Here is a 57,671-nt window from a genome sequence, read left to right on the forward strand (position 1 = left end):
GATGTGAAATACCCTGATCCTAATGTTACAAAAATCATGGAATCGCTTCATCAAAATGGGACGCTGCTTCCCGATGAGACGTCCGATGAAGAAGATACGGAATAGCTAGGAAAATAAGTAGATAGCCTCTTTAATAGATAATTTGCTAGGTTGGTTTTGTTCAAAAAATCTAGCAGTTTTCTATGAGAGGTTATTGATCTGCAATCATTTCATTTTTTTATAGAAAGCATATTGTGGTTTTGAAAATCTCTCCTTTGTCGCCTCAAAAGATCCAGGAGCTTTCTCCATTATCTGGTGTACGGATATCAACAGTTGAAGCTGGGATTAAATATAAAGGTCGTACAGATCTTCTTTTGATTATATTCGATGAGCCAGCGAGTGTGGCAGGCGTTTTTACACGTTCTAAATGTCCATCTGCTCCTGTAGAGCATTGTCGCGCATCGCTTCCTCATGGGGTTGCTAGAGCTGTTGTTGTAAATTCTGGAAATGCAAATGCTTTTACAGGAAGCAAAGGAAAGCACACAACGAATGAAATAATATATGCAGCAGCGAACGCTTTAAAGGTTAGAGAAGATGAAGTTTTTATAGCTTCCACAGGTGTTATTGGTGAGCCAATGGATGCCTCGGGTATTGTCAATCTTTTACCAAGTATGACAGAGACAGCAGAAGAGGGAAATTGGTTGGAAGCTGCGAAAGCCATAATGACAACGGACACATTTCCAAAACTTGCGACGCGCACTTTTGACTGTGGGGGAGAGTGTGTTACCATTAATGGAATTGCAAAGGGTGCTGGTATGATTGCACCCGATATGGCGACAATGCTGTCATTTGTAGTTAGTGATGCTACTATTTCTTCGGATGCACTCCAATCCATGTTATCAGAGGCAGTTGAGGGTTCTTTTAATTCAATTACTGTTGATAGTGATACCTCAACTTCAGATACGCTTATGTTGTTTGCGACAGGAAAAGAACATTTTCCCTGCATTAGATGTAAAACAGATCCGCGTTATGAAGTGTTCTCAAAGCACTTGAGTGCACTTTTGCACGAGCTCGCATTACAAGTTGTTTGTGATGGTGAAGGTGCTCGTCATTTAATTGAGGTTAATGTAATTGGTGCTACAACAAACGATGCTGCAAAAACGATTGCTTTGTCAATTGCAAATTCACCACTTGTAAAAACGGCTATTGCCGGTGAAGATGCGAATTGGGGACGGGTGGTTATGGCCGTTGGGAAGGCTGGTGTTGAAGTCGATCGTGATCTATTGATGATTTGGTTTGGTGAGCATCGTGTGGCGATCAATGGCGAACGAGATCCTGAGTATTGTGAAGAGACAATAGGTACTTATATGCAAGGTAAGCACATCACAATTCGTGTTGATATCGGTTTGGGTAATGGTACAGCGACAGTTTGGTCTTGCGATTTAACAAAAGAGTACGTTATGATCAACAGCAATTATAGAAGTTAACGGATGCATTTTATATTTAACAGCTTATTATTTTTCAGAAAAAATGAAGGATGTAAGTTCTTTTAGGAGCAGGAGGGGTATGATAGATAAAGACAGTTATCTTTATGATCCCTATTGGCGAGTAATATGTATATAAAAAGTTCCATTCTTCTTGTTGTTGCATGCGCATTGTTCGATCAGAATAATCGTGTTTTGCTAACTAAGCGTCTTGAAGGAAAATCACTAGCTGGTTTATGGGAGTTTCCTGGTGGCAAGGTTGAGCAAGATGAAACTCCGGAAGCATCATTGATTCGTGAACTAGAGGAAGAGCTTGGTATTTATGTTCAACCAAATAATTTACACCCTTTAACATTTGCAAGTCATAGCTATAAAACATTTCATCTCTTAATGCCATTGTATCTTTGTGACCATTATGAGGGCGTTGCACAAGGACGAGAAGGGCAAAATTTAGAATGGGTTTTTATTAATGATCTTGATAAATACCCTATGCCTGATGCTGATAAACCATTGGTTCAGGTATTGAAAAATCACCTTCTTTGATGTGTTATAAGCAGGGAATATTGTTTAAATATAAACCAATATATTGAGTTATAATGATAATATAATTTTTATGTTGCATGGGGAAGTCCAGAGTCGTAAAAAATTTTCTCATTTCAAAACTGTCTTATTTTAAATTAATCAAAATCATTCTTTTTCATGTTCCAAGCGGGGCGGGGCATGTTAAAATTATTTAAGAAAGAAATAAAATACGTGCTGAAAGAACACTCTCTACTAGCCAAGGGTTATCGCAACATTGAGAATTAGCAAAGTATATAATGATGCCTTTGCACGCTTTATAAGCATAAAAATGGTGGTAGATAATGGATTTATACTTTTCGCGATTATCATTGAGAGATTGTCTTAGATGCACTGAGAGATATTAGGAGTATTTATTTCATAAGATATCAATAATAGAAAAAATTCAAAAAATGCTTTAAAAAAGAACGCTTTGTGTTTATTATTGGAGATTGTTTTACATGACCAAAATCCTAATTATCATATGTAATACATATATTATATAATAACGTATTGTTTTGTAATCATAAGTTTTATTTTTCTTGATGTTATACGATTTCCCAATCAAAAAAATGTTCAATAACGTACGAATAAAAAGAGTGGTATGTAATTTAAAAAATAATTTTAAAAAAATAAAACATACGGTTAATGAATGATTAAATATAAAAGAAAACATGAAAATAAGACTTCTTAGAGAACTATATATCATACATATCTATGGTATGAGAGATGGAGAAAAAGCTACCTAGGTAAGTATATAAATAAGGAATATATTATTTTTGTATATTTAAAAAAACATAAAACTGAATAGAAAAGAAATAATAAATCTGCGTAGTAATCTTTATTTTCATTTTTTTATAATACGCTTATTTCTCTATTGACTTGTAATAAAGGTATTTGAAACAGTGAAATATGATAATATTAAGAACTCTTATTTAAGTTATGTAATACGATTTATAATTGACTATATGATATTTTAATGAAAGTTCTTCAGTAAGACGGTCGATTAGTTTTCTCAGTATTTAAAGATAGGCGAATATTGATAAAGATTTCTAAATGAGTATGAACTTTAAGAAAAGATCAAAAATGTTGCTTTTGATTAAGAGGAGCGCGTTCTTTACGTAATGTAGAGCGGCATTGTGCTGCGTATTCACGAGCTTGTTTAAAAGAGGCATTTCGCAATGCTCCAAAACCCGTTTCGTGCCGCACTAGTGAATGGTATAACGTTAAAGCTCCCATGGAAATATGGAAATAATGTAAAATCTATTGAGCATACTATCTTTACGCTTACGAAGGAGTAAGTTGGTCCCAATGTTATTATGATAGCTCTTGGCATTTGAGAACCTTCATAAGGGATATTTTTACTTATACATCAATTTTGCTTGTGATGAACAAGCAAGCGATTTTGATTGATTCAACATAAAAACCGATTTGAAATGAGAGAATTTTACGATATTTAGAATGCTTGACACAGAGTAAATAATGGATAATTATCCTTATAAATCAATCTATTGTATAATAAAAAACATTCAATTAATTTTTTATAGGAGGCATGTATTAAATTTCTTGAATTGGGCGACGTTTTGCAATGGGGTATTGATTTTTTTTAGCGATACGCGTAATTGCTTCTTCCAATGGCTCGATCATAACGTCCATAGAAAAACCATTAGCGTGAATAATATTTTCATGATCAATCATAATAGCCACATGACCTTTCCAAAAAATTAAATCACCTCGTTGAAGTTTATCAGTGTCTGTAAGAAGCTTGCCTACAGTTTCTTGCTGCATATCGGTGTCTCGTAAAACTATTTGATCGGTCATCATCATAGAGAGCTGAATGAGTCCCGAACAATCAATTCCAAAACCGCTGATACCACCCCAAAGATAAGGTGTACGGATAAAGGTTTCTGCAACTGTGACATAATCTTCATATACGCGTCCAATAGGGCTGAGATGGCTCGTAATGATTGCTGTTCCATTTTCAAGAATAGAATACGTTGTATCACGGACTTCAATTTCATCAACAACACTGACTTTGCTTCCCATAGATAAAGGGGAGCTTATCGGTCCACGTAAGTCAGCGTGTAAATATTTAAATGTGCGTGGTACTGAAACCACATGTGTTTGTTTTATGGTTGATGAACAAAGAACTTTTGTATCAATATAACCGACATAACCATCCTTGAGTGATTGCCCCCACGACATCGTTTCCCCTTGTTCAAAAATGAGAAGCTCTTCTCCGAATAAGCATTCTGTTTGTCTTTCACTGTTTTTACTATTTTCTTTAAAAAGTCCGGCGACCGCGGTATTAACACGTCTTTTTTTACCTTGAACAAAGCGCTGAGCTGTAATTTCTGTTTCAAGACGTTGATCTGCTAGATCATCTCTGAATGCATAAAGCCTTGGGTCTTTAGAGATCATTTTTTTGCTTTCCATTTTTGGGCATCTCACCTTTAAGAAGACTCACGAAAACTGTCTTGGTAAGATTTTTATCTTCCAATAAAACCAAGAACACAGTGTAAGACCAATTATTCTTTAAGCTGCAAAATTGTCCATTTTTGTGGATATTTGTGTCAAAACTCATTTTTAAAAATATTATAAAGGGCACGGATAGTTTGTGCTGATCCACCAATAGGGTATCCTGGTTTTTCTTTTGGAACCCATCCATAAAGGTCAAAATGCGCAAAATGTTCAGTTTTTTCAACAAAAGAATTAAGAAATAAAGCAGCGATTATAGAGCCAGCAAAGCTATTTCCAGTTACATTGTTAAGGTCAGCAATTGGTGATGATAACATCTCTTGGTAAGGTTTCCAAAGGGGCATTTGCCAAAGAGGATCAAAAACAGCGTGAGCAGATTCAGAAATTTGTTGTGCCCATAGTGAATCATTACAATAAAATGCCGGAAGATCTGGTCCTAATGCTGTGCGTGCTGCTCCTGTTAAAGTAGCCATGCAAAGCATGAATTGTGGACTTTCTTCATCACCATAGGCGAGTGCATCGGCAAGGACAAGTCGCCCTTCAGCATCTGTATTACCTACTTCAACACTTAAACCTTTACGACTTTTGAGAATATCACCTGGTCGGTAAGCATTCGCAGAAATTGCATTTTCTACAGCTGGAATCAAAACGCGTAGACGGAAAGGCAATTTTGCATCCATGATAAGTTTAGCCAATCCCAAAACGTTTGCTCCACCCCCCATGTCTTTTTTCATAAGCAACATGTTATTGGCTGATTTAATATCGAGTCCTCCAGTATCAAAAGTTACGCCTTTGCCCACCAAGGTTATTTTAGGATGATGTTCTTGGCCCCAGAGTAACTCAATCAGTCGTGGTGGAGTACTGCCTGCTCGTCCTACGGCATGAATCATCGGAAAGTTATGGGTTAAGAGATCATCTCCACAAATACTTTGGACATGAGCACCATAAATTTTTCCTAGTTGTCGTACTTCTTTTTCGAGAGTATCAGGGTTCATATCATTGGCTGGAATATTAATGAGATCACGGACAAAGAAGACAGCTTCATAAATTCGTTGGAGTTCATTAAGATCAATTGCCTCATTGACATGGATAGATAAAGATTTGAAAGAAGAATTTTGACGATAGCGATTAAATTGATAACTGCCGAATGCCAATCCAAGATAGGTATTTATTTCATCAGAGTTTGTACCTTCTAAATGCCATTGACCAGCAGGAAGTTTTTGAGCAAGAACTCCTGTGATAAAAGGATCGTTACCATTGCCAATTCCAAATAAAACTTTTTTTAAATGCCCCGTTTCGTGAGGAATAAAGAGTATTTGTCCTGCTTTACCAGTAAAGTCATTAACTTTTATCCATGCTGTTGTTGACGCATCAAGTGATAAGTTGGCAAGAGTTCTTTGGTTTACCAAGATGATAGGGCAACTGTTATCGATACGCGTTGAGGTAAAATGAATGGGGTGGTGGTGCATAGTTATGAGATCCTTATAGTCGTCTAAGTGCGACATATTCGACCAAATGATTTTTTCCCTTTCGTAGAATGAGATTGGACCTTGGTCGTGTTGGCAATATATTTTCTTGTAAATTTTTTAAATTAATCGTTTGCCAAAGATCCTCAGCAATTTTTGAGGCTTCTTTTTCATTGAGGTGGGCATAACGATGAAAATAGGATTCAGGATTTTGGAAAGCTGTTTTACGCAAACGTTTAAAACGTTCCAAATACCAGTGACGAATGACTTCTGTTTCAGCATCGACATAAATTGAAAAATCAAAAAAATCAGATACGAAAGGAATGGCTTTCCCATCTTTAGGAAGATCACTGACCTGTAATACATTAATACCTTCAACAATTAAAATATCAGGATGGTCAATGGCAATTGTCTGGTTTTCTAGAACATCATAGGTCATATGTGAGTAAAGCGGAGCACGAATATTTCCGACACCTGCTTTTATAGCAGAAAGAAAGCATAGCAATTTTTTTATGTCATAGGAATCAGGAAATCCTTTACGATTCATACGATTTTTTTGCTGTAAGATTGCGTTAGGATAGAGAAAACCATCCGTTGTGATCAGATCAACTTTAAGACTAGATGTCCAACGTTTCAATAGTTCTTGAAGAATGCGAGCAGTGGTTGATTTTCCTACTGCTACAGAACCAGCAATTCCAATAATAAAAGGCGTTTTCCTCATCTCTTCTTGATGGAGAAACTTCTGACGTTTGTGAAAAAGTTCCTGTACGGCTTCAACATGGCATGATAACAAACGCGATAAAGAAAGATAAATGCGTTGAACTTCCTCAAGATCGATAGGATCATCCATAGAGCGTAAACGCTTAATTTCATCAAAAGTCAAAGTAAGAGGTGTATCCGCACGAAACTCTGACCATTGTTGTGCAGTAAAGACACGGTAGGGTGAATATCGGTCAGAAACGGATTTGACCAGATTATCTTTCTGATTAATTTTTTGTATAGTCGTATCAATCATTTGTATTGGTCGAGAATTTTTTTGCCGCAGCAATCGATTAAGAACGGACATGTGAACGGCTTTGTATTCAAGTAAATTTTGTTTTTCATGCTCTCTTCTTCAAGATAATAGGTCATTTTTTGTTAGCTTATCGTCCAGTCATTCCAATCTACACGGATTTGTTCCAATGAATACCCTTGCGCCAAAAAAGCCCATAAAAGTAGACGCGCTTTTACGGCTGATAAATAACCAGACATGAGCGCACCAGAAGCAATCATATCGATTTCTGAGCCTTTATAGCCATAAGTTATACGAGTTGTGGAGCCATTACAACAACGACTAGCAATAATGATTGGTATTTTTTGTGCATATTGTTGTACGAGGTCTGCTTCTTGAAAACTACAGTGTCCTGCACCAAAACCTGCAATAACAAGCCCAGCATAATACCCACTTTCGAGGCAGAGTTTCATTAATTGTGCATCAGAAGATAAAGAGGAATAGAGGAGTGCAATTTGATGATCATGGTTTTGGGGAAAATCAAACGTTTTTGGGAAAAATTTTCGATCATTGAAATAAATAAGTTTTTCCTCTAAAATAGTTCCTAAAACACCTGCAAGACCTGATTGAAAAGTTTCGACTTTGACGGTATGGCTTTTATAGAGCCAATAAGGTGAATGAATTGTATCATTGATGACAACGAGAACGCCTCTGTTACGACTTTGTGGGGCTGCCGCAACATGAGTGGCTGCTAAAATATTAGCTGGGCCATCGGCTCCTGCTTCATGAGGCATGCGCATAGCACCGGTTATGATGAGAGGTTCAGCTTCTTTCCAATAAAGAGAAAGAAAAAAAGCTGTTTCTTCCAGAGTATCAGTCCCTTGTGTTAAAACAATACCTTCTGCACCAGCGTTTATTTGTTGTTTTGCCCACTTAATTATTTCAAAAAGCATTTGAAACGATAAAGATCCACTTGGTATTTGCATTAATGTTTGTGCATGAATATCAGCAACGTTATTTAAAGCAGGAACACTTTTTATGAGGTTATCTGAAGTTAAAGTCGGTTGCATGTGACCAAAACTATCAGCCGTCATTGCAATTGTTCCACCTAAGGTCCCTATGGCTATTTTTTTCATAATTTTCCTCTAAAAAGCACAAACTGTTTATATAAAGCTATTTAGCAGTAATTTGCATTGACAACAATGATATCATTTTTCCATTTTCAACAAATTGAGTTATGCTGAATCATTGTGTTTTGCTGTATATGTTCTTAAATAGGACAATAGTAATTGAGTTTTACATTGTATGAAAAGAAATCAATATTAAAAAGTAAAGTTAATATTAAGGAGTTTCCTTATGACAGAACATAAGCCAGACATAATGTATGGTACAACAATTATTACGGTACGAAAAGGTGGAAAAGTCGTGATGGCCGGTGATGGTCAGGTTTCTCTTGGACAGACAATTATGAAAGGCAATGCACGTAAAGTGCGTCGTCTTGGAAAGAACGGAGTGGTTATTGCTGGTTTTGCAGGTGCTACGGCAGATGCTTTTACATTACTGGAGAGATTGGAAACAAAGCTTGAACAATATCCTGATCAGCTTATGCGTGCCTGTGTAGAACTTGCAAAAGATTGGAGAACAGATCGCTATTTGCGTCGTCTCGAAGCAATGATGCTCGTGGCTGATAAGAAAGTAACTTTGGCTCTAACAGGGCTTGGTGATGTTTTAGAACCAGAAGATGGGGTTATGGCAATTGGCTCTGGAGGAAATTTTGCGCTTTCGGCAGCGCGTGCACTCATGGATTTGGATTTGGATGCAGAAACTATTGCTCGTAAAGCTATGGCTATTGCCGCTAAAATTTGTGTTTACACCAATGATCATTTTACGATTGAAACATTGGATGCAGAATTATCTTCTTTAGAGAAAGCTATTTAAATGTGTGTTGTATTTTCCCCTCGTGAGACTGTTTCTGAACTTGATCGTTTTATTATTGGCCAAAATGATGCCAAACGCTCTGTAGCTATTGCACTGCGCAATCGGTGGCGTAGGCAACAGCTTGATGAGCCGATGCGTGAAGAAGTTATGCCAAAAAATATTTTAATGATAGGGCCAACAGGTGTTGGTAAAACTGGTATTGCACGTCGATTAGCAAAACTTTCTGGAGCACCCTTCGTTAAAGTAGAAGCGACTAAATTTACTGAAGTTGGTTATGTGGGACGTGATGTTGAGCAAATTATTCGAGATCTTGTTGAAATTGCCATTTCTCTTGTGCGTGAAAAGAAACGGGATGAAATAAAAGAAAAGGCCCACGTGAATGCTGAAGAGCGTGTTTTAGACGCCCTTGTTGGTAAAACAGCAAGTCCTACTACTCGTGATAGTTTTCGTAAAAAATTGCGTGAAGGTGAATTGGATGAAAAAGAGATTGAAATTGAAGTCGCCGATAATAATAGCAGTAGTGCTTCAACCTTTGATATTCCTGGTATGCCTGGGGCGCAAATGGGTATTATGAATTTATCAGATATTTTGGGAAAAATGGGCAGTCGTACAAAAGTCCGTAAGACGACAGTAAGAGATGCTTTTAAGCCGCTCATTGATGATGAATCTGAAAAACTCCTTGATCAGGAGCAAATTATTCAAGAGGCGCTTCGTGTTGCTGAAAATGACGGTATTGTTTTTATCGACGAGATTGATAAAATTGCAACCAGGGATGGTGGAGCAAGTGTTGCGGTTTCGCGTGAGGGCGTTCAACGGGATCTTTTGCCTTTGGTTGAAGGAACAACAATTTCTACAAAATATGGGCAAATAAAAACCGATCATATTCTTTTTATTGCCTCAGGTGCATTTCATGTTTCCAAGCCATCTGATTTATTACCGGAACTTCAAGGACGTTTGCCCATCCGTGTGGAGCTCAACCCTTTAACAAGGGAAGATTTACGACGCATTCTAACGGAACCAGAAGCTAGTTTGATTAAACAATATATCGCTCTTATGGCAACGGAAGAGGTTCATTTGGAAATTACAGATGATGCAATTGATGCTTTAGCAGATATTGCTGTAGATTTAAACGCAAGGATTGAAAATATAGGGGCACGTCGTTTGCAAACAGTGATGGAGCGCGTTTTGGATGAAATTTCTTTCACCGCGCCTGATAAAGCTGGAACAACATTTACAATTGATGCTGCTTACGTGAGAAAATCTATTGGCGAGCTTGCTGCTGATATCGATCTTTCACGTTTTATTCTTTGAAAGTTATTGCTTGTTCTGTTTATCTGCGTGCTTCGATAATTTTGAAACCATGGGGTTGTTCGTGTATCAACACTGTGCGGAAAATATTTTTTAATAATGTTTCATAAGGCAGGTGGCGGTTTGCAACAAAAAGCAGATTGCCGCTTGGCTTTAAGCACTTTGCAGCATTTATAATAAAATTTTTTCCTAATGAAACATCTGTTGTTTGTTGTGTGTGAAACGGTGGATTTGAAATGATTGTGTCATATAGATTTGTGATAGGTTCATGTACAAGGTCATGCCAATAAAAATGAATTGGAAAAGGAGTTGTTATGGATTTAAGGTGCTGTTTTGCTGCTCTCAAAGCATTGTAGTCTGCTTCATAAAGGTCGAGAGCAGTGAGTTTTTCACTTCTTTCAAGCGCAACGTGAGAAAGATAACCCCATCCAGCACCAAAATCAGCTGTTTTTCCAGAAATAACTTTGAGCATATAAGAAGCAAGCGCAGCAGATCCTGGATCAATACGACCGTGTGAGAACATACCAGAAGTAGTTTGAAATTTACCAAAAGTAAGCGGTGGTGAGCGCAATTGTACAATATTCTGTTTCTCTATTTGTGGAGGAACTTGCAGCCAAAATACCAGACCATGATTTTTAGACAGTTTATTGGTGATGGGGACAATATTTTTGACCCATTTCATCATTGAAGCAGCACCAGCAGTTTTATTCCCACTGATCACAACCCATCCATTGGGTTTAACGCATTCTAATAAATCAAGAAAACAATTTTGATTAAAACCACGATATTTGCTCAAATGTAAAAATGCACCATCATAGTTGAAAGTTTTATCTATTTGAGGAGAGCAGTGAAATTGAGTATCGACAAATTTTAAAAAATCTGGTCGCCAAGGCGTAATAATTTTTAAATTTTGCGCCCATTTTTGAGCCGGAACTTCTGTTAAACCGAAACTCAGCCAACATTGGCTTGGATCTGGATACGGGAGTTCATGATTTTCAAAAGGCAAAAATAATAACACATAGGGCTCTTTCAAAGAAAAATGCCATTCCAATATTGGGATGGCATTTCATGATTGATAAGAAGAAAGGCTTACTCTTCTTTTTTCTTACGGCGGCGCTTATTTTCAGGTTGTTTTTTTTCATCCATGCACTTTTCTTCATTCATCGCTTTATCACCGGTGATTTCCTTTCCGGTTGTTTGATCAACGACCTTCATTGATAACCGAACTTTTCCACGCTCATCAAAGCCCATTAACTTAACCCAAACTTTGTCGCCTTCCTTAATAATATCGGTTGTTTTGGCGACACGTTCTGATGCAAGTTGAGAGATATGAACGAGTCCATCACGAGAACCAAAGAAGTTTATAAATGCACCAAATTCTGCAGTTTTTACAACTGTTCCTTGGTAGATAGCACCAACTTCAGGTTCATCAACAATAGAATGGATCCAGCGTTTTGCCGCTTCAATGGTTTTAGCATCAGCAGAAGCAATTTTAATGGTACCATCATCTTCAATATTAATTTTTGCTCCTGTTTGTTCCACGATTTCCCGAATAACTTTACCACCAGAGCCGATAACATCACGGATTTTATCGACAGAAATATTCATAACTTCGATTCTCGGAGAAAATTCACTCAGCTCAGCACGTGCACTGGTTAAAGCTTTCGCCATCTCATTAAGGATATGGATTCGGCCACCTTTGGCTTGTTCAAGCGCAATTTTCATAATCTCTTCGGTAATACCATCAATTTTGATATCCATTTGCAAGGCAGTAATACCATTTTCTGTTCCTGCGACTTTAAAATCCATATCTCCAAGATGATCTTCATCTCCTAAAATATCAGAAAGAACAGCAAAGCGTTCTCCTTCTTTAATCAAGCCCATAGCAATACCAGCAACAGGGCGTGCTAGAGGAACACCAGCATCCATGAGAGCAAGTGACGTTCCACAAACCGTTGCCATAGAAGAAGATCCATTGGATTCAGTAATTTCTGAGACAGCACGAATGGTATAAGGAAAAGATTCTTTATTTGGCAACATGGGGTGAATTGCTCTCCATGCCAATTTGCCATGTCCAATTTCACGACGACCAGGAGAACCAAGGCGTCCTGTTTCACCCACGGAAAATGGTGGAAAATTATAATGGAGGAGGAATGTTTCCTTATACATACCCGTTAAAGAATCAACATATTGTTCATCTTCACCAGTTCCCAATGTTGCAACGACAATAGCTTGTGTTTCTCCGCGGGTAAAGAGTGCGGATCCATGTGTGCGGGGTAAAATACTTACTTCTGATTGGATAGGGCGCACGGTAGAAAGATTGCGTCCATCAATACGCTTTTGGGTATCAAGAATGTTTCCACGAACAATTTTTGCTTGCAACTGTTTAAATACGGTTGCAATTTGATCTGCACTAAATTGACAGTCTTTTTCTGTTTCTGGCATAAATTTATTGAGGATTTCTGTTTTTAGTGCATCAATTGCAGCATAACGTTCTTGCTTATCAGTAATTGTGTAAGCCTTTCGTATATCCTGTTCTGCCATTTTCTGCACCGCTTTTTCAAGTTCAGAAAGATCTTCAGGAACAAAATCACGAGGATCTTTTGCAGCAACTTCGGCAAGCTTGATGATAGCATCAAGGACAGGTTGAAGGCCTTTGTGACCAAACATCACAGCTCCCAACATGATATCTTCCGGTAATTCTTGTGCTTCTGATTCAACCATCAAAACAGCACTTTCTGTTCCAGCAACAACAAGATCAAGTTTTGATTCAGGCATTTCATCGATATGAGGATTGAGAACATATTGTCCATTACAATAGCCAACGCGGGCACCGGCTATAGGCCCCATGAAAGGAACACCTGACAGGGTCAATGCGGCAGAAGATGCAATCATTGCAAGGATATCGGGATTGTTTTCGAGATCATGCTGTATAACGGAAACAATAACTTGTGTATCATTTTTATATCCCTCAACGAAAAGGGGACGAATTGGGCGATCAATCAAACGTGAAACCAAAGTTTCATTTTCACTTGGTCGACTTTCACGTTTTAAATAGCCCCCAGGTATTCGACCAACAGCATAGGATTTTTCTTGATAATTAACGGTGAGTGGAAAAAAGTCCTGGTCTGGTTTTGGGATTTTGGCTGATACAACGGTAGCTAAGACAATCGTTTCTCCATAGGTGGCAATCACTGCACCATCAGCTTGACGCGCTATTTTCCCTGTTTCAAGGGTGAGCGGACGCCCGGCCCATTCAATTTCTATCTTGTGCGTTTTAAACATTTTTTATCCTTAATGACCAGTGTTTAAATCTTTGATTGCTCACATTCTGGTTTCGCGTAGCATACTTCCAAGATCTGGGATGGACAACATACTTTTTATCTTTGTTGCAAGAAAAAAGAAGTAAACTGCTTAAATGCGAAACGATGAGCAGTTCTATCCCATAATAACTTATCAGTTTTTAAAATTTTTAATTAAAAGCAACACGTTGAAAAAATGGATGTTTTTTAAATACCACTTCCATTTTTCTTTTAGCGACGCAAACCTAACTTCTTTATAAGTGTCTGATAACGATTTTGGTCAACTCCTTTAAGATAATCAAGAAGACGCCGACGTTGAGATACCATCTTCAAAAGACCACGACGAGAATGATTATCTTTTTTGTGAGATTTAAAGTGGTTTGTTAAATTAGAAATACGTTCAGAAAGTACAGCAATTTGTACTTCTGGTGATCCTGTATCACCAACTTTATTTGCGTATTCTGCGACAAGAGCTTGTTTACGTTCAGCTGTAATCGACATCGTATTATCCTTTCCAAAAACGAAGAAACATAAGGACACCCATAGCCGAGATGTCGTTCAGCAAGGGTCTGTGAGAAAACAGGAAAAGTCGAAGACTCTTACCTATTTTCGTTCTTATATAGGAAAGAAGGTTAAAATACTAGTCCTTAACAGCATTTTGAAGTCTTTCTTTAAATAAAAGCTTTTGTTTTGAAATATTGATTTAAATAGAGTTTTATGAGAAGTTTTTTAAAGAATTATGCATCCTTTTGATACAAAGATTATGAGCGTGTATGTGGTAACAAAAGTGATAAATACCGATTTGGAGGAAAAAGATGCAGAGCATTTCAACATTAAAACTTTTTCGTAATTCGGTATTTCGAAATTTATGGTCATCTACTCTTATTTCTAATTTAGGGGGGCTGATACAGGCTGTTGGAGCAGGGTGGTTAATGGCGTTGATTAGTTCTTCGCATTCCATGGTTGGGCTTGTTCAAAGTGCGACAACGTTACCACTTGTTATGTTTTCTTTGATGGCAGGGGCCTTAGCTGATAATTTTAATCGGCGTCAAATTATGTTGTGCGCGCAAATTATGATGATGGTCATATCCATGAGTTTAGCTGTTTTAGCCTATCTGGGATTTCTCACACCTTGGCTTTTGTTATGTTTTACGTTTTTGATTGGATGTGGTACAGCTTTTTATAATCCTTCTTGGCAAGCAACGATAGGAGATATTGTGAGCAGGGAAAATATTCCTGCTGCTGTTAGTTTGAATAGTGTCGGCTTTAATTTGATGCGGAGTGTTGGTCCTGCGATTGGTGGTGCCATCATTGCAACTTTGGGGGCATCTGCTGCTTTTTTGTTTAATGCTATAAGCTATATTCCTCTTATTGGTGCGTTGTTTTTCTGGAAGTCGAATTATGAAAACAACTCATTGCCACGAGAAAGGCTATTAGGAGCTGTCTCAGATGGTTTGCGTTATGTTGCGATGTCACCTAATCTCTTAAGTATTATGGTTCGAGCGTTCCTTTTTGGTATAGGAGCAATTTCGATTTTAGCACTTTTGCCAATTGTTGCGCATAAAGTTCTCGGAGGAAATGCCCTTCTTTATGGTACATTGCTCGGTTGTTTTGGGTTAGGAGCCATGACAGCAGGTATTATTAATGAATTTGTACGGCATCATTTTCGTTCAGAAACAATTATTGCAAGTGCATTTATTGGTTTTGCCTTTTCTTGCTTTTTATTGGGAATAAGCCGTTCACTGATTATAAGCCATATTGCTTTATTTCCTGCAGGTTTATGTTGGGTTTTGGCATTATCGTTGTTTAATACATCTGTACAACTCTCCACACCACGCTGGGTTGTAGCTCGTTCTTTAGCACTTTATCAAACGGCATCTTATGGGGGGATGGCTATTGGAAGTGCAATCTGGGGAGTTTTGGCTGATGGTTATTCTCCAACAATTGCTTTGAGCATTTGTTCTCTATTCTTGATTTTAGGTGCTCTTGCGGGGGTAAAGTTTAGAATTCAAGAAATTCCTCAGATAGATTTAAATCCTCTTGATCATTTTAGAGAGCCGGAATTATTACTCGACCTCAAAGCAAGAAGTGGCCCGATCATGATAATGATTGATTATCAAATTCATGAAAATGATCTCGAAGAGTTTCTTAAAGTGATGACGCGTCGACGCCATATTCGGTTACGCGATGGTGCGCGTCAGTGGGTCCTTTTACGAGATCTGGAAAGACCTGAATATTGGACAGAGGCTTATCATATGCCAACATGGGTAGATTATTTACGCCATAATCATCGTCGCACAAAAGCGGATGCCGAAGTCAATAAGCGTCTGCGTCATTTAAATTGTGCTCCTAACGGTATAAGAGTGCACCGCATGATTGAACGCCAAACAATACCCCAAGCCAATGAGATGCTTTTAAAAGTCTCCTCTGATCATCTCCCTTAGGGTTAAAACAGTTTTTTTGTAAAATATTAAATTATGTTAATATTATTTTGATCAATTTTTTTGCATAAGTGCAACAACAAAAAAACGGGTATTACAATAGTTAATATATTGACTTAATAAATGACTAATTATCATTTTTTATGGTAAATAATAGTCTTGAAAAATTTAAGTTTTTCTCATTTCAAATCTGTTTATCTCACTTTATATTGCATCAATCAAAACCATTTTCTTGTACGTCACAAGTAAGAGTGGGTATGATAGAAAAAGGAGGATTTCTAATAAACTATTTCGAGTACCAAGGTTTATTACGACACTTTAAATTAGAAAATAGAATGATAATACCGGCTTATATTTTTATTAAGCGTAAAGATGGGGCCATGCGCAATGAATTTTATATATTTTACGAGCGTTGTTGTGAAATAGGTTCGAATGCATTGAGAAATGTTTCTTAAAAAAGCATGTGAATAAGCAGCACAACAATTTTTATTTTAGGCGTCCTATTTTGAGTGAGAAATAATCATATTAAAAGAGCGAGAAAAATAAAAACGTAAGACAAAGCGTAATCCCTATTATTTAAAAATTAGAGTCGAATGAAAGGGATAATAGTAAGATGAAAAATAGCTTGTTTTTGCTTGCATATTTTTTCAAAATGAAGCTATTTTATCCTTTTAAATATTACTCAACCAGATATATCTTTACTCATATCTGGAATAGAAGGTTGAAACTGTTTACAAAATACCAACCATTTTAATCTTTCTTTCAAAAATGTTACAGTATTAGGGTTGAATATTGCTTTATAAGCAAGAGAAGAAATATAGTATTATCAGATAAATAAAGTCATGAAATAAAAAATATACCAACCATGGAATGAAGAGATATACCAGCTTTTTATTCGATACAAAAAACAACGATAAGCTAGTCCCTAGCTTGACAATTTCTTATTCTTTACAGATATTTTTACAAAACCTTTGCGTGCTTTCGTTATGATTAGAATAATCGATTGTAAGCATAATGATGTCATTTTTAGGTGGTCAACGATCAATTTTTATTGGATAGATAGTTGGAAGGGATTATCCTTACAATGTGTTTAAATCCTAAGGTTTGAGTTTTTCTATTCGAAACAATTCTTTTCGCCAAAAAGAGATTATGTAGGTGTGTACTGTAATGATCAAATGAGTGATTTAACATGATATAGATTCTTGAGTTTTTAAGGTTGGATGCAATGCATATGATTCCAACACATTGATTATAAGAATAAATAACTGTTTTTTATATTGAATGTAAAAGTCTAGATATCTTAGGATTATTTCATTTTAAATGTGTTTAGGTTGAATCCATCCAAATCATTCGCTGATTCATTACAAACGGAGGTTAATGTGTAAGTAAAAAGAGATTGAAAAAGGGATATAACATGCCGCTTATGAATCTTTTTAAATGCAAGGACTGTTGTGACATTAGGGGGGACAAAGTGTATGATGGTGTTGGCTTGTATCGTTAACTTAATTTTTGATGTGAATAAGAAAAATGGAGACAATGAAAAGCAAAACATTTTCTTTATTTGAGAGAGAAAAATGATTTTTCCGCAAAAGGGGGAAAGAATCGATTAAATTGTAAAAATCCGCTTTGCTTTAAATAGACCTTTGTCGAGGGTGCCGATAGCAAGAAGTTGTTCCTTATAGAGGACACAAATTTCATCTTCATCAAGAGGTACTTTGTGATGACACAAGGGTATAGAATGCCCCTTCATAACTCTTTGTGCTTGGGTTTCATTAAGGGTATAATGAAAGAGGCAATCCAATGCAGCGCTCGTTTCAATTAAGAGCCCATCAAGTGTTGTGAATTTTTTTTCAAAAGAACGATTATTTTCCTCTGTAGTGTTTTTATTTGGCGGAATGGCTGCTTTTAGTTCCTCCCATGTAATGAGATCTTCTTCATCAAAAGGTGCGACGGCAATACGTCTTAAATCAGCAATATGCCCATAGCAACCGAGATCACGTCCCATATCGCGTGCTAAAGAGCGCACATAAGTTCCTTTTCCGCAGGTTATTTCAAAGGCAGAATGCTCTTTGGTAGGCATTTCTAATAACTTGAAAGTTTCTATTTCCACTTCACGGGGCGGAATTTCAACAACTTCCCCTTCACGCGCTAAATCATAGGCACGATTTCCGGCAATTTTGATTGCTGAAAACTGTGGAGGTGTTTGCAAAATAATACCTGTATATTGAGGAAGAAGAGCAAGTATTTCTTCTCGAGTTGGACGTTTGAGAGATGTTTTGGTTATTTCTCCTTCTAGATCATCTGTTGAGCGCTCTTGCCCCCAAGCAATATGAAAACGGTAAGTTTTTTTGCCTTGCATCACGTAAGGGACGGTTTTGGTTGCTTCGCCCAATGCAATGGGAAGGAGACCAGAAGCAAGAGGATCAAGTGTACCCGCATGTCCTGCCTTTTGAGCATGGAAGAGCCATTTGATTTGTGAAACAGCTTCTGTTGATTTCATTCCTTTTGGTTTATCAAATATGACCCAGCCAGAAACAGGACGCCCTTTTTTCTTATGTTGCCGCGCCATATCTTTAATCCTCATCTGTATCACTATGGTGAAGATCGCGTGCAACCTCAGGCGAGCGAAGGAGGGCATCAATTTTTGAAAAATTATCAAAACTATTATCAAGTCGGAAACGCAGTTCTGGCATATATTTCATTTGTCGCAACGCATGACTGATTTCTCCACGGAGAAAACGACTACGTTTATTGAGGGTATCAACAACATCGGTATGAGAAGCATTTTTAAGAGTGCTGAGAGGTGATACAAAGCAAGTAGCAATTTTTAAATCTGGTGACATGCGTACTTCAGAGACAGAAATAACAATATCTTTTAAGATATCATCAAGCAAAATATCACGCTGTAATATATGCGCTATTGCATGACGTACTTGCTCTGCTACTCTAAGTTGCCGTTGTGATGGCCCTGCATTTTTCATCAAAGTTTTATCCTTGCTACAAGATCTCTTTTTTGACCATTTAGATAAGGAAAAAGAGATATTGCGTATAAAACCTAATAACTTTTCTCATTTCACAACAGAGTAAAGTTATTGGATTATTTTATAATGTGCGATTAATATGTTCGATACGGAAGGTCTCAATGATGTCTCCTGCACGCATGTCTTCATAATTTTCAAAGGCTATTCCACATTCTTGACCACTTTGCACTTCATTGACTTCATCCTTAAAGCGTTTGAGTGTTTTCAGCTTTCCTTCGTGAATAACGATATTATCGCGGATAAGGCGAACACCGGCTCCTCGTTCTATTTTACCTTCTGTAACGCGACAGCCTGCAACTTTTCCAATTTTTGTAATGTTAAAGACTTCTAGAATTTCAGCATTACCAAGGAATGTTTCACGCTGTTCTGGTGAGAGTAATCCAGACATAGCAGCCTTGATATCATCAACAAGATCGTAAATGATGTTATAATAACGAATTTCAATTCCTTGTGTTTTAGCAAAATCACGTGCTTGCTTATTGGCTCGAACATTAAAGCCAATTACAGCAGAGTTAGAAGCTTCCGCAAGAGAAATATCACTTTCGGTAATTCCTCCAGCACCAGAATGTACAATACGCGCACGAACTTCGTCATTTCCGAGTTTTTCCAATGCTGAAGCGATTGCTTCAATTGATCCTTGCACATCCCCTTTTATAATAAGAGAAAATTCCTTAACACCAGTCGTTTGCAATTTTGTCATCATTTGTTCAAGAGAACCACGTGAACCAGTTTGCCGCGCAACAGCTTTATCACGTGCTAATCGTTGACGATATTCAGAAATTTCACGTGCTTTTGCTTCATGTGTGACAACAGCAAAACGGTCTCCGGCTTGTGGTGTTCCTTGCATGCCTAAAATTTCAATTGGTGTAGAAGGAACGGCTTCTTTGACATGGCGGCCATGGTCGTCAATCAAAGCACGCACACGACCCCATTCATTTCCGGCAACGATAATATCAGAAGGGTGTAATGTACCTTTTTGAACAAGAACTGTTGCAACAGACCCACGTCCGCGATCCAATTTGGCTTCAATGATAACGCCCTCTGCAGTTCGTTGAGGATCTGCTTTCAGATCAAGCATTTCAGCCTGAAGAAGGATAGCTTCGAGAAGTTTATCAAGATTTTGACCAGTTTTAGCAGAAACTTCAACGTCCAAAGTTTCTCCACCCATAGTTTCAACAAACACTTCATGTTGTAGAAGTTCTGTACGCACTTTTTGTGCATTCGCAGCTGGTTTATCAATTTTGTTGATAGCAACAATGATAGGGACACCAGCAGCTTTCGCATGATTGATTGATTCAATCGTTTGAGGCATAACACTATCATCAGCGGCTACAACGAGAACAGCAATATCAGTAACACGCGCTCCGCGTGCACGCATAGCCGTAAATGCAGCATGCCCTGGTGTATCAATAAAGGTAATTTTTTGACCGTTTTGTTCTACTTGATAGGCACCAATATGCTGCGTAATACCTCCTGCTTCGCCAGAAACAACATTTGCTTTACGAATAGCATCCAAAAGAGAAGTTTTTCCGTGGTCAACATGGCCCATAATGGTTACAACAGGGGGGCGTTGCTGCATGTTTTGAGGATTATCTGTTATATTAAAGATACCTTCTTCTACGTCAGATTCTAAAACACGTTTAACAGTATGGCCAAATTCAACAGCGATGAGTTCGGCAACATCTGCATCAATAACATCGCCCGGTTTCATCATTTGTCCTTGTTTCATCAAGAATTTAATCACATCAACAGAACGCTCAGTCATACGTTGTGCGAGCTCTTGAATGGTAATCGTTTCAGGAAGAACAACTTCGCGAGAAATTTTTTCTCTTGGTTCTTGATTTTGTGCACGCTTAAACTTTTCCTGTCTACGCCGCATTGCAGCCATTGAGCGCCCACGTGCGCTTCCTTCTTCATCCAGTGCACTATTCAGAGTTAGCTTTCCGCGTCTCCGCTCATCAGCTCCTTTGACAACTTTGGGTATACGTATGTCTGACTTAGCAGGATTAGCACGTCGACTATGCCGTTCTTCCTCTTTATTGTCATCTATTTTGCGTTTTTCAACCACGGTTGTATGTTTAGGCGCAATAGGAATATCTGTCTGTTCAATGAGAGGGGGAACAGGTGGAATCTGTACTGGCGATATTTCTTCTTCTTGTTGGAGATGTATTTCTTTTTCTTTAATTTCTTGCTGTAAAATTTCTTCACGCTCTTTAGCGCGCCTTGCTTCTTCTTCGGCTTGTTCTCGCGTTATTCTTTCTTGGATATGTGCTTCTTCTAATGCGCGAAGTCTTGCTTCCATTTCAGCCGATGAAAGATTGCTTTTGGCTACAGATTCTTGAGGCTTTTTTTCCTCAAAACGTGGTTTAGAGCGCTGAGAAGCCACATGCGGCTTTGTAATGGGCTGTAGGGTTTCAGATTTTTCATCAGGTCGCGTAATTTTACGCCGCTTGGTTTCGACAACGACAGCCTTCGTACGGCCATGACTAAAATTTTGTTTAACCGTACTCGTTTCCAAGACAGACCTCTTGAGAGTTAGTGTCTTCTTGACGGTTGTTTTGTCGTTGTTATTTTCACTCATTGTACTTCCTTCACGGCTTGTGCCGTCATCTCACTAGACTTACTATGCTTGTCGTCACGATAGCTGATCAATTTACATGTTGTTTTGAGAAATCCTCCAGCAGCTTTTGTGTCCAGTAAGGCCGCGTGCATTACAGGATTAGAGCCAAAAGCCACTCGCATTTCATCACTTGTAAATAAAGATATGGTTTTTATAGTCCGATTTGTTTGTTGTTGTATTGAATGGATGGCCTGTGCAATTTTTCGTTTCCCATCTTCTGTTGTTTCTTTAGCATGAAGTACAAGAATAACTTTACCAGAGCGGATAGCAGCGTCAACCTTTGTTGCTCCCATAACAATTGCTCCCGCTTTTCGCGCCATGGAAAGGCTTGAAAGAGCGGCTTTTAGTAAAAGCGTATCAACAACATGCACAAGATTTGGTGCAACTTCAACATCTGTTTTAAAATTTCTATGAAAAGCTTTTTGTTTGATTGCTTTCTCAATAACAGCGTGATGGGCAGAAATCCAAACGCCACGCCCTGGTAAATTCGCTTTAAGATCAGGAACAATTTGGTTATTGGGACCAATAACAAAACGGATCAGTGTTTGTACTGAAGCATTTTTTCTGGTTACAATGCAAGTCCGTTCATTCATTTAAAGTGTATCCACATCCAAATCATCTGTTTTTTCATTTTCTGCAGAATTTTCATCTTCTACAGGACTTTCTGTAACAAGATCAGCTTGGTCTATCCAGCCTGCTTGTACACGTGCGGCTAAAACCATAGCTTCTGCATCTGCGCGTGTAATGTCAAAAGGGGTTAAAATACCAGAAAAATTCTGTGTTTGACCTTCTTTACGTTCTCTCCAACCAGCTAAATCATCAACGGCATAGCCAGCAAAGTCTTCTATCGTTTTTACACCATCCTCACCTACAGCAACCAACATAGCACTTGTCATTCCAGGAAGTGTTCGCAATTCGTCAGAAACTCCGAGTTTTTTACGTTTTTCGTCGAGCTCTTTTTCTTGCCGATCAAGATATTCGCGGGCACGACTTTGGATTTCATTAGCAGTTTCATGGTCAAAACCATCAATAGAAGCAATTTCTTCAAGATCAATATAGGCGATTTCTTCAATAGAAGAGAAACCCTCTGATGCCATAACCTGTCCGATCATTTCGTCAACCTCTAAGGCCTCCATAAACAATTTACTCCGTTCAGTAAATTCTTTTTGACGATTCTCAGATTCTTCTTTTTCCGTTAAAATATCAATGTTCCATCCTGTTAGTTGCGAAGCCAAGCGAACATTTTGCCCACGTCGTCCAATAGCAAGGCTAAGTTGATCATCTGGCACAATAACTTCAATCCGTTCAGCATCTTCATCAAGGATGATTTTAGAAACTTCAGCAGGTTGCAGTGCATTAACGACAAATGTTGCCGCATCAGGCGACCAAGGAATAATATCAATTTTTTCGCCTTGTAATTCAGCAACAACAGCTTGTACACGACTTCCTCGCATTCCAACGCATGCTCCAACAGGATCAATGGAACCATCGCGTGAAACAACGGCGATTTTAGCCCGTGAGCCTGGATCACGAGCAACAGATTTGATTTCTATAATACCATCATAAATTTCAGGTACTTCCATAGTGAAAAGTTTTACCATAAATTGGGGATGGGTGCGTGAAAGGAAAATTTGCGGCCCACGCGTTTCACGGTGTACATCATTGACAAAAGCACGAATGCGATCTCCATAGCGGAATGATTCACGAGGAATTAATTCATCACGGCGCACAATAGCTTCACCGCGCCCTAGATCAACGATGACGTTACCATATTCCACACGCTTAACTGTACCAGAAATAATTTCACCAACTTTATTTTTGAATTCTTCATATTGCTGATCACGCTCTGCATCGCGTACTTTTTGTACAATAACCTGTTTAGCAGATTGTGCTGCGATACGTCCAAAATCCATAGGAGGTAAAAGATCAGCAAAAAAATCACCAATTTTTGCTTCTGCTTGACGTTTGAGAGCATCAGACAAAGTAATTTCCGTTGTATAGTCTTCAACGACATCAACGATTTTAAGCAGGCGCTGTAATTTAATTTCACCTGTTTTAGAATTGATTTCAGCACGAATATTGGTTTCTTGACCATAACGAGAACGTGCTGCTTTTTGAATAGCATCAGCCATCGCAGAAATGACAATTTCACGGTCGATTGACTTTTCACGTGCAACAGCATCTGCAATTTGCAGAATCTCAAGCCTGTTAGCGCTTGTAGCCATCAATTTTCTCCTTCTTTGTGCCACACGATGGGTATTTCCCAGTGATATTATTTTTTGAAATTGAGCGTCTGTATAGAGTCGTTAGCGTTCTCTTCGGCAATGAATTGTTGACTTAAATCTTTATTTTGTTTCAATGCATCGCGAATAAGCTCATCGGTAAGCACTAAATGCGCATTTATAATATCACAAAAGGAAATAGGGGTATACATGGCTTCTCCATAAGCAGCTTTATCAGTGTTTAAAATAAATCCATCTTGCGTGATATTTGTAAGTGTCCCGCGAAATTTTCGGCGCCCATCAATTGTTATTTTGGTTTCAATTTTTGCAAGATGCCCTTGCCAATGAAAAAAATCAGATTTTCTTACCAATGGACGATCAATTCCAGGGGATGAGATTTCTAAATGATATTTGCGTTCAATAACATTTTGTACATCAAGGAGGGGAGAAACAGTTCGACTAACCGTTTCACAATCTTCTATGGTCATAGAACCATCGGCACGTTCAACCATAATTTGAAGTGTTAAACCATTTTGACCAAGAAGTTTCACGCGAACCAAACGAAAACCTAAAGGTTTAAGTAGTGGTATGACAAGAGCAGCAACCTGTGCTTCGATACCATCTTCTTCAAACAGGCGCGGTTCGTCAAGATTGCTTATTTTTTCAACTTCATTCATAAATTTTATCCAAGTTGGTTTCATCAGTTTTATGATATTAAAAAAGAGCGGGTCCAACGGCCCACTCTTCATCATAAGACCAAGAATTTAACTATTGATACTCTTAAATTCAAAATTTTTCAAGTTGTTTATGAGAAAAGCGCTTGATCATTTATTTCTTGATAAAGGTAAGATAGGCAGGCGTTCGTCCTTCGCGGAGAGCTTTTGCTTCATAGCGGGTTTCGCTCCATAGTGGATAAGGGAGTTTCCAGTCTTGAGGGCTTTCTGCTTTCCATTCAAAGTGATCATGTTGTGCACAATGGTACAAAGTCCAGTTTACATAACTGTCTATATCGCTAGCAAAGCGAAAAAATTTCCCTATTTTAAGAACACGAGAAAAACGGTTAAGATTTTTTATATTGATGAAGCGTCGTTTCCAGTGTTTCTTTTTCGGCCAAGGATCAGGATAGAAGAGGTCTATTCCATCAAGCGAGTTATCAGGGAGCCAATCCAGAAGGCGTGTAGCATCATCATTATAGAGGCGAAGACGATTTTGATGGTTTTGATGCTGTTCAAGAGACGACAATATTTTTGCCATGCCATTGATAAAGGGCTCGACACCGATAAAACCGGTTGTTGGAAAATATGCCATTTCATGAAGTAAATGTTCACCTCCACCAAAACCGATTTCAAGTCGAATTTCTCTTACTTTGCTTGAAAATAAAGATGTAAGGTTTAAGGGAGGAGGGACATTTAAATCAATATTCAAACTGGGGAGAAGCATTTGTATACGTGTAAGCTGACTGTTTCGAAGTTGTTTTCCTTGTCGGCGTCCAAAAAATGCTTCACTCTTACGTATATTATGTTTAATCATGGGATTTGGATCATTGTTTGAAGCGTTTTCACGAGATCAGTTTTTTCCCATGAAAACGAACCATCGTGTTTTGGTTTACGACCAAAGTGACCATAGGCAGCTGTTTTTGCATAAATAGGTTTATTGAGGTCAAGATGTTTTCGAATGCCGGTAGGTGAAAGGTCCATTATTTTGCGGATGGCTTCTTCAATAACCTTTTCATCGACTTTTCCTGTTCCATGAAGATTAAGATAAATAGATAAAGGTTGTGCAATACCAATTGCATAGGAGAGTTGAATGGTGCATCTTTCTGCTAAATGAGCAGCAACAATATTTTTAGCCAGATAGCGTGCCGCATAGGCAGCAGAACGATCAACTTTTGTTGTATCTTTTCCTGAAAAAGCACCGCCTCCATGGGGTGCTGCACCTCCGTAAGTATCCACAATAATTTTGCGTCCCGTTAATCCGGCATCACTTTGAGGACCACCAATGACAAATTTTCCTGTTGGGTTTATATACCAACTACATTGAGCTGAAATGGGAATGTCATGTAAAGCTTGGCGAATGTAAGGTTCAACCACTGTACGCACTTTATTGGAATCCCAACTTTCATCAAGGTGCTGCGTTGAAAGAACAATGGATGTGACCTCTATCGGTTTTCCATTTTTATAACGTATGGTTATTTGGCTTTTAGCATCTGGTCCTAATTTTCCAGTTTCTCCCTCTCCTTTATGACGGGCTGCGGCAAGAAGTTTGAGAATTTTATGCGCATAATAAATTGGCGCAGGCATGAGATCAGGTGTTTCACGGCAAGCATATCCAAACATGATGCCTTGATCACCTGCTCCTTCTTCACCATGCCGATCCGTAGCATTATCAACCCCTCTTGCTATATCAGCTGATTGTGGGCGCAAAAGAACATCAATTTTAACAGTTTTCCAATGGAATCCTGCTTGTTCATAGCCAATGGTACGAATAGCACGGCGCGCTGCTGTACGAAAACGTGTAGGATTAATGAGTGGAAAGCCAGTCTTATCATAGATGAATTCTTTATTTTTATCTTTTTTTAATAGCGTATCGGGAACACGCACTTCACCAGCGATAACAACACGGTTGACACTGACGAGAGTTTCACATGCAACGCGTACTAACCATGGATCAGTACCAGTCTTTTCAGCTTCTTTATAGATCATATCAACGATTTCATCGGAAATACGATCACAAATTTTATCAGGATGTCCTTCCGATACCGATTCGCTCGTAAAAAGATAATCTTGATGCGGCATAGGAACTCCTTCAAAAAAAAACCAACGATTTAATCAATTGCTTACTAAAGTCGTCACCATTTGCTAATTCTACAGCAAATAGTCAATGCAAATGTATATGAATAAAAGAGAAAAGATATAATTTTAATTTATAACTTATTTGTCAAATCTTCCTCAGAAAGTGCTTTTGCCAAGTCAATAATTTTTCGACGCACTTTAGCATCAGATATATTTGTAAAAGCGCGCATGAGCTGAATCCCTTCGCTGCTAGAACAAAAGTCTATAAAATTGTGTTCACTTTCAGCAAAACCTTCTACTTGTTGGGAGGTAAGTCCTTTATCAAAAAAGTAAGAAACAGGAACATCCATAATTTCCGCTATCGCTTGAAGACGGCTGGCACCAATACGGTTTGTTCCTTTTTCATATTTTTGGATTTGCTGAAAAGTAATTCCTAATTTTTCACCTAGTTTCTCTTGAGTGAGTCCTAAAATATTACGACGTAAACGGATACGAGTTCCAACATAGATATCTATAGGGTCAGGTTTTTTTCTAGTTTCGGTCATAATGCAACTCTTTATTTCCAGCATTTTTCTTCTAAACCAACATCATATTTATGCGCAGTTGATTTATCATATAATTAAAACAATATGTAATATTTTTTCCCAATATTACTGGTACACGCAACATAATACCGTACAAAGGGCACTTGAATCATTTAAGCTGTTTTGTAAAACCAAAACCAATACGACACAATAGCATAAGGATGAATAAGGTAAAAGTAGAGAAAGTTCTGTATTCATTGCTTCCTATAGGGGTAATGGATGATGGAATTCGTGAATCAATAATGCCCACAGCATTTTGTCGAAGAGCTACAACGATTCGTCCATAAGAATCAATAACAGCTGATATGCCATTATTGGCTGCCCGTATGAGGGGAATTCCCAGTTCAACGGCACGAAGCTGTGCTTGTTGAAGATGTTGATAGGGTCCAGGTGTTACACCAAACCATGCATCATTTGTAATATTAATAATTGCTTGAGGCGGGGAGCCTTTGAAAGTCATTTCATGGGGAAATATTGCTTCATAACAAATCAAGGGTAGATAAGAAAATCCGTTTGGCATTGTAACAATTTTGCGCACACTTGCAGCACTATATCCACCAATATTATCGGCAAGGGTGCGCAATCCAATTTTTTTCAATAAATTCTGATAAGGAAGATACTCACCAAAAGGAACCAAATGAAGTTTATCGGAAGTATTTAAAATATTACCTTGAGCATTAATGACTGCAATTGTATTAAAATATTGTGTTTGGGAATAAGGTAGATCATTGCTGGCGCGTATTGCTCCAACAATAGCCCATTGTTTAGGTTTTAAAAGAGAGGCGATGTGCATTGTGATAGATGATTGATCATAGAGAAGGTAAGGAACGGAAGCTTCAGGCCATACGATAAAATCGGGTTCTGAATTTTGATCGGTTGTTGGTGTTGCACTTAGCTTCATATGCGCTTCCAACATAGCTTCTCGTGTATTATCACGCAATTTTATATTTTGTTGGATGGACGGTTGAACAATGCGCACCCAATAAGCACTTTTTTGATCTTCAGCTGTGTCTTCTATAGTATGAAGACGATAAAACCCAAAACCACAGTGAATGAAGATAAGTGATAAGCAAAGAGAAAGTGCCACTTTCTTTTTTTCATCTGTGAGTAAAACAGTTGGCAAACTGTAGGCTAAGACAGCAAGAATATTCATTCCGTAAAGTCCCACGATTGCATCAGATTGCATGAACATTGGGGTTGGCATGGCTGTATAGCCAAGAGAGTTCCATGGAAATCCTGTGAATAAAAACGCACGCAACCACTCGGACAATCCTAATGCAAAGGCTAAAACAAAAAAGCGTGCTATTCCTTTTGTCCATAATAAACCGACAATGAAACCAGAAAAAAACCAATAAAGAGAAAGGTAGAGTGGAGGGACTAAAATGGCTAATGGGACGGCCCAACCAAAAGAATCTGGATCTGTTAACAAAGCATTGCATAGCCACCAAAGGCCGCAAATAAAATAACTAAAACCAAAGGTTCCACAGCTTAGAGCGTAAGTAAAAAAATGTTTTTTATTATTTTTGGTGGCTTGTATTGAGTCCAGTAAAACAATAAAGAGAGGGAAAGTTAAAAAGCAAAGAGGTGTTAAATAAAAGGGTGGAAGTGCAAAAGAAGTAAGAGCACCACACAGAAATATCCATGCTTGGCGTTTCCAGCCTGTAACAGAGAATAAAAAAACAATGAAATTGTGTAAAAACGCTGAACTATTCTTTAGGGATGGCATTGTTTTCAAGATTCTCATTTTTTGGAATGCGAAAAATGCGCAACCGTTTAATCCGGCGTTTATCAGCTTCTAAAATACGAAATCTATAGCCAGGTACAGCTTCAACAATTTCACCTTTGGCAGGAATGCGATCAAGAATGGAGACGATCAAACCACCAATAGTATCAACTTCATCACCATATTCCCCTACGATAAAATCAGGACCAAGAGCTTTCTCCACATCTTCTAGTTCAGTTCTTGCATCAACGAGCCATTTATTATTGGGTTCACGTACGATAGCATTGTCGACATTATCATGTTCATCTTCGATATCCCCAACGACTAACTCAACAATATCTTCCATTGAAACGAGACCATCTGTTCCTCCATGTTCATCAATAACTAAAGCCATTTGAGTTCGTGTAGTTTGCATCCGTGTTAATAATTTGCTTGCAAGCATAGAACTGGGAACAAAGAGAACTGTTCGGATCAAGTCCAATTCACCGATTGGAGTATGTAAGTCTGTATGGTTTAATTGAAGAAAATCGGATTTTTGTTCGGTTTTTGTTGGATTGATAATAAAGCGAATCATATAGTTAAGAATATCGCGGATATGGATCATGCCGCGCGGATCATCTAAAGTTTCAGCATAAACGGGTATGCGAGAATGACCAATTTTTGCAAAACATTTAAGGGTTTCTCCAAGTGAAGTGTTTATTTCTAATGCTTCGATTTCAGAACGAGGTATCATAACATCATCCACGCGTGCTTCACGTAAACGTAAAATGTTATGCAGCATAGTACGTTCTTCAGGCGAGAAGGGGGCGGTATCTTTTTCATTGTTAGTCGTGAGGGCAACGGTAAGATCATCGCGCAGTGACGTAGGTGCACAATTACGACCACGTAAGAATGAAAATAAATGATTCATCAGAGAATATTTTTCTGTATGATTCGTCTGTTGAGAAGATTTTTTTTCATTGTTAGAAGATGTTTGACTATTATTTTGTGTATTTATTTTGTTGTCCATGGTTTTGAAATCTTCTAAACTTTCTTTCTTATAATAGATAAATAAGAGGCTTTAAATGGTATGCTTGTAATATTAATTTTAAAAGTTAAATTTTATCATTGATAGACAATTATGCGTAAGGATCTCTTATGGAAAGCTTTTGAAGAATTTCTCTTTCGAGCTTTTCCATTTTATATGCTTCATCATCAGTTTCATGATCATAACCAAGCAGATGCAAGATACCATGAACAATCATATGTGTTAAATGGTCTTGAAATGTTTTTCCTTCTTTCTCTGCTTCGAAAACAACAGTTTCTCGGGCAATAATAATATCACCGAGCATGGGACCAGGTCGATTTCCAGCCTTAAGTGGAAAAGCAGGAAAGGATAATACATTAGTAGATTTGTTTTTGTTGCGCCATTGTGCATTGATTTGTGCCATATGTTCATCATTCGTAAAAAGCAAGCTAATCTCGCTTACAACATTTGCCAATGAAACATGATGCATAGTTGTCATTAATGCTTTTTCAGTGATATTATAGAGCATTTTCTCATCATTCCACCCTGCGCTTTTAATCATTATATCAATAATAATCATGATGAATCAAATTCATTTTTTAATGCATCGCATGCGAATGATTTTTTTTATTTTGTATTTCTGAATCACGATCATAAGCACCAACGATAGCAGCAACAAGTGGATGGCGTACAACATCTTTTTCATCAAAATGCACAATTGCGATACTTTCTACATTTGAAAGAATGCGAATTGCTTCAATGAGACCTGATTTTTGCCCTATAGGCAAATCAATTTGGCTTACGTCACCGGTAACAATCATACGCGTTCCTTCTCCAAGACGTGTGAGAAACATCTTCATTTGCATGGGTGTAGTATTTTGTGCCTCATCAAGAATAACAGCGGCATGGGCAAGTGTTCGTCCGCGCATAAAGGCGAGAGGAGCAATTTCTATGACACCAGAGGCTAAAATGCGTTCTATTTTTTCAGCGGGCATCATATCATAAAGAGCATCATAAAGTGGTCGTAAATATGGGTCGACTTTTTCTTTGAGATCACCGGGAAGAAAACCAAGATGTTCTCCAGCTTCAACAGCCGGACGTGAGAGAATAATTCGCTCAATGATACCGCGTTCTAGAAGCATTGCAGCATGAGCAACAGCAAGATACGTTTTTCCTGTTCCTGCTGGTCCTATACCAAACACAAGTTCAGTATGCTCCATAGCGCTTATGTAAGCGTCTTGTGTTGGAGTTCTTGCATGAATTATTTTTTTATGGGTACTCAACCTTGCTGGTATACGTTTCGTTGCAGATTTGTGTGCTATTGTGTCTTCTTTCTGCTTCTTTGGTATATTTGCCATAGAAATCGCTCCTTTTATATCTGATAAAGTGAGCTCTTGATGTGTTTTGGCTCGTTCATAAAGCTGCTGCAATACATATTGCGCACGTTTTATAACAGAAATATTTCCACGGATTAAGACTTCATTACCACGCGGATGAATACTAAGTTCGAGTTTTTTTTCGATATAAGCGAGATTTTCGTCAAATTTACCAAAAACTGCTTTTGCATATTTATTATTTTCGAAAATCAAAACAACTTGGCTCAGATCTGAAGCGCTTGTTTGTTTCAAGGTATCAGCCTTTTCAAGGGACGTATTTACTTTTTCTTTAATACGCTTTATTTTTTCGGTTGAAGTTTTCAGTCTATTCTCCATATCTACATAAATATTGCACATTTTGTTAAGTAAACTTTATAAAGACAATTTTTTACAAAAAGTGCACGCTTTAGATGTAATCGTTTTCTTTTAAAATAAAAGAGTTTTCCAAAATATTTATTGTGAACAAGGTGTTAGAGGCATGTTTATCTATTTGTCACTTCACCAACAAAACTGTTTGAGCTTGCATTTTTAATATGAATTTCTATCACGCTACCTGTAGAGGCTTCTGTATCGACGACAACAGGTAAAAGCCAAGGGGAACGTCCTACCATTTGCCCTGAGTGACGTCCAGGTTTTTCGATGAGAACGTTCGTTTTTTGACCAATTTTAGAACGCAAAAACGCATTTTGTTGCTCAAGGAGAAGGATTTGTAAATGTTGAAGTCGGGCATCTTTTACAGATTCATCAACATGATTTTTCATTGTGGCTCCCACTGTTCCAGGACGGGGGGAATATTTAAAAGAATAAGCTGAACTGTATTGCACTTGTTGAATAAGTTTAATGGTTTCTTCAAAATCTTCATCTGTTTCGCCTGGAAATCCTACAATAAAATCACCTGAAAAGGCAATATCGGGTCGTGCAGTCCGAATTTTTTCAATAAGATGAAGATAATGAGAACTTTTGTGTTGGCGATTCATGGCTTTTAAGATGCGATCTGAACCTGATTGAACAGGCAGATGGAGGTAAGGCATTAACATATCAAGATCTCGATGTGCGGCAATAAGGCTATCATCCATATCACGCGGGTGGCTGGTTGTGTAACGCAAACGCTTTAAACCATCGAGTTTTGCAAGATGATAAAGAAGATCGCCAAGACGCCAAGTTTTGCCATCAGCACTTTGTCCATGCCAACCATTGACATTTTGTCCAAGCAGCGTAATCTCTTTAACACCTGCTTCAATAAGCTGGCGGGCTTCTTCAGTAATTTGCTCGACAGACCGTGATATTTCAGCACCGCGTGTGTACGGAACAACACAAAAAGTGCAAAATTTGTCGCACCCTTCTTGTACTGTTAAAAATGCGCTCACACCTCGTTTTCTTACTGCATGTTTATTATGGGGCGGCAAATGAGCAAATTTATCTTCAACAGCATAGTCTGTTTCGATAATTTTTTTCCCTTGTTTGGCTTTTTCTAACAATTCTGGCAGGCGATGATACATTTGTGGACCAATAACAAGATCCACTGTTGGAGCACGGCGCAAGATTTCACTTCCCTCAGCTTGTGCAACACAACCCGTTACACCAACTGTCAAGGGTTTATCAGGTGTGCGCTCTTGACGCATAACGCGCAAACGACCGAGATCAGAATAAAGTTTTTCTGCTGCTTTTTCACGAATATGACAGGTATTAACAAGAATAAGATCGGCATCATTGGGAATTTGTGTTGTCACATAGCCTTGCGAACTGAGACTATCAGTCATCCGTTGGCTATCATAAACATTCATTTGACATCCATAAGTTTTGATAAAAACCTTTTTAGGAGCAACAGGAGATGTATTTTTAGGATTTACTTTATTCATAGTGCTTGTCTAAATGTTTTTTACACAAATCTCAATCTATTTGCTTAAAAGTTTTTTGCATGATAATTGCATCACCACGACCATTTTTTGACGCGTAATAGGCAAGACGTTCAGAAATTTTTTGAAATTCAAAGCGTTGATAAAGGTTCAAAGCAGAAAGATTTGTGGCTTCTACTTCCAAGAATAATTTTATGGCGCCCTTGTCGTGAAGATAGTGAACTGTGCTTTCGATAAGAAAGGTACCAATTCCTTTTTGACGATAATGAGGATGAACAGCAATTGTGATGATTTCTGCTTCATCAAGGATGAGACGGCATAGGCAAAAGCCTAAAATTTGATCAGAGCGATCAATGAGAAAAACTTTGTATCCGAAGATAGAGTGATCTGTTAAGAAATTATCAAAAGCTTGTTTTTCCCAAGAAGGGGTAAAACAATGCTGATGAATTTGATGAAGAGCAGCACTATCATGAACTTGTAGCGGAGCAATCTCAAAATCTTTTTTTGTCAATGAAAATTTGGACATTATTTTTTTCGTGGTAAAGCAAAATCGGTTTGTTGTTTTGCATCAGCACTGCGTAGATAGAGTGGGCGAGGTGAATTTTGTGGTTGTTTGTTTGCAGCAAGATAAGCATAGTTTACAATCTCAGCCGCTTCGCAGGGGATTTTTTCTAGGACAATTTTTTCGTATATTTTATGGTTTTTCATATGCTGCACAATGACATCAGCAGCTGGGCCAGTCAGTCGGGTTTTTTTGGGCAAATCTTCGAGGATATTTTCCATTGTTTTTAATCCCGGTTCTCCCAAAGGTGTGAGATTATTATGAAAATTTTGATGATAGAACATCCCTCTCCCTGCTTCAATGACAACAGTAATTGCCGATGCTGTACTTTTATTGTTTATGACTTGTGCTGCTAACGCTTCAAGAGCACTCACTCCAACAGCTTGTATTTCAAGTGCTAATGCCAAAGCGCGTGCTGTTGCAACACCGACACGTACACCAGTAAATGACCCAGGTCCAATATTGACAGCAATACGCTCAACTTGATCAAGCGTCATATTGGCTTGTGTCATTATTTGTGTAATCTGCTCAATAAGTTTTTCAGCATGTCCTTTGTTCATGCGCTCATTGATACGCGCAATAACAGATTTATGACGAATAAGCGCAACAGCACAATAAATCGAAGCAGTATCTATAGCAAGGATAAGCATAAAAATATTTTAGTTGAATAAAACGATAAATAAAAGTCCTGCTGTATTTTTAATCTTTTCATTATCGTATATTTCATTTGTAAGAAAGTTACTAGTGCCAATAAGCAACAATATCTTTTTATGGGATAGAACGAGATGTTGATGTGATTCTTATTGGTTTTTGTTATCAATGAATTGATTTTATAATAATAGTTTATTATTGCCATGTTCAATAATATCCTTGGATATTGTAAGATTTTTTCATTTCAAACTCATAAATTAAAATCTTTTTCTTACACGGCATGAAAGAGAGTTGGCGTGTGGATAAAACTATTGAAGAAAAGAGTAAAATTTCTCTCATAAACCATTTAAATGCAAGAGCTATTGCAACATTGGGAGTTAATAATAGTATGATGCTAGGGCTTGTTACTTCATAAAGCGAAGAGGGGGGATGAACAATGTATTTTGGACACTTCATGGGGATTTTAATTATATTATTCACAGGCACAGCCTTGAAAGGGAGTTCATGTGCCTTGAGAGGTATTTTTTTACAAGTACGTGAATGAGCAACATAAATATATTCTGTCTTCTATAAAAAAAATTAACTTAATCAGATCTGAAATAAAGAGCATTATTTTGTATGCGTTCCATATTGAATACTATACCGTTGCAAATCACTATAGACTGAAAAGCTTATTGAAAAAGCAAATTCGATAGTTTTCACTTCATATCGTAGCATTTTCAATTTTTTGTATAGAATAATGAGCAGTATTTTAGAACTTTTTCTGGTTTATGAAAGAACTGATTTCAATAATAATGAGGACTTTGGGTTGATTGCATACTCCCTTAAAAAAAGAAACAATTAATGCATATTTCAAAGTATTATATGATTTAAATCATTCAATTGTATCATGATAAGGCTACAAATACCGAGAATAATTATGGAGCAGGTTGAAGCCAAAATAACGCGCCATCCTGCTTTTTTTAATGATCGTATATCAACACCTAAACCTAATGCTGCCATTGAAATGATAGTGAACACCTGAGCAGTAAGTTTGATCGGATTTATAGCCGTTTCAGGAATAAGTCCGCTTGAGCGGATAAGCATCATGATAATAAAGCCGATTATAAACCATGGCACAAGAGTATGTAGACGAAAACGTGTTTGTGCTGAGCGATGATAGATAATTGATAGAATAAAAATAACAGGACCTAACATGAGAACGCGTACCAATTTAACAATTGTTGCAATTTGAACACTCAGAAAAGAGACAGATGCTGTTGCTGCTAAAACCTGTGGTACAGCATAAACAACCATGCCAGCAAGCACACCATATTGGCTAAATGACAAATTCAGAGATGGATGTAAAAAGGGTAAAAATAAAATAATAAGAATTCCTAAAAGAGCAGTGAAGGCAATTGACGCGGCTACATCGTCATGTTTTGCTTTTATGACAGGTGCAACAGCGACAATAGCTGAATTGCCACAAATAGCATTCCCGCAAGCAACTAACATTGCTAAATGTGTAGAAAGCCCGAAAAGTCGACCAATGACAAAGCTAAGGATAATTGTTATGAATATAACGAATACGATGCTAGCAAGTAAATTCCAACCAGCTGAAAGGACTGCATTAATACTAATGCTTGCACCTAGAAGAACAATAGCAATTTCGAGAAGTGTTTTTGCACAAAAGGTGATACCTTTTTGAAAATATGTTGGCAAAGTAAAACAACTACGAGTAATAGAGCCTAAAAGAATTGCCAAAACAAGGCTTTCAAGCCACGCTTCTGCAAAAAGCTGTTTTTCTACAACTTCTAAACCATAAGCTAAGGCTGATATGAGTAAACATACTAAAATACCAGGACCAAAGTCGTTTAAAAGTGAGAGTTTTTTCTTGATCACTTGAATATTCCCCCGTCATTAAAAAGCTAAAGGTTAAGAAGAAAAAGTTTTAAAGATTTGTTCTTGCTTGTACAGCTGCTGCTAAAGTTCCGTCATCAAGATAATCAAGCTCGCCTCCTACAGGGACACCATGAGCAAGTCGCGTAATTTTAACTGGAAAATTGGAAAGCTGATCGGTGATATAGTGAGCAGTTGTTTGACCTTCGACAGTCGCATTGACAGCAAGAATAATCTCCGTAATAGGGTTTTGTACAACACGTTGTATTAAGGTGGCAATATTGAGTTCATCAGGGCCTATTCCATCTAAGGGAGAGAGTCGTCCACCCAACACATGGTAACGTGCGGCTAAAGTTTTTGCGCGCTCAAGAGCCCACAGATCAGCAATATCCTCAACAACAATGATTGTTGTATCATCGCGGCGTAAATCTGTGCAAATTGAACAAGGATCAATGGTATCGACATTTCCACAAACAGAACAAATGCCGACTTTTTCTATAGCTGCTTGTATAGCCGCTCCCAAAGGCTCCAGCAATGTCTCTTTTTTTTTGATAAGATGAAGCGCAGCACGACGTGCCGAACGTGGACCAAGACCTGGTAACCGTGATAAAATCTGAATGAGACGTTCAATCTCAGGTCCTGCAATGTATTTAGACATATTTTTGTCCCACGGAAAAAATCCGTTTCATTAAAATGGAAGCTTGAAACCTGATGGGAGTGGTAGCCCTGCTGTCATGCTTTTAGTTTTTTCTTCCATAGCCATTTCAATTTTTGCTTTGGCTTCATTATGGGCTGCCATAACAAGGTCTTCAAGAATTTCAGATTCCTCCGGTTTGAGTAATGAAGGGTCAATTTGGATGGCGGTTATGGTATTTTTGCCGTTTAATGTAACACTGACAAGCCCACCGCCAGCAACACCAACCACTTGTAAATTCGCCATTTCCTCTTGAATTTGCTGCATTTTCTCTTGCATTTCTTTGGCTTTTTTCATCATGCTCATCATTTCACGCATAGGAAGAGGTATCCTTATTCATCATTGATATTACTGTTATTTTGAAAAATATCAGCATTTTTAAAGGTATTAGGAAGTAAATCAAGATCATTTTCTTTTTTATTGAGTCGAATATCGACAATTTTTGCTTCTGGGAAATGATTAAGGATTTTTGCGATGTCAGGATCTGTCTCTGCTTTGGAAAAAAGAGTCTTTTGAATCGCTATACTTTCCTCCTGTAAGGTTGGGCCACCTCCTTCATTGACAAAAGCTATTGTCCAGCGTTTTTTAGTCCATTGAGATATTTTTTTTTCTATATCATGAGCAAGAAATTGTGGAGTATTTTCAGAAAGTCTTAAGGTAATATGCCCAACATCAAAAGAAACAGGATGAACAAATTCTTTAACAAGGAGTTTGAAAGGAACATCATTATGCTGTTCAGCTAATTTAACAATATCGTGCAAAGAATTAATCACTAGAGTTCTAGGTTCAGCAATCTCTTCTGTTATTTGTGTGACACAATGCGATAAATTTTCAATCTTTTCAGAAAGATCAGTAGATTGAAAAGTTTCAAGAGTTTTTGTTACTTCGTGGGCGTTGGTTTTTTCAGGAGTTTGATTTTTAACTAAATTTTCCGGTTGTAAGGAATTATCTAATTGGCTTTTCAAGGATGTTTTTAAATCTGATAGATCTGATAATGTATTGGTAACGCTTGAGAAAGTATGGGCATCGACCGTTGTTTCTTTTGTTATATTATTTGCATTCGTAGATTCTTGATGAGAAGAATTTGTAACGAGTGTGAGAGGTGTTTTTTCTTGCGTAAGCTTTTTTAAAGCTTCATCAAGAGTTGGTAGGTCAGCCGTGTGAGCAAGACGAATTAAAAGCATTTCAGCGGCTTGAAGTGGACGTGCAGTTTGATTAACTTCCTGTAAGCCTTTGAGTAACATTTGCCAGTTTCGGGATAAAACAGGAACGGAAAGTTTTTTTGAAAAGTCTAAACTTCTTAAACGTTGTTCTTCAGTTAGTGAGAAATCTTCCACTATTTCTGGTGTAAAACGTAAACGTGTGACCAGATGATTAAAATCGGCTAGTTCTGTCAATATAGTAAGAGGATCAGCACCTGCATCATATTGACTGCGTAATTCATGTAATGCATTGACAACATTACCCTTCATGATAAATTCAAAGAGATCGATAATACGTGCTTGATCAGCTAACCCTAACATTGTACGCACTTCAACAGCATTAACATTGCCATTGCTATGGGCAATCGCTTGATCAAAAATGGATAATGCATCACGTGCAGAGCCTTCTGCAGCACGAACAATCATAGAGAGTGCTTGCTCTTCCACTTCTACCTTTTCATATTTTGCAATTTGGCGCAAATGCGCACTCAAAGCTTTTGATTCAATACGTCGTAAATCGAAACGTTGGCAACGTGAAAGGATTGTAATAGGAACTTTGCGAATTTCTGTTGTGGCAAAAATAAATTTTACATGGGATGGTGGTTCTTCAAGAGTTTTCAACAAACCATTAAAGGCTTGTGTTGAGAGCATATGGACTTCATCGATAATATAAACCTTATAGCGCGCAGAAACAGGACGATAGCGTATTTGTTCAATAATTTCACGAATATCGTCAATGCCCGTATGAGAAGCGGCATCCATTTCTATAACATCAATATGGCGTCCTTCGATAATTTGTACGCAATGTTCACCAAGAGAGTCTAATATGGTTGTTGGTTGGTCAATATCTTTTGTTTTATAATTGAGCGCACGTGCCAAAATACGTGCTGTTGTGGTTTTACCTACGCCACGAATCCCTGTTAACATCCACGCTTGTGCAATACGACCTTTTTCAAAGGCATTGGTGAGAGTACGCACCATAGCTTCTTGACCAATGAGATCAGAGAAGTTTTGTGGTCGATATTTACGAGCAAGAACACGATAGGCTGTTTCTACCGGTACACTTTCCATGAATGTTTCCAACTTCGAAGTTTGTTATGCGTATATTTTGATAATACAAAAGCATAGGTCAATACTGTACTTTCATATAAAAGGATTTTTTCTTAATCAAATTATTTATGGGAGCCTTTATTTAAAGACAATCAAATCCCTCTACTCATTGCATACAAATGCCGCTCTGAAGATTAAAAATACTTCGCTAAAAGACAGCATAAAAATAATTTCTTCAGCAAAACAGGAGGTCGGCACGATGACCCGTACCAGAACCCGTTAGGGCTGCTTCTTTCCAGACCTGACCCAGTTGGCGAGTAGTTCGTCCACCACCAACCTCCCAAGTTCATATTGTCGATTTGGAATGAAAAATCAAGCTCGGAAACGAAAAATATCCTAAGAACGACAAAGAATTTTCCTTTTCGTTTAATTTATTGACATATAAACAACAAAGAGATTGAGGATTTATCAGTTTTCATAGCAGGAGTTTTTCATATTTATTGGGGATGAAAATATTTTCTTCGTTTAAGATAATCTGAATGTATAATTATAATCATTCGTTCAAACTTGCCTGTAAGAATTTTAGGATAGCTCCGTCTGTTCTAAAATTACGAAGTTGAATCATTAAAATTTGCAACGGCAAAAAAGGAAAATAAAGCATATAGATCGTGCAATGAATTATAATGAGAAATTTAGAGGAAGAATATTGTTTATGAATAATTATAAATACTAATTTAATAGTATCGCTCTTCTCATACAAAACAGAGCACTTCAAACAGAATACATTGAATGTTGTACATTCACATGCTTTTACAAGAAATATTTTTCAATACTTTTAATTCGATTTCATCACATCACTTGTAAAGTGTATACATACTGCTTCTGAGGTATAAATCCATTGAGCAATTCCATCTTTACATTTGTGAAGAAGCACGCCGGCACCATCATTAATATTTGCCAACTTGTGGGTGTTGCAACAGCCCTTGGCACTTAAGATGGTTCATAAAAGCCATTTTACTCCTTTCTTATACAGTTTTATCCTCACACTCATCCCGCTTTTGACGTACAAGGAGATGGTTTTGATTGATTCAAGATAAACAAGTTTGAAATGAAAGAATCTTACGATATTCAGGACTCTCATTCAATATGCAGAACAGAGAATTATTATTTATAAATCAATATCTTGACTTATAAAAAAGTTTCATCATTTTTATTGTGAACGAGAATATCAAATACGTAATATTTTTTCTTTTAACATCTATGAATGTAAATCTTGAGTAGATGTTATCGCTCTTTTTTCTTGAGTGCTGATTTTCTTCATTAAAGACGTTGGGCTCATCACTAGATAAATCAATATATGTGTTCCCATTATTGGAGAAAAGATTTCACATATCTTTTAAGGACTGTACTCATACAAGAGACGATGCAATTTAAAAGCTATAAAATAATAATGGTGGCTGGCACAGATTTATGATTTTATAACTGTAAAAATGGTATTTTATATACACGACATTTTATAGCTTTAAATAATTAGATTTTTTAACGAAAAGAGAAAAGCGAGATAAATTTTTATAAAAAGCTGAATGAGTATGACTTAAAGTGCAGTGAGGAATGCGTCTGCAGATGCAAATTTTACTTTCTGTTTATCTAAGTGATTTGGGTACGATGTGCTTTATAGTACTTAAAATAAAGCAGTTGCGAAGATAGAAGTTATATTCTTATTAAAAAAATAGCTCTGATAGTAGAAAATACAGAACAATTTAAGTTTAGTCTTCTAGTTTTCGCAAAAGTTCTTTAATATCTAACCTTATAAGCATCTTAAGGTTTGCCATATTAGTATAAAAATAATCTTTTCAGCGATTAGTTTTAATGGCTCATTATGCCGTATTTTGAAAAAAACACCTAAAAAAAAGAATAACTCTACTCAAATTTAGATGTTATAGAAATATTGTTAATCATAACCTCCTGTGTCACAATCTGTTCCAACAACTTTTTTGTTCGTAATATTTTTAAAAATATAACGTCCTGACCAAGGAAAACTTATATGAAGAGATTTTATATTTTTTAGGGTAAAGATTTTCTTTTCTTTATCATGGGTTATTTTCTTTTCATCATCAACAAAAATTCTCAATTTGTTTAAATCAGAAGGGGCAGAGTATGATAAAGTAAAGGATACTTTCTTCGGTTTAAAGATATTACAAGAGTATTCAACTCCTTGCTGGAATGTATAGGATGGTGTGATCACAACACTTTCATCCCGCGCAAAATTCCATTTTTTTTCACCAAAGCCAGCAAATGCAACACTAGAGTAGGCGAGAATATTTGCAGCTAATAATCCTCGCGTGAAGACTTTTTTCATTATCCTCTCCTTTTTCTAAAGTGAGGTGAATCATAAATCAATTTTTATAAAGATAAAAGCTCAAACTTAATGCTAAAATCAGGGCTAAGTTGCATTTTCTAGTTTCAAACTATGTTTAGAATGGTATTAATCTAAGAGATTTGAATGCTCTATTATGTATAATAATTTTAATTGTTTTGAGAGCGAATTTAGAAGTTCGTTATCTTTATTGGAATATTGTCAGAGGAAATGACTTTTCTCAAGAGTCTCTCTTTGAATATATAAAGGAAAATAGATGGTACAAGCGTTTTTATTTTTGGTTACTGTATTTTTTACACTGGTTTTTATACGAGTTGAATTGCGGTTTATCGTGATATAATTTGTGAGAAAATATTATGAAAATAATTTATATATTCTGTTACGAGCTGTTTTTTCTTCTTCAGTGTTTATAAAGGGTGTTGAGTAGAAAAAAACGAGCCCTTTCAAGATGCGTTGCATTATGAAATTTTTACGATGCTTTTTGATATCAACAAAAAATGATAGCAGCTTAATTGCTTTTATATATACGATGTTCGATCGTTTTGTGCTGGATAAGTACCGATAATACGCAGTTCTGCAGAAAAGAAAGATAATTCTTCTAAGGCAAGTTTCATCATCGGGTCTTCAGGATGTCCTTCAATATCAACAAAGAATTGTGTTGCATTGAAATTTCCACCAATTTGATAGCTTTCTAATTTTGTCATATTGATACCATTCGTTGCAAATCCTCCCATAGCTTTATAGAGAGCAGCGGGGACATTGCGCACTCGAAAAAGAAGACTGGTGATGATTTTTTCGCCATTTTGAGGTTTGGGGACATGTCGTTTGGAGCGTGAAAGGATGACAAAACGGGTAATATTATGAGGGTTATCTTCAACATTTCTTTCAAGAATATCAAGTCCATAGAGTTCTGCTGCGATTAAAGGTGCTAAGGCAGCCTGTGAACGTTTAGCATTTTTTTTAATAAATTTTGCAGCTCCAGCGGTGTCAGCAGAAACAACAGGTTTCCAACCGTTGTTTCGTATGATTTTTCGGCATTGTGCAAGGGCATGCGTATGGCTGTGGACGGTTTTAATTTCGTCATATGTAACGCCGGGCAAAACCATGAGTTGAAAATGGATAGGTAAAAAATATTCATCAATAATATAAAGAGACGACTGCGGTAAAAGATGATGAATGTCTGCAACGCGCCCTGCAAGAGTATTTTCAATAGGGATCATAGCAAGATCAGCTTTCCCGCTTTCCACTAAATTAAGAGCGTCTTCGAAAGTAGCAGAGGGAACAGCATCCATATTGGGGAACATATTGGAGCAAGCAATATGGGAATTAGCGCCGTATTCTCCTTGAAAAGAAATTTTATTGGTTTTTTTAAGTATTTTCATGCTAAAATCTCACAAGCTCTATCGAGATCATGTTGTGTGTCTACACCTAAGGGAATTGTATCGACTATTTCCACATCAATACGCATATTGTTTTCTAATGCACGTAATTGTTCAAGTTTTTCACGTTTCTCAAGTGGTGAGGGTTTGAATGATACAAATTTTTCAAGTGCTTCGCGCCTATAGGCGTATATTCCAATATGGTGATAAAGAGGACCATCTCCATAGGGTGCTGTGGCGCGAGTAAAATAAAGAGCACGAAGGCGATTTTGAGAAAGCGGTGTCCCAATGATCTTGACAACATTGGGATCTCTTGTTTCATTTTCTTCAATGATTTGAGCACCCAAGGTTGCAATATCAGTAAAGCTATTTTCTAAAGGGCGTAGTGCACGAATGATTTCACGAGGCATGATTGTTGGTAGGTCACCTTGTATATTTAAAATGGCGTTGTAGCGTTGTTCAGGATCAATGCGTACTAAAGCTTCATAAATACGATCAGATCCAGACTTATGATCACCTCGTGTTATGATATATTCATGCCCATAATCTGCAACAGCTTTAGCGATATCATTATGATCTGTTGCAACGATGGTTCGACCTAATGCGGCTTTTTTTGCTTGTTCTGCGACATGAACAATCATCGGCTTTCCAGCGATTTCAGCGAGAGCTTTTTGAGGTAGACGGGTTGAGCCCATACGGGCAGGGATAAGAATAATTGGTTCAAGAGCCATTGCAAGATTCCAAACGTCGTCTGTGATGCATTTAGGATGTTGTGTGTTATAAAGAAAAAGCTTATACTAAAAATGGTAATGAAACCATGAACATTTGAGTTTTTATGAATCGCTGGAGAGTTATCTATTTTGTTTTTGCTTGTTTATGTGTGTTGGTCATTGTTGTGGGAATTTCCACACTCAGCAATATAGTTTATGATCATCCTACATCAGTTCAATATTATCATACAGTTACCAAGAACGATATATTTAAAGAAAAACAAAAAGCACCTGATGTTTCCCTATCACTAAATAGCCGACTTCAACAAGGCAATTTTGAAAATGGCCGTAAAATTTTTCGCCAATGTGCCATATGCCATACTTCTGGACGCAATGAAGCAGGGCGTGTTGGTCCAGTTCTCTGGGAGATTGTTGACCGCCCTTTGGCATCAGCAGCAGGTTTTGCTTATTCACGGGCATTGCGTGCGCACTCTGATCAAAAATGGGATTTTGTAACGTTAGATCGTTATCTGCGTTCTCCGCGTGAAGCTTTTCCTGGGACTATTATGTCTTTTCGTGGAATTAAAAATGACCAAGATCGTGCTGATCTTTTGCTTTATTTACGCAGTTTATCCGATCATCCTGTTCCTTTACCAATGGATAATAATAAAGCGAACGAGCCAAATTAACTTATACCATAGATGTTAATTTTAGAAAGAAGTCTGATTTTTTTGTAATTTTAGTTTCACAGTTTTATAAAAAGAGCTCTTATTGATGTTTTGTTAGGGGGAACGCCCCTCACGCAAAACAGAACACATTTAACATTGCATATTTACTCGCTTATTTTAAAGAGATCTTTTATAAAAATGCACTTTTTACACTGTCGTCTGTGAATTGGTTTTCAAGATTTGTGTGCTTCACTTTTTCTACATATACTTGTCTGTGAAATTATTGCTGAAGGATTATCAATTCATGAGCCGCAGCTTTCTGCTTCTGAATGTAATAATTATGTAATTAAAGCTCTCCATGAGGTTTATCTTAATCCTTCTATACACATCAATTCCCATGTATTTTTCTTATGAACTGAGACAATTGATTGTTCTTATACGTGCAATAATCCTAAGCTGCATTTTATGATGCTTGATGAATAGACGTTTTCTCTTAAGGTTAGAAGTGTGTGGACAGATCATTGACCTTTTATAGTACCGATCACTAAAATATGACTTAGATTATTTATAGGTTATGGTTTGAAGTGAGCACTTTCATGTGAAACAATTTTTATGTGTGACTAGTAAAATAGTTGAATAGAGTTCCGTTGATTGTATTTTTATCTACGTTGAAAATTTTTTACACAAGAATACTGATGGGAGCTAAGTTTGCACGAGTCTCTGTCTATTTATAGACGATGACATGAAATTATGATGATAATCCATTATAGAGAATTATTTTTTCACAAAAGGTTTTCCATATTTGTGATAAATTTAATAGGTTTCATTGGTTACAATGTTTCGATGACTTACGATAAAATATTAGTATTTCAATACATATTGCGAGAGTGCTAAAAGTTAGTGGAAGAGAGAACATCATCAAGATTCTCCAAGCTTCTTAATAACTATGGCATTTTCTTTATAATTTGAGCGTTTATAAGTAATAATATTAAATTGTGCTAATAATCCATTATAGAGAAGAATCTTTCCTACTAATGGCTCTCCGATGTTTGTGATCATTTTAATAACTTCCATTGCTTGTAGGGTCCCAATAACACCGGGTAAAACACCGATAATTCCAGCTTCAGCGCATGTTGGAATAGTATCGGGAGCAGGAGGCGTGGGAAATAAATCGCGATAGTGAGGATTATTGTCTTTATATGGCATAAGGACGGTTAATGAGCCATTAAAACGTTCTACAGCACCACTTATTAAAGGTTTTTTACATTGGGCAGCGTGATCAGCAAGAAGATAGCGTGTCGTAAAATTATCACTTCCATCAACAATGATGTGGTAAGCATTGAGCAGTTTATCCACATTACTGTTATCTAAGCGTAGGGTGTGTTTTTCAACTACAACATGGGGATTTATTGCTTTTATAGTGGTTTCAGCACTGTCTGTTTTGCTTTTGTTCATTGCACTTGTTTTATGAATAACTTGGCGTTGTAAATTGGAAAGTGAAACAATGTCATTATCGATAATTCCAAGGGTTCCAACACCTGCGGCAGCCAAATAGGTTAAGACAGGAGCACCGAGACCACCAGCGCCCACAACAAGGACACGTGCTTTTTTTAGCTTTTGTTGCCCTGCACCACCAATCTCAGGCAAAATGATGTGGCGTGCATAGCGTTCGATTTCTTCGTTGCTTAATTTTGTATCTGTTTCTTGTGTCATAAATTTTCTCTTGTCATAGTTCTTTTATTGTTTACTAAGTTTATGATGCATAGACCAGTCTGCTTTTAGGATAGGGAGGATTTATTTATGAAAATTGCCATTCAGATGGATCATATTTCAACAGTTCGGATTCAAGGAGATACGACATTTGCACTCGCTTTAGCAGCACAAGAACGTGGACATTCTCTCTTCCATTATACACCAGATCGTTTATCTCTGTGCGATGGTTGTGTGATTGCACGACTAGAGCCATTGATTGTACATGATAAAGAGGGAAGCCACTATCAATTAGAAAAGCCTGTTCGCACAGAATTAACAGATATGGATGTGGTTCTTTTACGCCAAGATCCCCCTTTTGATCTCAATTATATCACCACGACTCATTTGTTAGAACGTATTCATCCTAAAACACTTGTTGTGAATGATCCGGCATGGGTACGCAACAGTCCAGAAAAAATTTTTGTTACTGAATTTTCCGATTTGATGCCAGAAACACTAATTACCAAAGATATTGAAGAAATAACAGCTTTTAGAAAGACATTTGGCGATATTATTGTTAAACCACTTTATGGGAATGGGGGCGCTGGTGTTTTTTATTTAAAACAAGATGATCGCAATTTAGCATCATTGTTGGAAATGTTTGCAGAAATTTATCACGAACCTTTTATTGTTCAGCGCTATTTAGAAGTAGTACGAAAAGGAGATAAAAGGATTATTTTGCTTGATGGTGCACCTGTTGGAGCTATTAATCGAATTCCGACAGAAACAGATGTGCGCTCTAATATGCATGTTGGAGGTCGCGCGGAAAATGTTGAGTTAACAAAACGTGATTATGAGATTTGTGAACGCATTGGTCCAGCCTTAAAGGAACGAGGTCTTCTTTTTGTGGGGATTGATGTGATTGGAGATTATATAACAGAAATCAATGTGACGTCTCCTACGGGAATTCGTGAAATTAAACGCTTCTGCGGTACAGATGTTGCTCATTTGTTTTGGGATGTTATTGAGTTCAAGCGTTCAAATGAATTTATTTGACAGAAGATAAAAACATGGTTTTAAAAAAATGATCCATATTGTTTTTTTATATTTGTTATGGTGCAAATGTGAACTACAATGACCGTATGATATGAATTAAGAGGCTTTGTCCTCAATTTTTAGGGAGTTTATAGATGAGCAGAGTATTATCAATTGGAGTGGGATTGATTTTTGCGCTACTGCTGTCAGCAAATGGAGGCAATGCACGCGATCAAATACAGATTACTGGTTCATCTACAGTTTTACCTTATCAAAAGATTGTTGCTGAGACATTTGGAGAAATTTATCCCCATTTTAAGGTTCCTGTTATCGAATCGGGTGGAACAGGAGCTGGTATTAAGGAGTTCTGCCGTGGTATTGGGGAGAACACTGTTGATATTGTTAATGCTTCGCGAGCAATGAAATCGAGTGAATTACAGTCTTGTTTTGATGCTGGTGTAAAAGATGTTGAGGAAATACGTATTGGGTATGATGGCATTGTTTTTGCAACAGATATTAAGGGGCCTGATTGGAAATTACAGCCAGTAGATGTTTATAAAGCCCTTGCTGCTCGAATTATTATAGACGGAAAATTGCAACCGAATAATTTTTTGAAATGGAGTACAGTTAATAGTGCTCTTCCTGATTGGACGATAGCAGCGTATATTCCTGGAGAGAAGCATGGGACACGTGAAGTTTTTGAGGAAAAATTACTTATTGAGGGGTGTAAAGAGAGTGGGGCAGTTGAGGTGATGAAGTCTTTAGGAATGGATGATAAGGAGATACACACTGCTTGTATTGCGGTACGTAAGGATGGAAAAGCGGTTGATATTGATGGTGATTATTCTGAAACATTTGCGCGTCTAACTTCTAATAAAACAGGGGTTGGTATTTTTGGTTTGTCTTTTTATCAAAATAATGCTGATAGGCTAAAGGTTGCCGATATTAACGGTTTTGCGCCAACAGTTGAGACGATTTCTAGTGGACAATATCCAGTTTCTCGTCCACTTTTTTTCTATATTAAGAAAGCACATTTAGGTATTATTTCAGGTTTGCGAGAGTATGTTGATTTTTTTCTTTCTGATCAAATGATTGGTCCAGAGGGTCCTTTGGCTGAATATGGTTTGATTGTTTCTCCTGAAAAGGAACGTCAAGCACAGCGTTTTGATTTTTCTGCTGGTCGAGTAATGACATTGAAATAATTTGCAGGGAAAATTTGTTAGATTTCTGGGATAGGAAATTTGGGTGCTATTTTTTTATAAAAACTGAAAGATAAAATGCGCATTTCCTTCATTATTTTGCTGTTATTAATTCTTGGATTTTGTGGCTTTTGTATTTCTTATATGCGTGCATGCTTTCTTGAATACAGACGACATAAAATGCATTCTCGTGCGTATTATTATGGCTGGTGGACATTTTTGATTACTGTTATTCCAGCTTTTATTTTTTTAATTTTTTGGGATTCTGGGAGTACAATTTATTTAGAATATAATGCCTCTCAAGAGCTTGAGGCATATAGTGCGCATATAACAGAGCCTGTAAATCATGATTTACTTTGGGAGACACTTCGAAGTCTTGCCAAAATGCTTCATCACTTTGAAGGGGATCTTTCTACCGCTTCCTATAAGACAGTGCAGGCACAATTATTCGCGAAGGGATTTATTTTACCTGATGAAGTATCGGATGATGTGTACACAATGGCACAGTCATGGGTATTTTCTTCTGAAAAGCTTCAGTTCATTGGTTATGGTTTCCTTTTTGCTATTGCATTCTTTGGTTTTATCTGTGGAATAATGCAAATTGCTCCTCATCAGCGTGCGCGTAATAAGGTTGAATCTTTGATTATTATTGGACTGGTTTGTGCTTCTATCGTTGCTATCTTGACGACAATAGCCATTGCACTTTCTATGTTTTTTCAGACAATAAGCTTTTTTCAGTCTGTATCTTTTTCAAATTTCTTTTTAGGAACGGTTTGGGATCCGCGTTTTTCCGCGAGCGGTTCAAGCGGTGAAGTAGGACAATTTGGTTTAATACCACTTCTTGCTGGTACGCTTTATATTGCATTTGTTGCCATGCTTTTTGCTGTACCTATAGGATTATTTTCAGCTCTTTATATGGCCGAGTATGCTTCTTCGCGATTGCGAGCAATTGTGAAGCCATTGTTAGAAGTTCTTGCTGGCATTCCAACGATTGTTTATGGCTTTTTTGCTTTGAAGGTTGTAGGACCATTTTTACGAGATCTCTCTGCTTCTCTCTCAGACGGGGTTAGTTTTATTATGGCGCAAAGTGTTTTGACTGCTGGAGTTGTGATGGGAATTATGTTGATTCCTTTTGTTTCCTCTTTGTCGGATGATGTTATAACAGCTGTTCCACGCATTTTACGTGAAGGTTCTTATGGTTTAGGAGCAACACAATCTGAAACAATTAAGAAAGTCGTTATACCGGCAGCGCTTCCAGGGATTATGGGAGCAATTTTGTTGACAGTATCGCGTGCAATTGGTGAAACAATGATTGTGGTTTTGGCGGCGGGTGTTGCTGCAAACTTAACACTCAATCCTTTCGAAGCAATGACGACGATGACAGTTAAGATTGTTAATCAATTGACTGGTGATTTTGAGTTTAACTCTCCACAAACTTTGGTGGCTTTTGCATTAGGAATGACACTCTTTGTCATGACACTTTTGATGAATATTCTAGCTCTTTATATTGTGCGTAAATATCGGGAACAATATGAATGAATGAAAAAATTCTTTTTCCTCGTCGCAATATTAGCCTCAAACGTCGGTATTGGGCTGAACGTCGTTTTCGTGCCTATGGTTTGATTGCCATTTTTATTGGTTTGTTTTTTTTATTTGCGCTTTTATGGTCTATCATTAGTCAAGGTTATACAGCCTTTTTGCAGAGTCAAATGACATTATCGATTTATTTGGATGAAAAGATTATTGATCCAGGTGGTCAACATAAAACAAATCCACAGGTCCTCATAATGGCGAATTATCCAATTCTTGTACGCAATGCGTTAGCCAAGAAACTTGATATCGATCAAAATGATCGAGCCTCCCTGCGGGATGTTAGCCGTATGTTTTCAAGTGGTGTACGTGTTCAACTCCGTGAAATGGTGACAAAGAATCCAAGACTGATTGGCACAATGCAAAAAATCAAAGTTTTGGCAGCTGCGGATATCGATTCTGCTTATAAGGGGCAGATTGATCTGCATGTAGCAGAAAAAAACCGTAAAGTTTCTAATCGGCAAATAGAATGGATAAAGCGTTTAGCGCATGATGGTACGCTTTATAAAACATTTAATGTTGGTTTTTTTACACTTGGCGCTTCAAGTCGTCCTGAGACTGCTGGGTTAGGGGTTGCGATTATTGGTTCTCTTTATATGATAGGCATTGTTTTATTGGTTTCACTTCCGGTAGGCATAGCAACGGCTCTTTATTTGGAAGAATATGCACGTAAAAATAAATTTACAGATTTTATCGAAGTTAATATCAATAATCTTGCAGCTGTTCCTTCGATTGTCTTTGGTCTTTTAGGACTCGCGGTTTTTATTAATTTTTTGGGATTACCACGTTCCGCTTCTTTTGTTGGGGGGCTTGTTTTAGCGCTCATGACTCTCCCCACGATTATTATTGCAACACGTTCTGCTTTGCGTGCTGTTCCTCTCTCTATTCGTGCAGCAGCTTTAGGGTTGGGGGCATCAAAAACACAAATGATTTTTCATCATGTTATTCCTTTAGCCGCGCCTGGTATTTTGACAGGTACAATTATTGGAGTAGCTCAGGCTTTGGGTGAAACTGCGCCTTTGCTTTTGATTGGAATGGTTGCTTTTGTTGTTAATATTCCTACGACTCCCATGGATCCAGCAACAGCGTTGCCTGTTCAAATTTTTATGTGGGCTGGTGAAGCAGAGCGCGCTTTTGTTGAAAAGACGTCAGGGGCTATTATTGTATTAATGATTTTTCTTGCGATCATGAATATTTCTGCGGTTTTTTTACGTCGACGATTTGAACGCCGCCAATAATTTTAATAAAATAACAATTTCGATAAGATTTTTGTAAGGTGAGTTTTTGTAATGAAGATTAAAATGCGTGGTCAGGATGTGAAGGTTTCTTATGGAGACAAAGAGGCACTCCATGGTATTACACTTGATATTCCTGAACATCAAGTGACTGCTTTGATTGGTCCATCAGGATGCGGGAAGTCAACTTTTTTGCGTTGTTTTAACCGTATGAATGATACAATTGAAGGTGCTAAAATAACGGGTCTTATTACCTTAGATGGGGAGAATATTTATGATCAGAGGATTGATGTTGTAGAATTGCGTGCTCGTGTTGGAATGGTTTTTCAAAAGCCTAGTCCTTTTCCAAAATCTATATTTGAGAATGTTGCGTATGGTCCACGCATTCACGGTTTGGTTAAAACACGCTCTGAATTGCATGATGTGGTTGAAAAGAGTTTGAGGCAGGCAGGTTTGTTTGAAGAAGTAAAAGACCGTCTTCATGATCTTGGAACAAGTTTATCAGGGGGACAACAACAGCGTTTGTGTATTGCACGTGCTATTGCGGTTAGTCCTGAAGTTATTTTGATGGATGAGCCTTGTTCAGCTCTCGATCCCATTGCGACAGCACGGATTGAAGAGCTTATCGATGCGTTACGGCAAAATTATACAATTGTTATTGTAACACATTCCATGCAACAGGCCGCACGTGTTTCTCAATATACGGCTATGTTTCATTTAGGGCATTTAGTAGAAGTTGGTGCGACTGAAATGATCTTTACCTCACCAAAAGAGCAACGGACGCAAGATTATATTACGGGGCGTTTTGGATAGGTAAATTGAGGAGTGTAAGATATGTCTATGAAACATACTGTCCGTTCTTATGATGAAGAACTAAAATATTTAAGAGTAAGGATTACAGAAATGGGGTGCCATGCAGAAAGGATGATTGAACGTTCTGTCGCATCGGTTGTGTGTAGTGATCTTCAACTTGCAACGACAGTGATTGCCGATGATGTGTTTTTAGATGAAGCAGAACGTGACATTGATGAAAAAGCCGTTGCTATTATATGCAAACGCCAACCGATGGCTGTTGATTTGCGTGAAATTATTGGAGCCATTCGTATTTCTTCTGATCTTGAGCGGATTGGGGATATGGCCAAAAACATTGCTAAGAGGACTGTTGCACTTTCAGAAATACGTCAATCTGCGTCCTTTTATCATGGACTTGAAACAATTACAGCTTTAGCGCTCAATCAATTAAAAGAAGTGTTAAATGCTTATACGAGTCGCCTATTAGAGCGTGTTGACGCTGTGCGGGAGCGTGATGAGAAGATTGATGCTTTGTATACTTCTCTTTTTCGTGAACTTTTGACGTATATGATGGAAGATATGCGCAATATTACGGTTTGTACGCACTTACTGTTTTGTTTAAAAAACATTGAACGAATTGGTGATCATGTTACCAATATTGCTGAAATGTTGCATTATATCATAACGGGTTATCATATGTCTTCTGATCGTCCTCGCGATGATCTTACTTATAAAGTTGGGGTAGGTGAGAAGAAAATAGATTAAAATTTTTCTTATATGTATAAAATAAGTTTGTAGATATATGAGTATTTTCTTAGAGTGCAGCTATAGAAAGAATAAGATAACCATCTTATGGAAAAGCACAAAGAAGTAACAAAGAGTTTTTTCAGAGAAGCATGGCAGATTTCTAACTCTTGATTTGACATATTTGTATATTGAATGATACCATCATTCACACTGTGGCTGGAGGGGAGTTTTCTAGGGGAATTTCCTTTCAGATCATTTTGTTAAAATTTTATATTCAAAGGGGATATCTGTATTATTTTTTTCGTATGTAGAAGAAGTGGATAGTGTTATTTTATTGTAATTGAAACGTCTGGGTTATTATGGCCTATATTGAATCGTGAAGAATAACAATATCGATCTGTAAATTAAGAGTTTTTTATTTTTTATTTTGCATAGATACTTTTTGATTACCTCTTGTATTAAAGTTTTACTGAGTGGTAACAATTAGCTATGTACTTTATTGAGAGATACATTTAAAGCTCATTTCAAAATTTGAATAGCTTAGAGATTATAGGAATGTGTTGCATAAGATGAAAAAAAATCGTTGGAATGTTTTTGTTACCTGTTGTGTAGCGCCGTTAGTTGTTGTGGGATGTGCTTCAAATCATTTAGATACTGGAAAAATAAATAATAAGACAAAAACGGTTACGTATCCATTGACAGAGCGTCAATGCCTTATGCGAGCGATGTATTTTGAATCAAATCGCACAAGCCGTGAAGGAATGATTGCCGTTGGGACGGTTGTTATGAATCGTGTTAATTCGACCGCCTATCCTAAGACGATTTGTGGTGTTGTTGGTCAATATAAGCAGTTTGCTCCTGGTGTTTTAACACGTCCTATGACGGAGAAAGCATCTGTTGCTCGTGTAAGAGAAGCGGCTGATGCCGTTTTACGGGGTGAACGAGATAAGAAAGTTAAACACGCTAAGTTTTTTCATACCGCTGGTTTGTCTTTTCCGTATAAAAACATGCACTATGTTCATGTTGCAGGGGGAAATGCTTTTTATGAAAAACGATCGCGTGATGGATCACTTCAAATTCCTACAAATAATCGCCCTTATGATGTTGCTTATGCGTTTGCCCAAGAACGTTCTGGTAATACGCCAAGCTTTGTGGATGAAAGTTTAGAAAGTAGAGGAATAAGAACAGAAAAGAGTATATCTTCTTCTACACAGGTAGCACAGTCCAAGACGGACCATCCTACGTCTTTTGCGATGGTACAGCTTGATAAAGTTCCCATTCCCGCCTATGCGCCTCAACATCCAGCTAGGAAAGAAGAAAATAAACCGATTATGGCGTTACCTTCATCAGATCAGTTAAATGCAATTGTTGCAATGTTAGAAAAACGGTACACAAACCGATAATTTTTGCACGACCAAGGAAGTGTTTTTACAATCCATTGCAGTTTATGAATTAAGTGAACTCTTTAGCGATCATGATATCCATAATTATACGTGGAGAAAGTAAATTCAAAAGATATTGAATAACAATTTATAATATGACGACATAAAGAACGCATTCTATTTAAAGAAGGGTATTGGTAATGTACTTTGATATTCATGAGACAATTTCGCCTGAAATGCTTAATCGTCTTGCAGAAATTACAGTGAAAGTGGGGTTGAATTTACAAGAGGGGCAGGATCTTGTTTTAACTGCTCCAGTTTCAGCCCTCCCTTTTGTTCGGCGTATCGCATATCATGCTTATAAGATTGGTGCTGGTGTCATTACACCAATTTTTAGTGATGATATGTTATCACTTACACGTTTTGAAAATGCTCATACGGCTAGTTTTGATTGTGCTCCTTCTTGGCTCTATGAGGGAATGGCAAAGGCTTATGAAAATGGGGCAGCACGTTTAGCGATTGTTGGTGATAATCCTTTGCTTTTGTCCAATCAAGATTTTGACAAGGTTGCGCGTTTGAATAAGGCGACTTCGTTAGCTTACCAGCCTGCTCTTAAAAAAATATCTAATTTTGCTATGAATTGGTCGATTGTTGCATATCCAACAGCAGGATGGGCTGAGGCGATGTTTCCTTCTTTACCTCTTAATGAGGCGATTAAAAAATTAGCTGATGCAATTTTTTCTGCTTCACGTGTTACAGAAGAAGATCCAGTGCATGCATGGAGTGTCCATAATGCAGCTTTGAAACAACGGTCATCTTGGCTTAATGAGCAGCGTTTCTCTGCTTTGCATTTTACAGGACCAGGTACCGATTTAACAGTTGGTTTGGCAGATGATCATGAATGGCATGGTGGTGCATCTGCAGCTCAAAATGGTGTTGTTTGCAATCCGAATATTCCGACAGAAGAAGTTTTCACGACTCCTCATGCTCATAAGGTTGAAGGTTTCGTTCGCTCAACAAAGCCTCTTTCTTATCAAGGAGCACTGATTGATAATATTGAGATGCGTTTTGAAGCAGGGCGTATTGTTGAGGCTCGTGCATCAACAGGTCAGGAAGTTTTGCAACAGGTTTTGCAAAGTGATGAAGGGGCTAGTCGCTTAGGTGAAGTTGCTCTTGTGCCCCATTCTTCACCAATTTCTAAGAGTGACCTCCTTTTTTATAATACCTTATTTGATGAAAATGCTGCATGTCATATTGCTTTAGGGCAGTGTTATTCCAAATGCTTTTTAGATGGGGCATCATTGACGTCAGAAGAGATTGCAGCACGTGGTGGAAATAAAAGTGTCATTCATATTGACTGGATGATTGGTTCTGGTGAAATTGACATAGATGGCATTACCCAAGATGGTGTAAGAGTTCCTGTATTTCGTAAGGGTGAATGGACTTAATTCTGTTATGCTGTAAAACTTCGTCATTTAAGGTGGGGTGGTATGCAAGTCTCATTGATACGCTAAGTATTTTAGAGTGTGTGGTATATATTCAAGGCAGGGTTTGGCCATAAAGCCTTTAGTTAAATGACTCACATGAGTAGAAAGCCAAGAGAAAGCCACTCAACAAGAAACTTGATTGTTTACAGACCAGATGTTGTGGGAGTCTTCGTTCTTTGAGGAGGGGGGGGAAGAAGCCAATTTATCAGTCATACGATTGGAAAGTGTATAATTATTAAAGAAGAGTAATGCCTGAGCTTCCTGAAGTAGAGACAGTTCGTCGTGGACTTGAGTCTGTTGTAACTGATGCAAAGATAGTATCTGTCAAACTTAATCGTAGAGATTTGCGTTTTCCTTTTCCTGAGGTGTTTTCTGAGCGCCTTATCGGCAGAAAAATTATAGAACTTGGTCGACGTGCGAAATATTTATTATTTCATCTTTCTCATAATGAAACGATTTTAAGCCATTTAGGAATGTCTGGTTCATGGCGTATAGAGAATGACATTTTGAGAAAAGCTTTTTCAACGAGAAATAAATTGGTTAAGCATGACCATTTTATCATGGATATTCAGACAAGGGATGGTGAATTTTATCATCTTATTTATAATGATGTGCGTCGCTTTGGGTTTATGCTTTTAGTCGATACGGACAAGCTTTATGAACATCCGCTTTTAAATAAGCTAGGGCTTGAACCTATGAGTAATTCGTTTTCTGGTCGTTATTTACAAAAGGCTTTTGTTAATAAAAAAATGTCTCTCAAGGGCGTTTTACTTGATCAGTCTATTGTTTCGGGTCTTGGGAATATTTATGTTTGCGAAGCACTTTGGCGGAGTCGTTTATCTCCACAACGTAGTGCATTTACATTGGCATCAAAAACGACACGTGCACGTGAATTTGCAGATTCTTTAGCACAAAATATACGCAATGTGATTTCTGAAGCCATTTTGTCCGGTGGCTCTTCTTTACGTGATTATATGCATATAGATGGTTCACTTGGTTATTTTCAACACGCTTTTTCAGTTTATGGACGAGAAGGCAAGGAATGTTTGGAATGTGGAACGCCTATTATACGTATTTTACAGGCTGGGCGTTCAAGTTTTTACTGCTCACAGTGTCAAAAATGAATAAGGTGTCTTGCAAAATCCTACAAGAGGCTTAAAGTCAGGTTCTTACAATTATACGAATATACGAGGCTTGAGAGGTTTTTTTATGTTGAATAAAGTATTAACACATCTTGATGAGAATATAGGAAAGAGCCTTGAACGCCTTTTTTCTCTTTTACGTTTCCAATCGATTTCTACAGACTTGGCTTATAAGGATGAATGTCGTAAAGCAGCTGATTGGTTGGTAGAAGATTTAAAAACAATAGGTTTTGAGGCTTCACGGCGTGATACACCAGGTCATCCAATGGTTGTTGGACATCATCCAGGGCCTTCAGATGATTGTCTGCATGTGTTATTTTATGGACATTATGATGTTCAACCTGTTGATCCATTAAATTTATGGGAAGATGATCCATTTAATCCTTCATTAAAGGAAAAAGATGGAGAAAAAGTTATTTGTGCTCGTGGCGCTTCTGATGACAAAGGTCAGCTCATGACCTTTGTTGAGGCATGTCGTGCATTTAAGAAAGAAACGGGGCAACTTCCCATTAAGGTTACTGTTTTATTTGAGGGAGAAGAAGAAAGTGGTTCTCCTTCTCTTGTTCCTTTTTTAAAAGAAAATAGGGATGAACTTAAGGCTGATTGTGCATTGGTTTGTGATACAGCAATGTGGGATGCCGATACACCATCTGTTTGTATTGCTCTTCGGGGTATTTTAGGAGAAGAGGTTACGATTACAGCAGCCGATCGTGATTTGCACTCTGGTGCTTATGGAGGGGTAGCTGCTAACCCTATTCATATTTTAACAAAAATCTTAGCAGGACTTCATGATGACAATGGTCGTGTAACGCTTCCAGGTTTTTATGATGGAGTTGAAGAAACACCTTCACAGATTTTGCAATCATGGAATGTCCTGAATTGTACTGCTGAAAATTTTCTTGGTCCTATAGGACTTTCCATTCCTGCTGGTGAAAAAGGACGGAGCATTTTAGAACTTGTATGGGCGCGTCCTACAGCAGAAGTTAACGGGATTAGTGGTGGTTATGAAGGAGAAGGAATAAAAACAGTTATTG

General features: G+C 37.6%; 48 protein-coding genes and 1 other RNA gene (2 of these 49 cut by a window edge). 17 read left to right on the plus strand and 32 right to left on the minus strand.

Annotation, left to right across the window (positions count from 1 at the left end; translation table 11 throughout):
- The 3 genes from ACFIMU_RS04500 to mutT all read left to right on the plus strand — a co-directional run.
- Positions 1 to 105, plus strand: the end of a protein-coding gene (locus ACFIMU_RS04500) for a peptidylprolyl isomerase (RefSeq protein ID WP_375606773.1). 849 nt of this gene lie to the left of the window's left edge; 105 of the gene's 954 nt are visible here — the last part of the coding sequence; its start codon lies beyond the left edge, outside the window; its stop codon occupies positions 103 to 105.
- Between the two features lie 128 nt (positions 106 to 233).
- The gene (gene argJ / locus ACFIMU_RS04505; RefSeq protein ID WP_375614067.1) at positions 234 to 1,466 is read left to right on the plus strand and encodes a bifunctional glutamate N-acetyltransferase/amino-acid acetyltransferase ArgJ; all 1,233 of its coding nucleotides are present in this window, start codon (positions 234 to 236) and stop codon (positions 1,464 to 1,466) included.
- 126 nt (positions 1,467 to 1,592) lie between these two features.
- Positions 1,593 to 2,006 (plus strand): 8-oxo-dGTP diphosphatase MutT, encoded by a 414-nt coding sequence (gene mutT, locus ACFIMU_RS04510; protein ID WP_375696858.1) that lies wholly within the window; start codon positions 1,593 to 1,595, stop codon positions 2,004 to 2,006.
- 1,572 nt (positions 2,007 to 3,578) lie between these two features.
- On the opposite strand, the gene ACFIMU_RS04515 is transcribed toward mutT, so the two are convergent.
- The 4 genes from ACFIMU_RS04515 to ACFIMU_RS04530 form a co-directional block, all read right to left on the minus strand.
- The gene (locus tag ACFIMU_RS04515) at positions 3,579 to 4,442 is read right to left on the minus strand and encodes an NlpC/P60 family protein (RefSeq protein WP_375614581.1); all 864 of its coding nucleotides are present in this window, start codon (positions 4,440 to 4,442) and stop codon (positions 3,579 to 3,581) included.
- Positions 4,443 to 4,594: 152 nt separating this feature from the next.
- Positions 4,595 to 5,968: a M17 family metallopeptidase gene (locus ACFIMU_RS04520; protein WP_375687477.1), complete on the minus strand. Its 1,374-nt coding sequence runs from the start codon at positions 5,966 to 5,968 to the stop codon at positions 4,595 to 4,597.
- A gap of 13 nt (positions 5,969 to 5,981) precedes the next feature.
- Entirely contained in the window at positions 5,982 to 6,980 is a 999-nt protein-coding gene (gene coaA / locus ACFIMU_RS04525; RefSeq protein WP_375606822.1) for a type I pantothenate kinase, read from the minus strand.
- Positions 6,981 to 7,102: 122 nt separating this feature from the next.
- Complete coding sequence (locus ACFIMU_RS04530; RefSeq protein WP_375606777.1) at positions 7,103 to 8,092, minus strand: asparaginase; 990 nt, start codon at positions 8,090 to 8,092, stop codon at positions 7,103 to 7,105.
- A 220-nt stretch (positions 8,093 to 8,312) separates the two neighbouring features.
- Between ACFIMU_RS04530 and hslV the strand changes: the two genes are divergently transcribed.
- Together hslV and hslU are read left to right on the plus strand one after the other, a co-directional pair.
- Positions 8,313 to 8,894, plus strand: coding sequence for an ATP-dependent protease subunit HslV (gene hslV / locus ACFIMU_RS04535; protein ID WP_012754621.1), 582 nt, complete (start codon positions 8,313 to 8,315; stop codon positions 8,892 to 8,894).
- Positions 8,895 to 10,205 (plus strand): ATP-dependent protease ATPase subunit HslU, encoded by a 1,311-nt coding sequence (gene hslU / locus ACFIMU_RS04540; RefSeq protein ID WP_375606778.1) that lies wholly within the window; start codon positions 8,895 to 8,897, stop codon positions 10,203 to 10,205.
- A 19-nt stretch (positions 10,206 to 10,224) separates the two neighbouring features.
- On the opposite strand, the gene ACFIMU_RS04545 is transcribed toward hslU, so the two are convergent.
- From ACFIMU_RS04545 to rpsO, 3 genes are all read right to left on the minus strand, one after another.
- Positions 10,225 to 11,220 carry a class I SAM-dependent methyltransferase gene (locus ACFIMU_RS04545; RefSeq protein WP_375606779.1) on the minus strand — a complete coding sequence of 332 codons (996 nt, stop codon included), beginning with the start codon at positions 11,218 to 11,220 and terminating at the stop codon, positions 10,225 to 10,227.
- A 71-nt stretch (positions 11,221 to 11,291) separates the two neighbouring features.
- Complete coding sequence (pnp, locus tag ACFIMU_RS04550) at positions 11,292 to 13,487, minus strand: polyribonucleotide nucleotidyltransferase (protein WP_375606780.1); 2,196 nt, start codon at positions 13,485 to 13,487, stop codon at positions 11,292 to 11,294.
- 248 nt (positions 13,488 to 13,735) lie between these two features.
- Positions 13,736 to 14,005 (minus strand): 30S ribosomal protein S15, encoded by a 270-nt coding sequence (rpsO, locus tag ACFIMU_RS04555; protein WP_005774142.1) that lies wholly within the window; start codon positions 14,003 to 14,005, stop codon positions 13,736 to 13,738.
- A 314-nt stretch (positions 14,006 to 14,319) separates the two neighbouring features.
- On the opposite strand from rpsO, the gene ACFIMU_RS04560 reads away from it, so the two are divergent.
- Positions 14,320 to 15,948 (plus strand): MFS transporter, encoded by a 1,629-nt coding sequence (locus tag ACFIMU_RS04560; protein WP_375606781.1) that lies wholly within the window; start codon positions 14,320 to 14,322, stop codon positions 15,946 to 15,948.
- 1,603 nt (positions 15,949 to 17,551) lie between these two features.
- On the opposite strand, the gene truB is transcribed toward ACFIMU_RS04560, so the two are convergent.
- The 24 genes from truB to ACFIMU_RS04680 form a co-directional block, all read right to left on the minus strand.
- Complete coding sequence (gene truB / locus ACFIMU_RS04565) at positions 17,552 to 18,514, minus strand: tRNA pseudouridine(55) synthase TruB (protein WP_375606823.1); 963 nt, start codon at positions 18,512 to 18,514, stop codon at positions 17,552 to 17,554.
- 4 nt (positions 18,515 to 18,518) lie between these two features.
- Positions 18,519 to 18,926, minus strand: a complete 408-nt coding sequence (rbfA, locus tag ACFIMU_RS04570; RefSeq protein WP_375606782.1) for a 30S ribosome-binding factor RbfA — start codon at positions 18,924 to 18,926, stop codon at positions 18,519 to 18,521.
- A 121-nt stretch (positions 18,927 to 19,047) separates the two neighbouring features.
- Positions 19,048 to 21,567, minus strand: a complete 2,520-nt coding sequence (gene infB / locus ACFIMU_RS04575; RefSeq protein ID WP_375606783.1) for a translation initiation factor IF-2 — start codon at positions 21,565 to 21,567, stop codon at positions 19,048 to 19,050.
- The gene (locus ACFIMU_RS04580) at positions 21,564 to 22,199 is read right to left on the minus strand and encodes an RNA-binding protein (protein ID WP_375606784.1); all 636 of its coding nucleotides are present in this window, start codon (positions 22,197 to 22,199) and stop codon (positions 21,564 to 21,566) included. Before ACFIMU_RS04580 ends, infB begins: the two co-directional genes overlap by 4 nt.
- The gene (nusA, locus tag ACFIMU_RS04585; RefSeq protein ID WP_375606785.1) at positions 22,200 to 23,831 is read right to left on the minus strand and encodes a transcription termination factor NusA; all 1,632 of its coding nucleotides are present in this window, start codon (positions 23,829 to 23,831) and stop codon (positions 22,200 to 22,202) included. It lies immediately after the preceding gene.
- 47 nt (positions 23,832 to 23,878) lie between these two features.
- Positions 23,879 to 24,505, minus strand: a complete 627-nt coding sequence (gene rimP, locus ACFIMU_RS04590; RefSeq protein ID WP_375606786.1) for a ribosome maturation factor RimP — start codon at positions 24,503 to 24,505, stop codon at positions 23,879 to 23,881.
- 151 nt (positions 24,506 to 24,656) lie between these two features.
- Positions 24,657 to 25,358, minus strand: coding sequence for a tRNA (guanine(46)-N(7))-methyltransferase TrmB (locus ACFIMU_RS04595; RefSeq protein WP_375614573.1), 702 nt, complete (start codon positions 25,356 to 25,358; stop codon positions 24,657 to 24,659).
- Positions 25,355 to 26,623, minus strand: coding sequence for a methionine adenosyltransferase (gene metK, locus ACFIMU_RS04600; protein ID WP_375606788.1), 1,269 nt, complete (start codon positions 26,621 to 26,623; stop codon positions 25,355 to 25,357). The genes ACFIMU_RS04595 and metK overlap by 4 nt, the downstream gene beginning before the upstream one ends.
- A 128-nt stretch (positions 26,624 to 26,751) precedes the next feature.
- Complete coding sequence (locus tag ACFIMU_RS04605; protein WP_375606789.1) at positions 26,752 to 27,165, minus strand: helix-turn-helix domain-containing protein; 414 nt, start codon at positions 27,163 to 27,165, stop codon at positions 26,752 to 26,754.
- Positions 27,166 to 27,313: 148 nt separating this feature from the next.
- On the minus strand, positions 27,314 to 28,948 hold the full coding sequence (gene lnt / locus ACFIMU_RS04610) for an apolipoprotein N-acyltransferase (RefSeq protein WP_375606790.1): 1,635 nt from the start codon (positions 28,946 to 28,948) through the stop codon (positions 27,314 to 27,316).
- Entirely contained in the window at positions 28,911 to 29,936 is a 1,026-nt protein-coding gene (locus ACFIMU_RS04615; protein ID WP_375606791.1) for a hemolysin family protein, read from the minus strand. Before ACFIMU_RS04615 ends, lnt begins: the two co-directional genes overlap by 38 nt.
- 109 nt (positions 29,937 to 30,045) lie before the next feature.
- Positions 30,046 to 30,513 (minus strand): rRNA maturation RNase YbeY, encoded by a 468-nt coding sequence (ybeY, locus tag ACFIMU_RS04620; RefSeq protein ID WP_375606792.1) that lies wholly within the window; start codon positions 30,511 to 30,513, stop codon positions 30,046 to 30,048.
- 19 nt (positions 30,514 to 30,532) lie between these two features.
- A complete protein-coding gene (locus tag ACFIMU_RS04625) occupies positions 30,533 to 31,633 on the minus strand; it encodes a PhoH family protein (protein WP_375610576.1) in 1,101 nt (366 codons plus the stop codon).
- A gap of 158 nt (positions 31,634 to 31,791) precedes the next feature.
- A complete protein-coding gene (gene miaB, locus ACFIMU_RS04630; RefSeq protein WP_375615154.1) occupies positions 31,792 to 33,168 on the minus strand; it encodes a tRNA (N6-isopentenyl adenosine(37)-C2)-methylthiotransferase MiaB in 1,377 nt (458 codons plus the stop codon).
- A 31-nt stretch (positions 33,169 to 33,199) separates the two neighbouring features.
- Complete coding sequence (gene rimI / locus ACFIMU_RS04635) at positions 33,200 to 33,691, minus strand: ribosomal protein S18-alanine N-acetyltransferase (protein WP_375687492.1); 492 nt, start codon at positions 33,689 to 33,691, stop codon at positions 33,200 to 33,202.
- Positions 33,691 to 34,377 (minus strand): tRNA (adenosine(37)-N6)-threonylcarbamoyltransferase complex dimerization subunit type 1 TsaB, encoded by a 687-nt coding sequence (gene tsaB / locus ACFIMU_RS04640; protein WP_375696859.1) that lies wholly within the window; start codon positions 34,375 to 34,377, stop codon positions 33,691 to 33,693. The genes rimI and tsaB overlap by 1 nt, the downstream gene beginning before the upstream one ends.
- An 853-nt stretch (positions 34,378 to 35,230) precedes the next feature.
- The gene (locus ACFIMU_RS04645; RefSeq protein ID WP_375606796.1) at positions 35,231 to 36,259 is read right to left on the minus strand and encodes a YeiH family protein; all 1,029 of its coding nucleotides are present in this window, start codon (positions 36,257 to 36,259) and stop codon (positions 35,231 to 35,233) included.
- A gap of 49 nt (positions 36,260 to 36,308) precedes the next feature.
- Positions 36,309 to 36,914, minus strand: a complete 606-nt coding sequence (recR, locus tag ACFIMU_RS04650; protein WP_273790577.1) for a recombination mediator RecR — start codon at positions 36,912 to 36,914, stop codon at positions 36,309 to 36,311.
- A gap of 30 nt (positions 36,915 to 36,944) precedes the next feature.
- Entirely contained in the window at positions 36,945 to 37,268 is a 324-nt protein-coding gene (locus tag ACFIMU_RS04655; RefSeq protein ID WP_375608041.1) for a YbaB/EbfC family nucleoid-associated protein, read from the minus strand.
- A 14-nt stretch (positions 37,269 to 37,282) separates the two neighbouring features.
- Positions 37,283 to 39,223: a DNA polymerase III subunit gamma/tau gene (locus ACFIMU_RS04660; RefSeq protein WP_375608042.1), complete on the minus strand. Its 1,941-nt coding sequence runs from the start codon at positions 39,221 to 39,223 to the stop codon at positions 37,283 to 37,285.
- Between the two features lie 222 nt (positions 39,224 to 39,445).
- Positions 39,446 to 39,543, minus strand: an RNA gene (gene ffs, locus ACFIMU_RS04665) — signal recognition particle sRNA small type.
- 1,610 nt (positions 39,544 to 41,153) lie between these two features.
- Positions 41,154 to 41,561 carry a hypothetical protein gene (locus tag ACFIMU_RS04670; RefSeq protein WP_375606799.1) on the minus strand — a complete coding sequence of 136 codons (408 nt, stop codon included), beginning with the start codon at positions 41,559 to 41,561 and terminating at the stop codon, positions 41,154 to 41,156.
- A 536-nt stretch (positions 41,562 to 42,097) separates the two neighbouring features.
- Positions 42,098 to 42,961, minus strand: coding sequence for a prephenate dehydratase (locus tag ACFIMU_RS04675; protein ID WP_375606800.1), 864 nt, complete (start codon positions 42,959 to 42,961; stop codon positions 42,098 to 42,100).
- The gene (locus ACFIMU_RS04680; protein ID WP_375615150.1) at positions 42,958 to 43,689 is read right to left on the minus strand and encodes a 3-deoxy-manno-octulosonate cytidylyltransferase; all 732 of its coding nucleotides are present in this window, start codon (positions 43,687 to 43,689) and stop codon (positions 42,958 to 42,960) included. The genes ACFIMU_RS04675 and ACFIMU_RS04680 overlap by 4 nt, the downstream gene beginning before the upstream one ends.
- Positions 43,690 to 43,793: 104 nt before the next feature.
- On the opposite strand from ACFIMU_RS04680, the gene ACFIMU_RS04685 reads away from it, so the two are divergent.
- Entirely contained in the window at positions 43,794 to 44,357 is a 564-nt protein-coding gene (locus tag ACFIMU_RS04685; protein ID WP_375606802.1) for a c-type cytochrome, read from the plus strand.
- Positions 44,358 to 45,254: 897 nt separating this feature from the next.
- Here the strand turns inward: ACFIMU_RS04685 and ACFIMU_RS04690 are convergent.
- Entirely contained in the window at positions 45,255 to 46,049 is a 795-nt protein-coding gene (locus tag ACFIMU_RS04690) for a molybdopterin-synthase adenylyltransferase MoeB (protein ID WP_375608045.1), read from the minus strand.
- 87 nt (positions 46,050 to 46,136) lie between these two features.
- Here ACFIMU_RS04690 and gshB point away from each other — a divergent pair, with 87 nt between their 5' ends.
- From gshB to ACFIMU_RS04740, 10 genes are all read left to right on the plus strand, one after another.
- Entirely contained in the window at positions 46,137 to 47,084 is a 948-nt protein-coding gene (gene gshB, locus ACFIMU_RS04695; RefSeq protein WP_375608046.1) for a glutathione synthase, read from the plus strand.
- Positions 47,085 to 47,218: 134 nt separating this feature from the next.
- Positions 47,219 to 48,265: a substrate-binding domain-containing protein gene (locus tag ACFIMU_RS04700; protein ID WP_375606805.1), complete on the plus strand. Its 1,047-nt coding sequence runs from the start codon at positions 47,219 to 47,221 to the stop codon at positions 48,263 to 48,265.
- Positions 48,266 to 48,340: 75 nt separating this feature from the next.
- Positions 48,341 to 49,801 carry a phosphate ABC transporter permease subunit PstC gene (pstC, locus tag ACFIMU_RS04705; protein WP_375696860.1) on the plus strand — a complete coding sequence of 487 codons (1,461 nt, stop codon included), beginning with the start codon at positions 48,341 to 48,343 and terminating at the stop codon, positions 49,799 to 49,801.
- Positions 49,798 to 51,090: a phosphate ABC transporter permease PstA gene (gene pstA, locus ACFIMU_RS04710; protein WP_375696861.1), complete on the plus strand. Its 1,293-nt coding sequence runs from the start codon at positions 49,798 to 49,800 to the stop codon at positions 51,088 to 51,090. The genes pstC and pstA overlap by 4 nt, the downstream gene beginning before the upstream one ends.
- Positions 51,091 to 51,141: 51 nt before the next feature.
- Positions 51,142 to 51,900 carry a phosphate ABC transporter ATP-binding protein PstB gene (pstB, locus tag ACFIMU_RS04715; protein ID WP_139412809.1) on the plus strand — a complete coding sequence of 253 codons (759 nt, stop codon included), beginning with the start codon at positions 51,142 to 51,144 and terminating at the stop codon, positions 51,898 to 51,900.
- A gap of 21 nt (positions 51,901 to 51,921) precedes the next feature.
- A complete protein-coding gene (gene phoU, locus ACFIMU_RS04720) occupies positions 51,922 to 52,644 on the plus strand; it encodes a phosphate signaling complex protein PhoU (RefSeq protein WP_375696862.1) in 723 nt (240 codons plus the stop codon).
- A gap of 551 nt (positions 52,645 to 53,195) precedes the next feature.
- Positions 53,196 to 54,029 carry a cell wall hydrolase gene (locus tag ACFIMU_RS04725; RefSeq protein ID WP_375614567.1) on the plus strand — a complete coding sequence of 278 codons (834 nt, stop codon included), beginning with the start codon at positions 53,196 to 53,198 and terminating at the stop codon, positions 54,027 to 54,029.
- Between the two features lie 179 nt (positions 54,030 to 54,208).
- Positions 54,209 to 55,456: an aminopeptidase gene (locus ACFIMU_RS04730; protein ID WP_375695733.1), complete on the plus strand. Its 1,248-nt coding sequence runs from the start codon at positions 54,209 to 54,211 to the stop codon at positions 55,454 to 55,456.
- A 287-nt stretch (positions 55,457 to 55,743) separates the two neighbouring features.
- A complete protein-coding gene (mutM, locus tag ACFIMU_RS04735; protein ID WP_375615144.1) occupies positions 55,744 to 56,619 on the plus strand; it encodes a bifunctional DNA-formamidopyrimidine glycosylase/DNA-(apurinic or apyrimidinic site) lyase in 876 nt (291 codons plus the stop codon).
- A gap of 85 nt (positions 56,620 to 56,704) precedes the next feature.
- Positions 56,705 to 57,671, plus strand: partial view of a M20/M25/M40 family metallo-hydrolase gene (locus tag ACFIMU_RS04740; protein ID WP_375614566.1) — the 5' portion only. The gene runs 428 nt beyond the window's last position; only the first 967 of its 1,395 coding nucleotides appear in the window; it begins with the start codon at positions 56,705 to 56,707; the stop codon falls past the right edge of the window.

Source organism: Bartonella sp. AC70YNML (assembly GCF_042196545.1).
Taxonomy (GTDB): Bacteria; Pseudomonadota; Alphaproteobacteria; order Rhizobiales; family Rhizobiaceae; genus Bartonella.

What these genes read in the sequence shown, in the direction of transcription:
- mutT (WP_375696858.1), top strand. Translation starts at nt 1,593, where the DNA reads ATGTATATAAAAAGTTCCATTCTTCTTGTTGTTGCATGCGCATTGTTC.
- ACFIMU_RS04515 (WP_375614581.1), bottom strand. Translation starts at nt 4,442, where the DNA reads ATGATCTCTAAAGACCCAAGGCTTTATGCATTCAGAGATGATCTAGCA.
- ACFIMU_RS04520 (WP_375687477.1), bottom strand. Translation starts at nt 5,968, where the DNA reads ATGCACCACCACCCCATTCATTTTACCTCAACGCGTATCGATAACAGT.
- coaA (WP_375606822.1), bottom strand. Translation starts at nt 6,980, where the DNA reads ATGATTGATACGACTATACAAAAAATTAATCAGAAAGATAATCTGGTC.
- ACFIMU_RS04530 (WP_375606777.1), bottom strand. Translation starts at nt 8,092, where the DNA reads ATGAAAAAAATAGCCATAGGGACCTTAGGTGGAACAATTGCAATGACG.
- hslV (WP_012754621.1), top strand. Translation starts at nt 8,313, where the DNA reads ATGACAGAACATAAGCCAGACATAATGTATGGTACAACAATTATTACG.
- hslU (WP_375606778.1), top strand. Translation starts at nt 8,895, where the DNA reads ATGTGTGTTGTATTTTCCCCTCGTGAGACTGTTTCTGAACTTGATCGT.
- pnp (WP_375606780.1), bottom strand. Translation starts at nt 13,487, where the DNA reads ATGTTTAAAACGCACAAGATAGAAATTGAATGGGCCGGGCGTCCGCTC.
- rpsO (WP_005774142.1), bottom strand. Translation starts at nt 14,005, where the DNA reads ATGTCGATTACAGCTGAACGTAAACAAGCTCTTGTCGCAGAATACGCA.
- ACFIMU_RS04560 (WP_375606781.1), top strand. Translation starts at nt 14,320, where the DNA reads ATGCAGAGCATTTCAACATTAAAACTTTTTCGTAATTCGGTATTTCGA.
- truB (WP_375606823.1), bottom strand. Translation starts at nt 18,514, where the DNA reads ATGGCGCGGCAACATAAGAAAAAAGGGCGTCCTGTTTCTGGCTGGGTC.
- rbfA (WP_375606782.1), bottom strand. Translation starts at nt 18,926, where the DNA reads ATGAAAAATGCAGGGCCATCACAACGGCAACTTAGAGTAGCAGAGCAA.
- infB (WP_375606783.1), bottom strand. Translation starts at nt 21,567, where the DNA reads ATGAGTGAAAATAACAACGACAAAACAACCGTCAAGAAGACACTAACT.
- ACFIMU_RS04580 (WP_375606784.1), bottom strand. Translation starts at nt 22,199, where the DNA reads ATGAATGAACGGACTTGCATTGTAACCAGAAAAAATGCTTCAGTACAA.
- nusA (WP_375606785.1), bottom strand. Translation starts at nt 23,831, where the DNA reads ATGGCTACAAGCGCTAACAGGCTTGAGATTCTGCAAATTGCAGATGCT.
- rimP (WP_375606786.1), bottom strand. Translation starts at nt 24,505, where the DNA reads ATGAATGAAGTTGAAAAAATAAGCAATCTTGACGAACCGCGCCTGTTT.
- ACFIMU_RS04595 (WP_375614573.1), bottom strand. Translation starts at nt 25,358, where the DNA reads ATGATTAAACATAATATACGTAAGAGTGAAGCATTTTTTGGACGCCGA.
- metK (WP_375606788.1), bottom strand. Translation starts at nt 26,623, where the DNA reads ATGCCGCATCAAGATTATCTTTTTACGAGCGAATCGGTATCGGAAGGA.
- ACFIMU_RS04605 (WP_375606789.1), bottom strand. Translation starts at nt 27,165, where the DNA reads ATGACCGAAACTAGAAAAAAACCTGACCCTATAGATATCTATGTTGGA.
- lnt (WP_375606790.1), bottom strand. Translation starts at nt 28,948, where the DNA reads ATGAGAATCTTGAAAACAATGCCATCCCTAAAGAATAGTTCAGCGTTT.
- ACFIMU_RS04615 (WP_375606791.1), bottom strand. Translation starts at nt 29,936, where the DNA reads ATGGACAACAAAATAAATACACAAAATAATAGTCAAACATCTTCTAAC.
- ybeY (WP_375606792.1), bottom strand. Translation starts at nt 30,513, where the DNA reads ATGATTATTATTGATATAATGATTAAAAGCGCAGGGTGGAATGATGAG.
- miaB (WP_375615154.1), bottom strand. Translation starts at nt 33,168, where the DNA reads ATGAATAAAGTAAATCCTAAAAATACATCTCCTGTTGCTCCTAAAAAG.
- rimI (WP_375687492.1), bottom strand. Translation starts at nt 33,691, where the DNA reads ATGTCCAAATTTTCATTGACAAAAAAAGATTTTGAGATTGCTCCGCTA.
- tsaB (WP_375696859.1), bottom strand. Translation starts at nt 34,377, where the DNA reads ATGCTTATCCTTGCTATAGATACTGCTTCGATTTATTGTGCTGTTGCG.
- recR (WP_273790577.1), bottom strand. Translation starts at nt 36,914, where the DNA reads ATGTCTAAATACATTGCAGGACCTGAGATTGAACGTCTCATTCAGATT.
- ACFIMU_RS04655 (WP_375608041.1), bottom strand. Translation starts at nt 37,268, where the DNA reads ATGCGTGAAATGATGAGCATGATGAAAAAAGCCAAAGAAATGCAAGAG.
- ACFIMU_RS04660 (WP_375608042.1), bottom strand. Translation starts at nt 39,223, where the DNA reads ATGGAAAGTGTACCGGTAGAAACAGCCTATCGTGTTCTTGCTCGTAAA.
- ACFIMU_RS04670 (WP_375606799.1), bottom strand. Translation starts at nt 41,561, where the DNA reads ATGAAAAAAGTCTTCACGCGAGGATTATTAGCTGCAAATATTCTCGCC.
- ACFIMU_RS04675 (WP_375606800.1), bottom strand. Translation starts at nt 42,961, where the DNA reads ATGAAAATACTTAAAAAAACCAATAAAATTTCTTTTCAAGGAGAATAC.
- ACFIMU_RS04680 (WP_375615150.1), bottom strand. Translation starts at nt 43,689, where the DNA reads ATGGCTCTTGAACCAATTATTCTTATCCCTGCCCGTATGGGCTCAACC.
- ACFIMU_RS04685 (WP_375606802.1), top strand. Translation starts at nt 43,794, where the DNA reads ATGAATCGCTGGAGAGTTATCTATTTTGTTTTTGCTTGTTTATGTGTG.
- ACFIMU_RS04690 (WP_375608045.1), bottom strand. Translation starts at nt 46,049, where the DNA reads ATGACACAAGAAACAGATACAAAATTAAGCAACGAAGAAATCGAACGC.
- gshB (WP_375608046.1), top strand. Translation starts at nt 46,137, where the DNA reads ATGAAAATTGCCATTCAGATGGATCATATTTCAACAGTTCGGATTCAA.
- ACFIMU_RS04700 (WP_375606805.1), top strand. Translation starts at nt 47,219, where the DNA reads ATGAGCAGAGTATTATCAATTGGAGTGGGATTGATTTTTGCGCTACTG.
- pstC (WP_375696860.1), top strand. Translation starts at nt 48,341, where the DNA reads ATGCGCATTTCCTTCATTATTTTGCTGTTATTAATTCTTGGATTTTGT.
- pstA (WP_375696861.1), top strand. Translation starts at nt 49,798, where the DNA reads ATGAATGAAAAAATTCTTTTTCCTCGTCGCAATATTAGCCTCAAACGT.
- pstB (WP_139412809.1), top strand. Translation starts at nt 51,142, where the DNA reads ATGAAGATTAAAATGCGTGGTCAGGATGTGAAGGTTTCTTATGGAGAC.
- phoU (WP_375696862.1), top strand. Translation starts at nt 51,922, where the DNA reads ATGTCTATGAAACATACTGTCCGTTCTTATGATGAAGAACTAAAATAT.
- ACFIMU_RS04725 (WP_375614567.1), top strand. Translation starts at nt 53,196, where the DNA reads ATGAAAAAAAATCGTTGGAATGTTTTTGTTACCTGTTGTGTAGCGCCG.
- ACFIMU_RS04730 (WP_375695733.1), top strand. Translation starts at nt 54,209, where the DNA reads ATGTACTTTGATATTCATGAGACAATTTCGCCTGAAATGCTTAATCGT.
- mutM (WP_375615144.1), top strand. Translation starts at nt 55,744, where the DNA reads ATGCCTGAGCTTCCTGAAGTAGAGACAGTTCGTCGTGGACTTGAGTCT.